Source organism: Natronoarchaeum philippinense (assembly GCF_900215575.1).
In the GTDB taxonomy this organism is placed as follows: Archaea; Halobacteriota; Halobacteria; order Halobacteriales; family Natronoarchaeaceae; genus Natronoarchaeum; species Natronoarchaeum philippinense.
Map to the genome: position 1 here is coordinate 1 of NZ_OBEJ01000007.1, position 56,070 is coordinate 56,070.

At 67.1% G+C, this 56,070-nt stretch carries 58 protein-coding genes and 1 tRNA gene (1 of these 59 only partly in view); 36 read left to right on the forward strand and 23 right to left on the reverse strand.

The genetic code is table 11. The features are described 5' to 3' along the window. Positions 1-821: glutamine synthetase family protein (locus CRO01_RS15130; RefSeq protein WP_143824971.1), on the reverse strand; the 821-nt coding region annotated here is incomplete at its 3' end. Positions 822-948: 127 nt separating this feature from the next. On the opposite strand from CRO01_RS15130, the gene lrp reads away from it, so the two are divergent. Further along, complete coding sequence (gene lrp, locus CRO01_RS15135; protein ID WP_097010011.1) at positions 949-1,407, forward strand: HTH-type transcriptional regulator Lrp; 459 nt, start codon at positions 949-951, stop codon at positions 1,405-1,407. Positions 1,408-1,469: 62 nt separating this feature from the next. Here the strand turns inward: lrp and CRO01_RS15140 are convergent, their stop codons facing one another. Both CRO01_RS15140 and thsB read right to left on the reverse strand, forming a co-directional pair. Beyond that, positions 1,470-2,456, reverse strand: coding sequence for a hypothetical protein (locus tag CRO01_RS15140; RefSeq protein WP_143824972.1), 987 nt, complete (start codon positions 2,454-2,456; stop codon positions 1,470-1,472). A 341-nt stretch (positions 2,457-2,797) separates the two neighbouring features. Next, positions 2,798-4,456, reverse strand: a complete 1,659-nt coding sequence (thsB, locus tag CRO01_RS15145; protein ID WP_097010076.1) for a thermosome subunit beta — start codon at positions 4,454-4,456, stop codon at positions 2,798-2,800. Between the two features lie 389 nt (positions 4,457-4,845). Here thsB and CRO01_RS15150 point away from each other — a divergent pair, with 389 nt between their 5' ends. Both CRO01_RS15150 and CRO01_RS15155 read left to right on the forward strand, forming a co-directional pair. After that, positions 4,846-6,654: a sensor histidine kinase gene (locus CRO01_RS15150; protein WP_097010013.1), complete on the forward strand. Its 1,809-nt coding sequence runs from the start codon at positions 4,846-4,848 to the stop codon at positions 6,652-6,654. Positions 6,655-6,919: 265 nt separating this feature from the next. Continuing rightward, on the forward strand, positions 6,920-8,224 hold the full coding sequence (locus CRO01_RS15155) for a dicarboxylate/amino acid:cation symporter (RefSeq protein ID WP_097010014.1): 1,305 nt from the start codon (positions 6,920-6,922) through the stop codon (positions 8,222-8,224). Between the two features lie 234 nt (positions 8,225-8,458). On the opposite strand, the gene CRO01_RS15160 is transcribed toward CRO01_RS15155, so the two are convergent. From CRO01_RS15160 to CRO01_RS15170, 3 genes are all read right to left on the reverse strand, one after another. Next, positions 8,459-8,540: transfer RNA gene (locus CRO01_RS15160), tRNA-Ser, on the reverse strand. A 27-nt stretch (positions 8,541-8,567) separates the two neighbouring features. Then, positions 8,568-8,771, reverse strand: coding sequence for a hypothetical protein (locus CRO01_RS15165; protein ID WP_097010015.1), 204 nt, complete (start codon positions 8,769-8,771; stop codon positions 8,568-8,570). Beyond that, entirely contained in the window at positions 8,768-9,148 is a 381-nt protein-coding gene (locus CRO01_RS15170) for a Rid family detoxifying hydrolase (protein ID WP_097010016.1), read from the reverse strand. The genes CRO01_RS15165 and CRO01_RS15170 overlap by 4 nt, the downstream gene beginning before the upstream one ends. Positions 9,149-9,255: 107 nt before the next feature. Here CRO01_RS15170 and CRO01_RS15175 point away from each other — a divergent pair, with 107 nt between their 5' ends. Continuing rightward, entirely contained in the window at positions 9,256-9,459 is a 204-nt protein-coding gene (locus CRO01_RS15175) for a hypothetical protein (RefSeq protein ID WP_097010017.1), read from the forward strand. 10 nt (positions 9,460-9,469) lie between these two features. On the opposite strand, the gene ilvA is transcribed toward CRO01_RS15175, so the two are convergent. Continuing rightward, positions 9,470-10,681, reverse strand: coding sequence for a threonine ammonia-lyase (gene ilvA / locus CRO01_RS15180; RefSeq protein WP_097010018.1), 1,212 nt, complete (start codon positions 10,679-10,681; stop codon positions 9,470-9,472). Positions 10,682-11,054: 373 nt separating this feature from the next. Here ilvA and CRO01_RS15185 point away from each other — a divergent pair, with 373 nt between their 5' ends. Further along, entirely contained in the window at positions 11,055-12,560 is a 1,506-nt protein-coding gene (locus tag CRO01_RS15185) for a stage II sporulation protein M (protein ID WP_097010019.1), read from the forward strand. Positions 12,561-12,566: 6 nt separating this feature from the next. On the opposite strand, the gene CRO01_RS15190 is transcribed toward CRO01_RS15185, so the two are convergent. The 4 genes from CRO01_RS15190 to CRO01_RS15205 form a co-directional block, all read right to left on the reverse strand. After that, positions 12,567-13,646: a hypothetical protein gene (locus tag CRO01_RS15190; RefSeq protein ID WP_097010020.1), complete on the reverse strand. Its 1,080-nt coding sequence runs from the start codon at positions 13,644-13,646 to the stop codon at positions 12,567-12,569. A gap of 164 nt (positions 13,647-13,810) precedes the next feature. Next, complete coding sequence (gene citZ, locus CRO01_RS15195; protein WP_097010021.1) at positions 13,811-14,950, reverse strand: citrate synthase; 1,140 nt, start codon at positions 14,948-14,950, stop codon at positions 13,811-13,813. A 201-nt stretch (positions 14,951-15,151) separates the two neighbouring features. Further along, a complete protein-coding gene (locus CRO01_RS15200) occupies positions 15,152-15,424 on the reverse strand; it encodes a DUF7536 family protein (protein ID WP_097010022.1) in 273 nt (90 codons plus the stop codon). Positions 15,425-15,498: 74 nt separating this feature from the next. After that, on the reverse strand, positions 15,499-16,887 hold the full coding sequence (locus CRO01_RS15205; RefSeq protein WP_097010023.1) for an MFS transporter: 1,389 nt from the start codon (positions 16,885-16,887) through the stop codon (positions 15,499-15,501). A gap of 127 nt (positions 16,888-17,014) precedes the next feature. Between CRO01_RS15205 and CRO01_RS15210 the strand changes: the two genes are divergently transcribed. From CRO01_RS15210 to CRO01_RS15220, 3 genes are all read left to right on the forward strand, one after another. Next, entirely contained in the window at positions 17,015-17,971 is a 957-nt protein-coding gene (locus CRO01_RS15210; RefSeq protein WP_097010024.1) for a succinylglutamate desuccinylase/aspartoacylase family protein, read from the forward strand. Continuing rightward, positions 17,971-19,119, forward strand: a complete 1,149-nt coding sequence (locus tag CRO01_RS15215; RefSeq protein WP_097010025.1) for a pyridoxal-phosphate dependent enzyme — start codon at positions 17,971-17,973, stop codon at positions 19,117-19,119. Before CRO01_RS15210 ends, CRO01_RS15215 begins: the two co-directional genes overlap by 1 nt. 73 nt (positions 19,120-19,192) lie before the next feature. Then, entirely contained in the window at positions 19,193-19,918 is a 726-nt protein-coding gene (locus CRO01_RS15220; protein ID WP_097010026.1) for a phosphatase PAP2 family protein, read from the forward strand. 198 nt (positions 19,919-20,116) lie between these two features. Here the strand turns inward: CRO01_RS15220 and CRO01_RS15225 are convergent, their stop codons facing one another. After that, positions 20,117-21,385, reverse strand: coding sequence for a tRNA(Ile)(2)-agmatinylcytidine synthase (locus CRO01_RS15225; RefSeq protein ID WP_097010027.1), 1,269 nt, complete (start codon positions 21,383-21,385; stop codon positions 20,117-20,119). Between the two features lie 168 nt (positions 21,386-21,553). On the opposite strand from CRO01_RS15225, the gene CRO01_RS16745 reads away from it, so the two are divergent. After that, complete coding sequence (locus CRO01_RS16745) at positions 21,554-21,715, forward strand: hypothetical protein (protein ID WP_179747508.1); 162 nt, start codon at positions 21,554-21,556, stop codon at positions 21,713-21,715. A gap of 18 nt (positions 21,716-21,733) precedes the next feature. Here the strand turns inward: CRO01_RS16745 and CRO01_RS15230 are convergent, their stop codons facing one another. Both CRO01_RS15230 and tmk read right to left on the reverse strand, forming a co-directional pair. Next, positions 21,734-23,047 (reverse strand): hypothetical protein, encoded by a 1,314-nt coding sequence (locus CRO01_RS15230; protein WP_097010028.1) that lies wholly within the window; start codon positions 23,045-23,047, stop codon positions 21,734-21,736. Between the two features lie 132 nt (positions 23,048-23,179). Further along, the gene (gene tmk / locus CRO01_RS15235) at positions 23,180-23,779 is read right to left on the reverse strand and encodes a dTMP kinase (RefSeq protein WP_097010029.1); all 600 of its coding nucleotides are present in this window, start codon (positions 23,777-23,779) and stop codon (positions 23,180-23,182) included. 185 nt (positions 23,780-23,964) lie between these two features. Here tmk and CRO01_RS15240 point away from each other — a divergent pair, with 185 nt between their 5' ends. The 5 genes from CRO01_RS15240 to cofG all read left to right on the forward strand — a co-directional run bounded on the left by CRO01_RS15240 (position 23,965) and on the right by cofG (position 29,027). Then, entirely contained in the window at positions 23,965-24,849 is an 885-nt protein-coding gene (locus CRO01_RS15240) for a complex I NDUFA9 subunit family protein (RefSeq protein ID WP_097010030.1), read from the forward strand. Positions 24,850-25,135: 286 nt separating this feature from the next. Further along, positions 25,136-26,314, forward strand: coding sequence for a tubulin/FtsZ family protein (locus CRO01_RS15245; RefSeq protein WP_097010031.1), 1,179 nt, complete (start codon positions 25,136-25,138; stop codon positions 26,312-26,314). Next, positions 26,292-27,095, forward strand: coding sequence for a hypothetical protein (locus CRO01_RS15250; protein ID WP_097010032.1), 804 nt, complete (start codon positions 26,292-26,294; stop codon positions 27,093-27,095). The genes CRO01_RS15245 and CRO01_RS15250 overlap by 23 nt, the downstream gene beginning before the upstream one ends. Before the next feature lie 40 nt (positions 27,096-27,135). Then, positions 27,136-27,756, forward strand: coding sequence for a 2-phospho-L-lactate guanylyltransferase (cofC, locus tag CRO01_RS15255; protein ID WP_097010033.1), 621 nt, complete (start codon positions 27,136-27,138; stop codon positions 27,754-27,756). Between the two features lie 119 nt (positions 27,757-27,875). After that, positions 27,876-29,027, forward strand: a complete 1,152-nt coding sequence (gene cofG / locus CRO01_RS15260; protein WP_097010034.1) for a 7,8-didemethyl-8-hydroxy-5-deazariboflavin synthase subunit CofG — start codon at positions 27,876-27,878, stop codon at positions 29,025-29,027. Positions 29,028-29,077: 50 nt separating this feature from the next. Here the strand turns inward: cofG and CRO01_RS15265 are convergent, their stop codons facing one another. Together CRO01_RS15265 and cofH are read right to left on the reverse strand one after the other, a co-directional pair. Continuing rightward, complete coding sequence (locus CRO01_RS15265; protein WP_097010035.1) at positions 29,078-29,671, reverse strand: DJ-1/PfpI family protein; 594 nt, start codon at positions 29,669-29,671, stop codon at positions 29,078-29,080. An 86-nt stretch (positions 29,672-29,757) separates the two neighbouring features. After that, complete coding sequence (gene cofH, locus CRO01_RS15270; RefSeq protein WP_097010036.1) at positions 29,758-31,152, reverse strand: 7,8-didemethyl-8-hydroxy-5-deazariboflavin synthase subunit CofH; 1,395 nt, start codon at positions 31,150-31,152, stop codon at positions 29,758-29,760. A 162-nt stretch (positions 31,153-31,314) separates the two neighbouring features. Between cofH and CRO01_RS15275 the strand changes: the two genes are divergently transcribed. Together CRO01_RS15275 and CRO01_RS15280 are read left to right on the forward strand one after the other, a co-directional pair. Beyond that, positions 31,315-32,340, forward strand: a complete 1,026-nt coding sequence (locus tag CRO01_RS15275) for a phosphoribosylaminoimidazolesuccinocarboxamide synthase (protein ID WP_097010037.1) — start codon at positions 31,315-31,317, stop codon at positions 32,338-32,340. A gap of 96 nt (positions 32,341-32,436) precedes the next feature. After that, a complete protein-coding gene (locus CRO01_RS15280; RefSeq protein WP_097010038.1) occupies positions 32,437-32,625 on the forward strand; it encodes a DUF7576 family protein in 189 nt (62 codons plus the stop codon). Between the two features lie 16 nt (positions 32,626-32,641). Here the strand turns inward: CRO01_RS15280 and CRO01_RS15285 are convergent, their stop codons facing one another. Then, on the reverse strand, positions 32,642-33,202 hold the full coding sequence (locus tag CRO01_RS15285; protein WP_097010039.1) for a class I SAM-dependent methyltransferase: 561 nt from the start codon (positions 33,200-33,202) through the stop codon (positions 32,642-32,644). 1 nt (position 33,203) lies between these two features. Beyond that, positions 33,204-33,644 (reverse strand): DUF302 domain-containing protein, encoded by a 441-nt coding sequence (locus tag CRO01_RS15290; protein ID WP_097010040.1) that lies wholly within the window; start codon positions 33,642-33,644, stop codon positions 33,204-33,206. 271 nt (positions 33,645-33,915) lie between these two features. Between CRO01_RS15290 and trxA the strand changes: the two genes are divergently transcribed. From trxA to CRO01_RS15365, 15 genes are all read left to right on the forward strand, one after another. Then, positions 33,916-34,326 (forward strand): thioredoxin, encoded by a 411-nt coding sequence (gene trxA, locus CRO01_RS15295; RefSeq protein ID WP_097010041.1) that lies wholly within the window; start codon positions 33,916-33,918, stop codon positions 34,324-34,326. A 59-nt stretch (positions 34,327-34,385) separates the two neighbouring features. Further along, on the forward strand, positions 34,386-35,123 hold the full coding sequence (locus CRO01_RS15300; RefSeq protein WP_097010042.1) for a DsbA family protein: 738 nt from the start codon (positions 34,386-34,388) through the stop codon (positions 35,121-35,123). Positions 35,124-35,143: 20 nt separating this feature from the next. Continuing rightward, on the forward strand, positions 35,144-35,671 hold the full coding sequence (locus CRO01_RS15305) for a hypothetical protein (protein ID WP_097010077.1): 528 nt from the start codon (positions 35,144-35,146) through the stop codon (positions 35,669-35,671). Beyond that, complete coding sequence (locus CRO01_RS15310) at positions 35,644-36,081, forward strand: hypothetical protein (protein WP_097010043.1); 438 nt, start codon at positions 35,644-35,646, stop codon at positions 36,079-36,081. Before CRO01_RS15305 ends, CRO01_RS15310 begins: the two co-directional genes overlap by 28 nt. 65 nt (positions 36,082-36,146) lie before the next feature. Beyond that, positions 36,147-36,446 (forward strand): hypothetical protein, encoded by a 300-nt coding sequence (locus tag CRO01_RS15315; RefSeq protein ID WP_218839218.1) that lies wholly within the window; start codon positions 36,147-36,149, stop codon positions 36,444-36,446. 120 nt (positions 36,447-36,566) lie between these two features. Beyond that, the gene (locus tag CRO01_RS15320; RefSeq protein WP_097010044.1) at positions 36,567-37,919 is read left to right on the forward strand and encodes an FAD-dependent oxidoreductase; all 1,353 of its coding nucleotides are present in this window, start codon (positions 36,567-36,569) and stop codon (positions 37,917-37,919) included. Continuing rightward, positions 37,916-39,163 (forward strand): M20 family metallopeptidase, encoded by a 1,248-nt coding sequence (locus tag CRO01_RS15325; RefSeq protein WP_097010045.1) that lies wholly within the window; start codon positions 37,916-37,918, stop codon positions 39,161-39,163. The genes CRO01_RS15320 and CRO01_RS15325 overlap by 4 nt, the downstream gene beginning before the upstream one ends. Positions 39,164-39,250: 87 nt before the next feature. Further along, on the forward strand, positions 39,251-39,469 hold the full coding sequence (locus CRO01_RS15330) for a YgaP family membrane protein (RefSeq protein ID WP_097010046.1): 219 nt from the start codon (positions 39,251-39,253) through the stop codon (positions 39,467-39,469). 2 nt (positions 39,470-39,471) lie between these two features. Further along, a complete protein-coding gene (locus CRO01_RS15335) occupies positions 39,472-40,065 on the forward strand; it encodes a class I SAM-dependent methyltransferase (protein ID WP_097010047.1) in 594 nt (197 codons plus the stop codon). 118 nt (positions 40,066-40,183) lie between these two features. Beyond that, positions 40,184-40,420, forward strand: a complete 237-nt coding sequence (locus tag CRO01_RS15340; RefSeq protein WP_097010048.1) for a sulfurtransferase TusA family protein — start codon at positions 40,184-40,186, stop codon at positions 40,418-40,420. Then, on the forward strand, positions 40,417-41,562 hold the full coding sequence (locus CRO01_RS15345) for an NAD(P)/FAD-dependent oxidoreductase (RefSeq protein WP_097010049.1): 1,146 nt from the start codon (positions 40,417-40,419) through the stop codon (positions 41,560-41,562). The genes CRO01_RS15340 and CRO01_RS15345 overlap by 4 nt, the downstream gene beginning before the upstream one ends. A 2-nt stretch (positions 41,563-41,564) precedes the next feature. Continuing rightward, positions 41,565-42,191, forward strand: a complete 627-nt coding sequence (locus tag CRO01_RS15350) for a DUF1641 domain-containing protein (RefSeq protein ID WP_097010050.1) — start codon at positions 41,565-41,567, stop codon at positions 42,189-42,191. A 181-nt stretch (positions 42,192-42,372) separates the two neighbouring features. Continuing rightward, a complete protein-coding gene (locus tag CRO01_RS15355) occupies positions 42,373-43,335 on the forward strand; it encodes a glycine betaine ABC transporter substrate-binding protein (RefSeq protein WP_179747509.1) in 963 nt (320 codons plus the stop codon). Positions 43,336-43,433: 98 nt separating this feature from the next. Further along, the gene (locus CRO01_RS15360; protein WP_097010052.1) at positions 43,434-45,290 is read left to right on the forward strand and encodes a HAMP domain-containing protein; all 1,857 of its coding nucleotides are present in this window, start codon (positions 43,434-43,436) and stop codon (positions 45,288-45,290) included. Between the two features lie 171 nt (positions 45,291-45,461). Continuing rightward, the gene (locus tag CRO01_RS15365) at positions 45,462-46,580 is read left to right on the forward strand and encodes an aminotransferase class V-fold PLP-dependent enzyme (RefSeq protein WP_097010053.1); all 1,119 of its coding nucleotides are present in this window, start codon (positions 45,462-45,464) and stop codon (positions 46,578-46,580) included. On the opposite strand, the gene gdhB is transcribed toward CRO01_RS15365, so the two are convergent. From gdhB to CRO01_RS15385, 5 genes are all read right to left on the reverse strand, one after another. Then, on the reverse strand, positions 46,581-47,879 hold the full coding sequence (gdhB, locus tag CRO01_RS15370) for a glutamate dehydrogenase GdhB (protein ID WP_097010054.1): 1,299 nt from the start codon (positions 47,877-47,879) through the stop codon (positions 46,581-46,583). A gap of 1 nt (position 47,880) precedes the next feature. Further along, entirely contained in the window at positions 47,881-48,024 is a 144-nt protein-coding gene (locus CRO01_RS16390) for a rubrerythrin-like domain-containing protein (protein ID WP_143824973.1), read from the reverse strand. Between the two features lie 109 nt (positions 48,025-48,133). Beyond that, positions 48,134-51,037: a bacterio-opsin activator domain-containing protein gene (locus CRO01_RS15375; protein ID WP_097010079.1), complete on the reverse strand. Its 2,904-nt coding sequence runs from the start codon at positions 51,035-51,037 to the stop codon at positions 48,134-48,136. A 204-nt stretch (positions 51,038-51,241) separates the two neighbouring features. Then, a complete protein-coding gene (locus CRO01_RS15380) occupies positions 51,242-51,820 on the reverse strand; it encodes a DsrE/DsrF/DrsH-like family protein (RefSeq protein ID WP_097010055.1) in 579 nt (192 codons plus the stop codon). 4 nt (positions 51,821-51,824) lie between these two features. Further along, positions 51,825-52,070: a sulfurtransferase TusA family protein gene (locus CRO01_RS15385; protein ID WP_097010056.1), complete on the reverse strand. Its 246-nt coding sequence runs from the start codon at positions 52,068-52,070 to the stop codon at positions 51,825-51,827. A 270-nt stretch (positions 52,071-52,340) separates the two neighbouring features. Here CRO01_RS15385 and CRO01_RS15390 point away from each other — a divergent pair, with 270 nt between their 5' ends. From CRO01_RS15390 to CRO01_RS15410, 5 genes are all read left to right on the forward strand, one after another. Then, on the forward strand, positions 52,341-53,588 hold the full coding sequence (locus CRO01_RS15390) for an MBL fold metallo-hydrolase (protein WP_097010057.1): 1,248 nt from the start codon (positions 52,341-52,343) through the stop codon (positions 53,586-53,588). A gap of 4 nt (positions 53,589-53,592) precedes the next feature. Further along, on the forward strand, positions 53,593-54,150 hold the full coding sequence (locus CRO01_RS15395) for a YeeE/YedE family protein (RefSeq protein WP_097010058.1): 558 nt from the start codon (positions 53,593-53,595) through the stop codon (positions 54,148-54,150). Beyond that, positions 54,151-54,612 (forward strand): DUF6691 family protein, encoded by a 462-nt coding sequence (locus tag CRO01_RS15400; protein ID WP_097010059.1) that lies wholly within the window; start codon positions 54,151-54,153, stop codon positions 54,610-54,612. 21 nt (positions 54,613-54,633) lie between these two features. Then, on the forward strand, positions 54,634-55,815 hold the full coding sequence (locus CRO01_RS15405) for an inorganic phosphate transporter (RefSeq protein WP_097010060.1): 1,182 nt from the start codon (positions 54,634-54,636) through the stop codon (positions 55,813-55,815). Positions 55,816-55,955: 140 nt separating this feature from the next. Beyond that, positions 55,956-56,070, forward strand: the 5' end (the start) of a protein-coding gene (locus CRO01_RS15410; protein ID WP_097010061.1) for a globin-coupled sensor protein. Its footprint extends 1,526 nt past the window's final position; 115 of the gene's 1,641 nt are visible here — the first part of the coding sequence; it begins with the start codon at positions 55,956-55,958; its stop codon lies beyond the right edge, outside the window.

Sequence of the window (56,070 nt, forward strand, 5' to 3'; positions counted from 1 at the left end):
GAGAGGTTGAATTCGTCGTCCTCGTCGTGGAAGGCGTTCTCGCCGTCGGTCGTGAACAGCGAGAGGTGGGTGTGCATCCCCGAGCCGTTGATGTGGGCGATCGGCTTGGGCATGAACGTCGCGTGCACGTCGTTGGCTTCGGCGGTCGCGCGGACGACCGAACGGAACGTAGCGATGTTGTCGGCCGTCGAGAGCCCGTCGTCGTACTTGAACGCGATCTCGTGTTGCCCCTCGGCGACCTCGTGGTGGGACGCTTCGACCTCGAAATCCATGGATTCGAGGTTGTAGATGATCTCGCGGCGCAGGTCGCTGGCGAGGTCCTTGGGCGCGAGGTCGAAGTAGCCGCCGGCGTCGTGGGTTTCGGTCGTCGCGCGGCCGTTCTCGTCCTTGTCGAAGACGAAGAACTCGGGCTCGGGGCCGGCGTTGACCGTATAGCCCATCTCCTTGGCCTCTTCGAGGACGCTCTGGAGCACCGAGCGCGGGTCGCCGCTAAAGGGCTCGCCCGTCTTGGTGTCGATCACGTCACAGATCAGGCGCGCCGCGCGGCCGTCGTCGGTGTCGCGCCACGGCAGGACGGCAAACGTCGAGGGGTCCGGAACCAGACGCATGTCGGATTCCTGGATGCGGACGAAGCCCTCGATCGAGGAGCCGTCGAAGTAGATCCCTTCGGTGAACGCCTTCTCGGCCTGTCGGGCCGGCACGGAGACGTTCTTGACCGTGCCGAGAATGTCGGTGAACTGCAGGCGAAGGAAGTCGATGTCTTTCTCGTCGATCTGGTCGAGTACCTCCTGCTCTGCGGAACTCAGGCTTCCACTTGTCATGGAGTGTTGTCAGTGTAGCCGTGGATGCCCGGTACTAAAGGGCTACTGTTCTGCGCAAATCTACCGGTCTCGCCACGAAATTGGATATTCGTTAAATTCTAATGGCTGGAGTGAGTGGGGTGGTATAATGACGTACGAAAATCTCGACGCAAAATTGGTGAATGCGCTGTTGGACGACGGTCGCGCGAGCCTGCGGAGCCTCGCCGAGGAACTCGACGTGTCGGTGACGACGGTGTCGAATCACCTCAGCGATCTCGAAGACGACGGCGTCATCGAGGGCTACACCCCCAAGATCAACTACAACGAACTGGACTTCGACGTGACCGCGGTGATCCAGCTCAAGGTCGAGGGCAACGCCCTGCCCGACATCACGGACCGACTCGACCAGCAAAAGCAGATGACCAGCGTCTACGAGGTCACCGGCGGCTACGACATCATTGCCATCGGCAAGTTCGAGGACACAGACGGGATGAACGCTCAGATCAAGACGCTGCTGACCGACCCCGATATCAAGGAGTCTAACACCAGCGTCGTGCTCAACGCGACCAGCGAGAACGAGCAGTTCGAACTCGATCTCGAGGAGTAAGAGAACTGCTTGCGGATCGACAGTCCTCGAAGCAGCTGTCAGTCAATTCTTTTACCCGAAGCTCACGCGTCGTCGCTGTTTCCTCGGAGTCGATCGACGCGGTGCTCGATCGACGGGAGAAGCAGCAGATACCGGAGCGGCGTGAACTCCGTCCCGGCTACGAAGTGAATCTCCGGCTGTCGGTCGTACGTGTCGGCCACGTCCTCGTCGGGGAACTGGTCGCAGACTCGGTCGTCGATCTCGAACATCCGCTTTCGGACTGACCACATCAGCCCGAAGATGGCCGTGAAGACGACTACGCCAAAATAAACCAGCTCGGTTTGAGTCGCCCCCCACGGTTCCAGTACGCCGATAGTAACGTACCAGATGGCGAGGCTAACCACTGCCCACATTCGACCGAAAATCCGGTGACGATATCGGCCATCGGCTTCCGCGATTGCCACGGCCAGATCCTCGCGCGTCGCACCTTCGAGGAACGACTCTTCGACGATCAGCCGCGATCGTCCGACGACGCCGAGTATCCAGACGGCTCCGCGGTGTTGGTCGGCCCCCGCGATCGCTATCTCGTCGACCGCAACGCCGGCTCGTTCGCGGGCCGCTTCGACGACATCGCGTTCCGCGTCGGTCGGCGAACGCAGTTCCCACCCCCGCGTCCGGAGTCGAGGGATCAGTGGGTAGCCCACTACCAATAGCACGGGGACGCCGAGTACGGCAGCAGTCGTCGTCGAGATCGCATCACTCGCAGTGACGACGCTGTATGTGGCAGCAACGAGTACCAAAACGACGACTCCCACGATCATCAGCCCCACTACGACGGGCCGTGCGGACGCTTCGTACCCGTGAATATCTCTGACCGCCGGCCACGCTCCGGTGGACAGTGCGATTCCCGTTACGAGGAGTCCGAGAGCCAACGGCGCGTTGCTGAACAGTACGAGTAACGGGTCAGTGAGACCGTAGTTGGCGCCGATTTCGGCCATTGACTGGTCGACATCGGTCGCGTAGTACGTGTACGTTATCGCCCCCGCGACGAACGCCTCGATAATCAGCAACGCTGCGTTGAGTATCAGGTCGTCGGAGCGATTCGTCCTGCTATTCGACGGAAGTCGCCGACTCAGTAATCGACCGGCTGCAAACGCGGCGCACCCCACGAAAGTAGCACAGACAAGATATATCTCTGCGACCATTGTTCCGGATTGTCTCTTCCGAACTTAATTTTGTTTCTATATTGATGTATATGGGGGAGTCGACTCTACCGATTCTCGACTCACTTGCCGTGATGTTGGCAACCGAACTAAACAGGAGCGTCAATAAAAAGGGACGACAGTTCTAGAGGATCGTCCGATTCCAGCTAGCTGCTCTGTGGGCTGCAGCGAGACGCTATTCGCCGATCTTACATCATGCCGCCCATGCCGCCGCCCATACCGCCCATGCCGCCGGGCGCGCCGCCGGGGCCGCCGGCCTCGTCGTCGCCCTTGTCGGTCGACAGTTCGCCGGCGGAGATGATGTCGTCGATCTTGAGCACGAGGTTCGCGGCCTCGGTAGCAGACGACAGCGCCTGCTCCTTGGCGTGGGCCGGTTCGACGACGCCAGCGTCGAGCGTGTCCTCGACCTCGCTGGAGAACACGTTCAGGCCGGCGCGCTGCTCGCCGTCCTCGTGGGCAGCGCGCAGGTCGACCAGCGTGTCGATCGAGTCCAGCCCGGCGTTGCCGGCCAGCACGCGGGGGACGAGCTCCAGCGAGTCGGCGTAGGCCTCGACGGCCAGCTGCTCGCGGCCGGAGACGCCGTCGGCGAAGTCGCGCAGGCGTCGTGCGACCTCGACCTCGATGGCGCCGCCGCCGGCGACCACGCGGCCGTCCGAGACGGTCTGTGCGACGACGTCGAGCGCGTCGTTGACGCCGCGTTCGAGCTCGTCGACGACGTGGTCGGTCGAGCCGCGCAGCAGCAGCGTCGCGCCGTGGCTGTCGTCGCCGGTGACGTAGAACAGGTCGTCGGCGTCGTCACGCGTCACGTCGCCGTGGCCGAGGTCGTCGGCACTGGCGCTCGAAAGGTCCGAAACGACGTTGGCGCCGACGACTTCCTTGAGGAACTCGATGTCGGACTTCTTCGCGCGACGGACCGCGAGGATGCCTTCCTTTGCGAGATAGTGCTGGGCGAGGTCGTCGATGCCCTTCTGGCAGAACACGACGTCTGCGCCCGTGTCGACGATCTGCTGGACCTTCTCCTTGAGCTGGTCTTCCTCGCGGTCGAGGAACTGCTGGAGCTGGCTCGGGTCGGTGACGTTGACCTCGGTGTCCACGTCGGTCTCCTCGACCTCGACGGCCGAGTCCAGCAGGAGCACGTCGGCGTCCTCGGCGTCGCTGGGCATGTTGTCGTGGACGGGGTCCTTGTCGATGACGGCGCCTTCGAGCAGTTCGGACTCGCCGGCCGAGCGGCCCGTCTGGGTCTCGATGTTGAGGAACTCCAGATCGACGACGCTCTCGTCGACCTCGTTCTCGACGGTGACCTGCCGGACGGCGTCCACGATGAGCTGGCTGAGGTGCTCTTTGTTGAGCTCGGCGCCCTTGCCGGTCATCGACGTTTCGGCGACCGAGCGCAGCAGTTCCTCGTCGGAGGCGTCGACATCCTCGGCGATGTCGTCGACTTCCTTGCGGGCCTGCTCGCTGGCGAGGTGGAAGCCTTTGATGATCGCCGTCGGGTGGATGTCCTGTTCGAGGAGGTCCTCGGCGTTCTTGAGGAGTTCGCCGGCGGTGGCGACCGCCGTCGTTGTCCCGTCGCCAGCCTCGTCTTCCTGCGTTTCGGCGACCTCGATGATCATCTCGGCCGTCGGGTTGTCGATGTCCATCTCCTGGAGGATGGTGACGCCGTCGTTGGTGATGGTCACGTCGCCCATCGAGTCGACGAGCATCTTGTCCATCCCCTTGGGGCCGAGCGTCGAGCGGACGGACTCGGCGACCGCGCGAGCGGCGTCGATGTTGTAATCCTGCGCGTCGCGGTCCTTGACGCGCTGGGAGTCCTCGCTCATTACGATCATCGGCTGTCCCTGCTGCATTCGCTGGCTCATAGTCGGTCGACTGATTGATTGCGATTCTATATAAATATGTCGAATAAGCTCCGGTCGGTCGGTCAGTCACTAATTGCACTCAATCGCCATCGCACGGCCTCTTTCGGGTGGTTCGACGCACTTAGGCCCACTCGACGCTGTCGTTCGGCGTCTCGACGCCACCGCACTAGTGCCAACGTTTATGTAGCTCCTGTCGCAGCAGTCGTCCTCGTCTTGGTCGCGGGATCACTACGGCGTCTCGACGCCGCGACGAAATCGGCTGGACCGCACGTCTTCGGCGTTGTTTCTCCAGCACTGCGCCGGAGTTCATACTCCACGAACGGAACAGATCCGCCCAAAGACTGATACGAACCGCCGGAAAATGTACTGCAGACTCGATGGCATCCTCCGAACTCGCCGCCGCCCTCTACGCGCTCTCCGGGGTCGTCTCGCTCGGCGTGGCGTCGTGGATCTGGCGCCGGCGCGACCACCGCGGGGCGCGAACGTTCATCGGCCTGCTGTTCGTCGTCGCCATCTGGACGTTCGTCGACACGGCAGCAGCCCTCTCGGGCGACGCCGCCTCGCAGTGGCTGCTCTGGCAGACTGTCCGCTGGTCGGTGATCGCGTTCGTCCCCGCGCTCTGGTTTCTGTTCACGCTTCGGTACACGAACCTCTATGCAGACTACTTCCGGCCGATCGCGGCGCTCCTGTTCGCCGAGGCGACGGCCGTCGCTGTACTGACGCTGACCAACGGGAGCCACCAGCTCGTCTGGGATCTCGATGCCGCGTCTCAGACGGGGCCAGCAGTAGCGACGGTCGGCCCGGTGTACGTCGCTCACATGTTCGTCACGACGTGGCTGGTGCTGGGCGGCATCGTCTTGCTGTTACAGGTCATCGTCGACGCCCGGGACGCCCACCGGACCCAGCCGGCGGTGCTGATCGCCGCGGGTTCGATCGTGCTCGCGTCGAGCGTCGGCTCCGCCGTCGGATCGATCCCGATCGACGACGTGAATCTCACGCCGCTGGGGCTGGGACTCGGCAGCGTCGTCACCGCGTGGGCGCTGTACCGACATCGCCTGTTCGACATCTACCCCGTCGAGAGCGAGACGGTCATGACCGCGATCCGCGACGCCGTCGTGGTCGTGAACGAGGATGGCTTCGTCACCGACTACAACCCCGCCGGAGCCGACCTGCTCGTCGTTGACGATCCGGTTGGCACTGCCGCCAGCGAAGCCCTGCCCTTCGACGACTCGGCGCTCGACGTTGTTCCCTCGACGGCCGCCGACGGCGGGGCTGCAACATCTTCGGCTTCGCTCCCTCCGACTGACGCTCTCGACGGCGACGCCGAGAGCGCGTTCGGTGCTGGTGGCGGCCGGGATGGCACGGACGGCCGTACGACGACGGAACTCACCGCGACGGTCGACGGCGAGCGCCGTCACTTCCTACTCGACGTTTCACGGCTGTCCCAGCACGGCGACCGGACAGGATCGCTGCTGGTCTTCCGCGACGAGACGACCCGCCGCGAGCAGCGACGCGAACTCGAGCGCCAGAGCGAGCACATGGAGCAGTTCGCCAGCACGGTTTCTCACGACCTCCGGAATCCCCTGACCGTCGCCGAGAGTTCGCTCGAACTGCTCTCGCGCAAGTCCGACCACCGCGAGGCAGAGATGGTCGAAGATAGTTTAGAGCGTATGCGAACGATCATTGATGAATCGCTCTCCTTTGCCCGGTCGGGCCAGCGCCTCGACGACGCCGATCTCGCGGCGGTCGACCTCGACGCCGCCGCACAGGCGGGCTGGGACTACGTCGACGCTGCCGACGCGACGCTGACCGTCGACGACGACATCGCCGTCGTCGCCAACGAAGAACGGCTCCAACGCATGCTCGAGAACCTGTTCCGTAACGCCGTGGACCACGGCGGCGCCGACGTGACGGTTCGCGTCGGCCGAATCGGGGACAAGTCTGGCTTTTACGTTGCAGACGACGGTCCCGGAATCCCCGACGACCACCGCGCGGACGTGTTCGAGCGCGGCTTCACCACCGACGACGACGGCACCGGCTTCGGGCTGGCGATCGTCGACGCCATCGCCGGCGCGCACGGCTGGGAGATCTCGGCGTCCGAGAGCGAGTCCGGCGGCGCCCGGTTCGACGTGACTGGCTGTACTGTCGATCCGCGCTCCGCCGCCGACCAACCCGGCCCCGCTTGACCTGACCGCTTTGACGTGTCGATCGACAGCATCCCGCCGTCTTGGGGCTCTCCGGCGTATGAACCGGCAGCATCGGCCGATAGCTGTGTCTTCACCTTTCGGCCTGCTCAGACTATCGTCGTACAAGACTCGGCCGCTGCTGGCGCCACTGTCCGCTCCTTCGGCGCCGCGTCGTTTTTGATCCCGTTGCAGATCGGCGTCACAGCCCACTACAAATATGGACGGGAGGGGTGATAGTTTGAGTATCCAAAAACAGCGTGTGCGTATGCGCCAACTGTTTCGCTCCCTCTGGGGACGGTATCGATCCGTACCGCTGATCTATCGCATCGCGCTCGCGTTCGTTCTCGGCTCGGTTGCCGGGGTCGCGTTCGGCGAGCGCATGACTGTCGTCCGCCCATTCGGCGACCTGTTCTTACGGCTTCTCAACATGCTGATCGTCCCGATCATCGTGTTCACGCTACTGACCGGGATTCGCCAGCTCTCCCCGGCGCGACTCGGTCGGATCGGCGGCGCGACGGTCGGGCTGTACGCCGTCACGACGACCGTCGCGGGGCTGATCGGACTGGCCGTCGCAAACATTCTCCAACCCGGCCGCGGCGTCGAGTTCACCGGCGGCGAGGCGCAGTCCCAAGCGCCGCCCTCGCTCACCGAGGTCGTGCTCGGTATCGTCCCGAGCAACCCGGCGGCGGCGATGGCGGAGGGCAACCTGCTTGCGACGGTCTTTTTCGTGATCGTCTTCGGCATCGCGCTGACCTACGTCCGGGCCCAGAAAGAGGAGTACGCCGACAGCGTCGACTCGGTGTTCGAGGCGTTCGAGGTCGGCGCCGAGGCGATGTTCGTCGTCGTCCGCGGCGTCCTCGAGTACGGCGTGGTCGGCGTCTTCGCGCTGATGGCCGTCGGGATCGGAACCGAGGGCGTCGGCGTCTTCTCCTCGCTGGGCGCGCTCGTGCTCGCAATCGGCATCGCCGTCGTCGTTCACATCGCGTTCACGTACCTGTTCGTCCTCATGAGCGTGGTCGCCGACGTGTCGCCGGTCGCGTTTCTGGCGGGCGCGAAAGACGCCATGGTGACGGCGTTTGCCACGCGCTCGTCGACCGGGACGCTCCCGGTGACGATGACCAACGCCGAGGACGACCTCCGCATCAAAGAGCGGGTCTACTCCTTTGCGCTGCCCGTCGGCGCCACCGCGAACATGGACGGCGCCGCCATTCGGCAGGCGATCACCGTCGTGTTCGCCGCCAACGTCGTCGGCCAGCCGCTGGCGCTCGCCGAGCAGGTGCTCGTGCTGGTCGTCGCTGTCCTCATCAGCATCGGAACCGCGGGCGTCCCCGGTGCCGGCCTCGTCATGCTCACCGTCATCCTCAATCAGGTCGGACTCCCGCTGGCTCTGGTCGGCTTCGTCGCCGGCGTCGACCCGATCCTCGGCCGCATCGCCACGATGAACAACGTTACCGGCGATCTGGCTGTCGCCACGGTCGTCGGCAAGTGGAACGACGCGGTCGACCTCGACGGCGGCGTCTGGTCGCGTGACTCAGCGGGCGTTGCCGAAGTCGCGCCCGGCGACGACTGAGAGCGTTCCGGAGCGACCGTTTCACGCTCGACTTACGAGTGGCGAGCACACGGGGTGCTCGCCGATTAGTTCGCGGAAGAAACGCCAGGACAGGGATTTGAACCCGATGCCAGACGGTCGCCTCGCGGTGCTCGGCGCTGCGTCTGCCGTGATTCAAATCCCTTCATTAGTCGTTCCTCGACGACGTGCGTCGCTCGGCGATGGAACGCCTCGCGGGAATGTCGTCGAGAGAAACGCCAGGACAGGGATTTGAACCCTGAATCCCGAAAGGGAACACGCTTTCCAGGCGTGCGCCTTGCCGTTCGGCCATCCTGGCTCGTACGGCAGTAGACGGGTCTGTAGTTTAAACCCTTTCTTTCCGATCCAGCCAGCCCTCGGCCAGATACGACGTGCCCGCGGCGGCGACGCCGACCAGCAGCGTCACGCCGGCGACGGCGCCAACGGACGTGAACTCGCCGTCGAGGAGCAGATACGCCTGATGGAGCACGAGAAAGGAGAGCGCGCCGATCACGCCCCACAGCAGGCTGGCTTTGACCCTCGGTCTCACGGCTGGGCGGCGACGGCTTCGATCTCGACGCCGACGCCTTTGGGGAGCGCGCCGACCTCGACGGCGCTGCGGGCCGGCGGATCGGTCTCGAAGTAGTTGCTGTAGGTCTCGTTCATCTCCTCGAACTCCTCGATGTCGTCGAGATACACCGTCACCTTCAGCACGTCGTCGGGGCTCAGCCCCTCCTCGTCGAGAATGGCGACGATGTTATCGAGCGACTGCCGGGTCTGGACAGCGATCGGCTCGTCGTCGAGGAGTTCGCCTTCCGGAGTCAGGGGAATCTGGCCCGCGGTGAAGACCAGATCGCCGTTCGTCGTCGCTTGGCTGTAGGCGCCGACGGCCCGCGGTGCGTCGGTCGTGTTGATGACGCGTTTCATGCTCGGGAGGTAATCGCGGCGCGGCTTAAAACTTCGACGTGGAAGCGTGGCGTCCGCCACAGATGTCGTCCCAAAAACACTTGTCACCGCCCGCTGTCGGGGGTGATATGAGCGACGCCGACGTGCCGTCGACCCGTGCCGACCCCCGAGTCATCAGGCGACTCAACGTCATCATCGTGTTGTTGGTGCTTCCCTACGTGCTGTTCGCCCTCGGCTTGTCCCGCGGCGTGCTGGTCCAACTGGTGGGCGCCGGCGTCCTCGTCTTGGCGGCGGTTTCGGTGTGGTACGCGATCGTGCCCTCGCGGTCGTAGCGTCGCCGCCTCAGGCCAGAAGCTCTACTTCGTATCCGCGATCGCGCATCCCCGCGACGAGTTCCGCGACGTGCTCGTGGCTCCGCGTCTCCAGATCGAGTTCGACCTCGGCGGCGTTCATGCCGATGTCGCGCGAGGTCCGATCGTGCTGGATGGCGTAGATGTTCACCTTGTGTTCGGCGATCACGTCGATCAGGTCCTCCAACGCGCCCGGGCGGTCCTTCAGCACGGTCCGGAGCTTGACGTACCGGCCCGTCTCGACCAGCCCGCGCATGATCACCGTGGTCAGCGTGTTCAGGTCGATGTTGCCGCCCGAGAGCACCGGAACGATCACTTCGTCGTCCTCGTAGTCGAACTGCTCGGCGAGCATGGCCGCCAGCGGGACGGCGCCGGCGCCCTCGACGAGCGTCTTCGAGCGCTCTAACAGGTAGATCACGGCGACGGCGATATCCGAATCCGAAACAGTGACGATCTCGTCGACGCGCTCTTCGATCACGTCGAAGGTGTGGTCGCCGACCCGGCGCGTGGCGATGCCGTCGGCGATCGTGTCGACCGACTCCCGCTCGTAGATCTCGCCTTTCGCCAGCGACTGGGCGGCGCTGGCGGCACCCTCGGCTTGGACGCCGATCACGCGCACGCCGGGATCGAAGCCCTTGATCGCGGTGGCGATGCCGGAGATGAGACCGCCCCCGCCGATCGGGACGACCACGGTGTCGACCTCGGGGAGGTCGTCGACGATCTCGGATCCGATCGTCCCCTGCCCGGCCATCACCGCCTCGTCGTCGAACGCGTGGAGGTAGGTGCGGCCCTCCTCGCGCTCGATCTCGTGGGCTCGCTCGGCGGCTTCGCTGTAGTCGACGCCGTGTAACTCCACCTCGGCGCCGTAGTTCCGGGTCGCTTTCACTTTCGAGATCGGCGCGTCCTCGGGCATCACGACGACGCTGTCGACGCCCGCGCGGGACGCCGCCAGCGCGACGCCTTGGGCGTGGTTGCCGGCGCTTGCGGTCACGACGCCGGCCGCACGATCTTCGGGCGAGAGCGTTGCGATGCGGTTGGTCGCGCCACGGATCTTGAACGCGCCGGTGCGCTGGAACGTCTCTAATTTCAGGTGGACCTCCGCCCCGGTCATATCCGAGAACGTGTGGGAGTACTCCAGCGGCGTCCATCGCGAGGTTTCGCGGACTCGTTCGCGAGCCTCGGCGATGTCGTCGGCCTCGAGCATGCCACCGCGTAGGGCCGGCCGGGTTAACTATCCTGCCCTCGCCTGCCGGCTACCAACGGGTCGGAGTGGGAGATACCTAGAAATGCGACGGCGCTGTCGCTGGAGCACTGAAAGGGGATGGAGGATGGGGATGCACGGTGCGTGTGACGTGCAACTGAATCAGTCGGCTGCAGAGTAATAAACCCCCGCCACGCGGAGTGAAAGTATAATCGCAGTACGGGAGCTGGGTGAAACTGGCGTCAGACGTGCGTCAGCCGAGCGTAGTTCGCTGCGTGATATCGAACCACAAATCCGGCGACTCGACGCCACCCAGCCCACCGTTTCGGACTCGATTCGTATCAACGCTGAAGTGTCGGCAGGGAGAGGTACAACCATGCGCATCGACGACGCTGTCGGCATCGCCGTTCGTGGCTATCGGTCACGTCCGTCCGGCGTGCTTCCATACTACCTGCTCGGCACGTCGACAGCCGCCGTCACCCAGACGATCTGGCTGATCGGCGTCACAGCGACGTATTTCACGCTCTCGGCCCAAGGGACGCTCGCCCCAATTCTGACCGAACTACGAGCGCTCGGCCCGCTCCAGATCGACGACCCGACGACGTTTCCTGATTCGACCGACGCGCTCGTCACGGCGTTTGAAGCCGCCGTGACGCCGACGCTGATTGCCGTCGTCGGAGCGACGGTGGTGCTGTCGGTCGTCGTCACGCTGGCCGTCACCGCGACGGCCGCTGCGGGACAGGTCCACGCCGTCCACGCGGTGCTCGACGGACGCGAGCCGATCCGGGCGGGCGTCGACGGCATCCTCCGCGACGCCGTCTCGTTCGTGGCGCTGTTGGTGCTGCAAGCGATCGCCATGCTCGCCGTCGTCGGACTGTTGCTGGCTGGCATCGTCGCGGCCGCCGCCACCGGGCCCGCCGGAACGCTGCTTGCGATCGTGCTCGTGCCAGCGGTCCCCCTCGCCGTCCTCACAGTCAGGCTCGCCTTTCTGTTCGCTCGCCAGGCGGTCGTCGTCGACGGCGTCGGCGCTCTCGCCGGCGTCCGTCACAGCCTCGGATACCTCCGAACGAATCCGGTCGACGCGATCATCTTTCTGATCCTGTCGGTCGTCACGCTGATCGCACTGGGCGTGGTGACGACGATGCTGTCGGCGGTCGGCATGTCCGCGGTCGGCTCACTGGTCGGGCTCGCCGTCGCCTTCCCGCTGCTCACCTTCGTCAAGACGGCGCTGTACGTCGGCCACGCCGACGGCGAGCTTCCGGCCCCGCCGGCAGCCGCCGGCACCGCGGCGTCGCGGCTGGACGCCGAACTGCGGGCCGGCGCCGCTGCACTCGGCCGTTTTGTCTCGTCCCGGCCGCTGTTGCAGGCCGCCAGCGGCGCCGTCTTCGCGCTCGGCGGGGCGCTCGGCTGGCGCGCCGCCGCCGGCGTCGACGGCGTGCTCGAAGCGTCGATCGCAGCGCGGTTGGCCGGTTGGTTTCCGCCGACCGCGATGGCGAATCTCGCGGCCAACAACTGGCAGGTCGGCGTCGCGCAGGCCTACGGCGGCTTTCTGGGCGGCATCCCGACGCTCGCCTCGCTGCTGTTCAACGGCATCTCGCTGGGTGCGATCGCCCGGATCGAAGTCGACCCGATCGCGCTCCTGACGTTCGTCGCGCCCCACGGCGTCGTCGAGATTCCCGGCCTGATCGTCGCCGGCGCGCTCGGGTTGCACCTCGGCGGCGTCGGCGTCCGCGCGGCGACTGGTGGTGCTGATCGAGCCGACCTCGCGGCGGCCGTCGGCCGCGCCTACCGCATCCTGATCGGCCTCGCGCTGGTCTTTCTGGTTGCCGCCGCCATCGAGGCGTTCGTCAGCCCCTACTACGCTGACCTGCTGGGACTCTGACCGTTCTCACACCGGGACGGCAAGCAGGCCGATCGGGACGACGACGATGAGCACGAGAAACGCGACGAACGTGCGCTCGCTCGTCAGCAGGCGCAGCTGAATCTCCTCGACGAACGCGTAGTAGGTCTCGTACACCAGCGAGAACGCAAGCGCCGTGACGAGCGCGCTGCCGGTCAGCAACAGGACGATCAGCGTCCCGACGGGGGCGTCGAGTACGAGCGCGACCAGCAGCGTGTCGGTCAGCGTCCCGACGCTCGCGCCCATCACGAACGGGAGCATCTCCTTGCGCTTGATGTAGCCGCGGTTGTACAGCGGGACGAGCACGCCGAGCGAGAAGGCGACGCTGGTGGTCACGGCGGTGATGACGACCCCGAGCACGAACGATAGCCAGCGGTACTGCAGCGTCGTCGAGAGGCCGTCACGGAGCTGGTCGGTGCTGATCGCTGTGAACACCTGATCGAGCAGTCGAAGGCTCTCGATGAATAGCACGAGCGCGACGACCACTGCGATGGCTGCACCAAGCTCGTCGACAATGGCCGTCGTCACGGCGTCGAACGGTGCGGCGGCGCCCGGATGCGTGTCGGGAATCGCCTCGGCGTCGAGCACGTCGAGCTGGAAGCGCGCCAGCACGACGAAGCCAAGCACCGTCGCGGGGACGTAGATCGTGTGCGTGACGACGAAGGTCAGTAGACCCAGCCGGATCGAATCTTGGAGCGTCCCCTCCCGCTCGTTGAGGAAATCGGCCGCCCCGATCAGCATGACGATTCCGGCCGCCCCGAGCCGCGAGCCCGCGATGAGTACGAACAGCTGGCCGCTCTGGATCAGCTCGGCCTCGAACAGCGACAGCGCGATGGCCGCGACGACCGAGCCGTTCAACAGCACGTACGCCAGCAGCCAACTCGCCCCGAGTGCCGGCGCGATGCCGATCACCAGATCGTTCAGTAGCGGCCGGATCGTCGGTACGAGCGACCTGACGCTGGCGCTCAACAACTGGACTGCAAACAGGAAGCTCCCGACGGCCAACGCCAGCAGTAGCAGTGTCGCCAATCGCCTACCGCGATAGCCCGCCACTCGTTCGTCGGTCATCGATCCGTAGTCGAACGCACCACAGATGCGACAATAAGAACCGGGTGGCGCCAACCCGGACGCCGCAAGTTGCAGCGGTACGCGGTCTGCGCGTCAGCGATGCCGCTCGCCGGCTTCTGGCTGCAAAAGAACGGTCAAAAACCCCCTCCAGTTGGTCGCGGCGTCTATCGTTCGTCGACCGGGACGAACTCTTGGTCCTCGTCGCCGACGTAGCGCGCACGCGGTCGGATCAGGCGATTGTCCTCGAGGTACTCGCTGACGTGGCCGACCCAGCCGCCGACGCGGCTCATGGCGAAGATGGGCGTATAGAGGTCGATCGGGATGCCGAGCTGGTAGTACGTCGAGGCCGAGTAGAAGTCGACGTTCGGAGCGATCCCCTTGTTCTCGTCCATGTACTCCTCGATCTGGACGCTCATCTCGTACCACTTGATGTCGCCGGCGGCTTCGCCGAGCGCTTCCGACTTCTCGCCGAGGATCACGGCGCGCGGGTCTTTGACGTTGTAGACGCGGTGGCCGAACCCGGGGACGCGACGACCCTCGTCGAGCGCGTGGTCGACCCAGTCGACGGGGTCGCGCTCGGCGTCGTCGACCTCCTCGAGCATCCGCATGACGTTCTGGTTGGCGCCGCCGTGGAGGCCGCCGCTGAGCGTACCGATCGCGCTCGTCACCGCGCTGTGGACATCAGCGAGCGTGCTCGCGGTGACCATCGCCGAGAACGTCGAGGCGTTGAGACCGTGGTCGGCGTGGAGCACGAGCGCCATGTCGAACGTCTCGGCGAGCACGTCGTCGGGCTCCTCGCCGTTGAGCATGTAGAGGAAGTTCTCGGCGTGGGTCAGATCCTCGCGCGGCTCGATCGGCTCGTCGCCGTCGCGGATGCGCGAGAACGCCGCGAGAATCGTCGGGATCTTGGCGGTGATCCGGCGGCCCTTCCGGAGGATTGCCTCGTGGTCGCCGTCGTCGTGGCCGCTCCCCTCGGGATCGTACGCCGAGAGCTGGGAGACGGTCGTTCGGAGCGCCGCCATCGGGTCCTCGTCGGCGGCGGCGAGGTCGCGGACGGTGTCGAGTACGGCGTCGTCGACGGAGCGTTCGCTCACCATCGCCGCCCGGAACTCGTCGAGTTCGTCGGCGGTGGGAAGCTCCCCGTGCCAGAGCAGATACAGCACTTCCTCGTAGCTCGCGTCGCGTGCCAGATCGTCGATGGCGTAGCCGCGGTAGATCAGCCGCCCGACGTCGCCGTCGATGTGGCTGAGTCCAGATTCCGCGACGAGGACGCCTTCGAGCCCTTTCTTGACCTCGTCGGACATACGCTTACGCTTTCATACCGTAAGGGAAAAACATTGCCGTTCGGCCCGCCGCTTTCCGGTGAACTCCCGAACAAGCGTCCAGATTATCCGGCCGGGGGTTTCGATTTCTGTCGACATGTCGAGGGAGAGCTGTCGGGTTGCCGGGCCGGCGCGGGGTGGCAAACCGGATCGCCGTCACCGGCCTCCCAAGACTGCCGACCGTCACAGCTCCCGGGCGCGTCGCCACGCCGTGACGCCGGTAAACGCGATCGTCAGCGACAGCGACGTGGCGAAAAACACGACGAACGCCAGCCCGAGATACAGCACCGGTGACTGGGTCGTCTCGGCGGGTATCACGACGAACACGACGTACAGCAGCGTAGCGAAGGCAAAGCCGAGCACCATCGACCACTTGGCGTTTCGGCCGACTTCGAGTTCGCGGGCGAACGCGACGAGCTGGTCGCGGTCGTCCTCGCCCTGACGGTCCTGTGACACGCTCGGCGATACGGAGCGACGTTACAAAGCGGCGTCGAAACCGGCCGTCCGAAGGCGCGGCGTGACGCCGCGGCTCAGGCGTCGTTGCCGTGGGCGTAGGGGCCGAACTCCTCGCCGAACAGCACGAAGTAGGCGGTGCCGACCAGTCCCACGACCGTTGCGACGCCGAAGGCGACGGTCGGGCTGCCCTCGAACAGCGTCGCGCCGGTCAGCGGGTTCGCCAGCCCCTCCCAGAGGATGCCGCCGAGCAGCCCGCTGGGGATGACGACGACGTTCCGGACCAGATAGTACGAGCCGGTGACGCGGCCGCCGGTGCCCTGCTCGGCCGGGCCGACGATCAGCGCCTTGTGCGAGGGGAGGCCGGCAAAGCGCAGGCCCGAGAACGCAAACAGCGCGATCAGCGCCGCGGGGCTGGCGGGCGCGACGATCAGCAGCACGGGGAAGACGGCGTAGACCAGAAACCCGGTGGCGACGACGGGCTTGAGGCCGACGCGCTCTGCGAGCTTGGCGGCGGGAAGCATCACCAGCAGCGCGACGGCCATCTCGACGCCCAGCAGGTAGCCAAAGAAGGACGCCGGCGAGAGGTCGATCGCCCACGACCCGAACGGCGTGGCGAGCGTCGTCGAGACGCCGACGGCCAGAAACTGCGTCACCACGAGAATGAAGAAGGCGTAGACCATCCCGTTGGCAAAGCGGACGAGCGTGTCGGCGATCAGCAGGGGCCGAAGTTGGGACGGCATCGCTCGGAGATCCTCGCGGATCTGATCGACGCCCTCGAACGTGTCGCCGATCGAGTCTTCCTCGGCTTCGTAGAGGAAATGCTGGGCCAGCGTGCCGAGGATGCCGAAGGCGACGCCGACGGCGAGCACGTACTGGAAGCTCACGGTGAAGTCGGGATGGAGTCCGATCAGCGCTGCCGCGAGCACCGGTCCGACCAGAAACGCCGTCCGGCGGAACGTCTCGGTGCTGGCAAAGCCCGCCGCGAGCTTCGAGGGCGCGGTCGCCTGCTTGACGACGGCGAAGGTCGCGCCCAGCCCGAACGACTTCCACGCCTGCGCGAGAAAGAGTCCGACGAAGATCCACACCCACGCCGGGATCGTCGCGCCGAACAGCGAAATCGCGCCGAGTTGGGGTGCGACGAGCCACAGCGCGAAGCCGACGGTCGAGAGCAGGCCGAACAGCGTCAGCGCGTACCGCGAGCCGATCCGGTCCGAGACCGCCCCGCCGGGGTAGGGGTAGGCCGCCGAGATGACGTTGCCGACCGTGCTGTAGGCGCCGACGACGACGCCGCTCCCGCCCAGCGCGACGAGGTACTCCGGGAGAAATCGGCTGGTCATCTGGAAGCCGAGCGAGAACGCGAACATCGCCAGCGAGAGCACGAGAACGTCGCGTTCGAGCGCGAAGAACTGCCGAAACGGGTCGAACGCGTCCGGCTCGTTGCCGTCTGCCGGTTCGGTCGCCATGTGCCCGGACGTGCGAACGGAACCACGAAATAGGTTCGGCTCCCAGCGAGGCCGCCGTGACGCCGAGCCATCGCGGTCCGCCCCGGAGACCGAACCGCTAAAGAGCGTGGGCCCGTCCTGTTGGGGTATGACAACGCTGGGAACGGCCAGTGCGGCCCCCGGTGAGATGGACACCGGGCGGCTGCAGGTCGGCGAGAGCCGGGACGGCAGCCCGGTCGGGTTGCCGGTCGCCGTGATCAACGGCGCCGACGAGGGCAAGCGCCTCTACATGCAGGCGGCCAGCGACGGCGACGAACTCAACGGCGTCGGCGTCGTTCGGCAGGTGGTGCCACAGATCGACCCCTCGGAGCTGGCCGGCGAAATTCTGATCGTCGGGATCGTCAACTACCACGCCTTCCAGGTCGCAGAGCACCGCAACCCGATCGACGACACGAAGATGAACCGGGCGTACCCGGGCGACGAGAACGGCACGTCGAGCGAGCGCATCGCCAAGGCGACGTTCGACGCCGCGATCTCCGCCGATCTGGTGATCGACCTCCATCAGGGGTCGACCAGCCGGATGATCGACGAGACGCGGGTCCGCTGTGGCTCGCGCCATCGGCGTCACCGCGAGTGTCTCGAACTCGCCAAGACGTTCGGCTGCGGGTACATCCTCGACCAGAAAGGTCCCGACGGACAACTGGCTCGCGCCGCGCCCGACGAGGGCGTTCCGACGATCGACCCCGAACTCGGCGGCGCCGTCGGCTGGGACCACGAGAGCATCCGGAAAGGCGTCGAAGGCGTCTTCAACGTCCTGCGCGAGTACGGCTTCCTCGACGGGAGCGCCGAGATCGAGCCACAGACCCGGGCCGCCGGCTTCGAGCAGTACGGCTCGCCCGCTGGCGGCCTCGTCGACTTTCAGGTCGAGTTGGGCGAGCGCGTCTCGCCGGGTGACACGCTCTTTGTCGTCACGGACGCCTTCGGCACCGAGAAAGCCGACGTGACCGCCGATAGCAACGGCGTGTTCTGGCGCACGCGCCGGCTTCCGCAGGTCGCAACTGGGGAGTACGTCTGCTCTGTCGGCACTAACGTCGACAGTTACTGATGGTCGCGGATCTGCGCTGTCGCGAATGCGGACGCACGTACGCGGCCGCCGCTGGCGAACCGTGGCGCTGTGAGTGTGGCCACCCACTCGACTACGTCGAGCGTTCGCTTCCGGATCGGGAATCACCGCCGGCGCCGAGCGCGCTGGAACGGGGCTCCGGGCTGTGGTCGTTTCAGGAGTTCATTCCCGAGTCCCCGCTGGTGACGCTCGGGGAGGGTCGCACGCCGCTGGTCGACGCCGACGACTGGGACGCCCAGTTCAAACTGGAGTATCTCTTTCCCACGGGTAGTTTCAAGGATCGCGGCGCGACGACGACGCTCTCGCGGGCCGCCGCGCTGGGCGTCGAGAAGGTCGTCGAAGACTCCTCGGGCAACGCCGGCGCCGCCATCGCAACCTACGCCGCCCGCGCCGGTATCGAGGCCGACGTGTACGTTCCCGACGACGTCAAACAGTCCAAACTGGTTGCGATTCAGCGCGCTGGTGCCCGTCCCGTTCGCATCGAGGGCGACCGCGAAGCCGTCGCCGCGGCCTGCCGCGAGGCGGCCGACGACGAGGGGGTGTGGTACGCCAGCCACGCGTGGAACCCGGCGTTCTACGCCGGGACGGCGACGTTCGCCTACGAGGTCGCGGCCCAGCGCGACTGGACGGCCCCTGACGCCGTTGTGCTTCCACTCGGTCACGGAACGCTGTTTTTGGGCGCGTATCGGGGCTTCCGGGCGCTTCGTGAGGCCGGCTACGTCGATCGGATTCCCAGACTGCTCGCCGGGCAGGCCGCGGGGTACGCTCCGATCGCGGCCGAACTCCACGCCGACGACGCCGACGACGAGCCGGGCAACCGGCTGACGACGGCGCTCGACTCGGCCGAGGATGCGCCGACCAACGAGATCGCCGACGGGATTCAGATCGCCGAACCCGTCCGCGAGGCCCAGCTGTTCGACGCCATCGCGGACGCCGGCGGCGACGCCATCGCCATCTCGGGCGACGCCGTCGAGGGCGAACTCGATCGACTCCACCGCGCGGGCTTTTACGTCGAGCCGACCAGCGCGGTCGCTACCGCGGCGCTGCGCGAGTATCGGCGCCGCGACGTGCTCGCGCCCGGCGACGACGTTGTCGTGCCGCTGACCGGCAGCGGGATGAAGACGCTGTGACGCTCGAACAGGCCGCCGCACATCCCGGCGGCAGCCACGACGCCTTTGTATCCCCATCTCAAACGGTCGACCAATGAGTCGAGGCATCGGCGCGTTCGAGGCTGTCCAGTCTACCGTCCCGGACCAGCTAGCGATTTTCGTCGCGCTGGCGACGCAGCTTGCCGACGTGTGGTTCGTCAGCGTCGTGCTCGCGGTTCTGTACTGGTACGCTGACGACGATATCATCGACCGCGAGTCGGTCGCCGTCGTCGCCGGCCTAGCCCTCGGCGCGTTGGCGCTGGTCTACGCGCTCAAGTACACGTTTGCGCTTCCGCGACCGCCGACCCGGCTAGCCCAGCCCGAGCAGTATCCCGGTGCTCTCGAAGCGTTGTACGCCGCCACCGGCACCGCGAGCGGCTACGGCTTCCCCAGCGGTCACGCCGTCCTCTCGACGACGTTCTACGGGCTGCTCGCCCAGCGACTCTCGATTTTGTCGCGACGCCGACGCTACGGCGTCGCCGCGACGCTCGTGACGATCGTCTGCCTCTCTCGGGTCGTCCTCGGCGTCCACTTCCTCGTCGATGTCGTCGCGGGGGCCGCCCTCGGTATCGTCTACGTCAGCTCGACGTGGGAGCTTCTCGACCGAGTCGAACACCCAGCGACAGCAGCCTTCGGCATCGCCGCCGGCCTCGGGGCGCTCGCGGTCGTCGCCAGCGGCGTCGGCTTCGAGACCGTCGCGCTGCTCGGCGTCGGCCTCGCCGGCCTCGGCTGGCGGCTCGGACTGCGGCGGCGCGACGCCGCGGCGTCGCTGGCGTCGTAACTCACCGCGAAGAACGCTTCAGCGCTCGGGATGGATCGGCGCGTCGAAGCCGCCCCGAACGAGCGGCTTTGCCACCATCTTTTCCTTCGTCGGGTTGCCTCTCGTGGCTCGGCAACCGCTCCTCGCAAAAGCTGGGACAAAACGGCCGCGAGCGCAGAGCGCTCGCGGCGAACCGCGCCGCGGTGCGGCGCGGATGCCTCACCACTCGGGATGCGTCGGCGCGTCGAATCCGCCCCGAACGAGCGGTTTGGCCACGTGACGCCGCGCACAGGGCGGCACTTCGTACCAGCCAACTTCGAGGTCGCGCTCGATCGTCTGCTCGATCTTACTCGGTTTGCTCGTCTTGCAGTCTCGACACCGATACCCCTGATCGGCGCCGGCGCTTTTCATCGACCGGCTACACTCGGGGCAGTTCGGCGTCACGAGTTCGGTGTCGTCCAGTTCTCTGACGGCGAACTTCTCTAGCTTGAGCGTCTCGTCGCCGATCTCGCCACAGGCGGTGATCCGGTCGCCGACTCGGAGCGCACGCACCCGGTCGCGGAAGCGCTTGGTCGGTTCGAAGGCCGCACACTGGCGACGGGCGTCGCCCTCGGCAATCGTGAGAAAGACGTGGCCCCCCTCGCGCGTCTCGGGCGTATCGACGACCGTGCCATCGACCCGGTAGGATCGGCCCTCACGAACCGCTCCGAGATCAGCGTCGCGCAGGTGGGCGTCGGTACCCTGATTGGTGACGAACAGCTGTGTGGACTCGATCGGCTCGCTCTCGATGTCCTCAGCGACTGCGCGCACCGCGTCGGCGTCGTCGCCCCGGATGCCGTGGAGGATCGGCCCCGGCGCGCTGGGGACACAGACCGCTTGTCCCTCGACGCGGTCGACGGTGTCCCACGCCGCGGGGTACTGCTCGTCGGCCGCGTCGAACACCGAGTCGAAGTCGATCTCGCGGGGCGTCCCGCGGCGGTCGGCCTCGCGGTAGCTGACGTGCTCGTAGGTCCACTCCTCGAAGGCCGCCCACGCGCCGACGGCCGCCAGCGCGCCGATCTTTCCGCGGGCGTTCTTCCAGCCCGCGCTCTCGTAGCCCTCTCGGTCGATCAGCGCTTCGGCGTCGTCGATCTCGTGGTGATCTCGGACCGCTTCGCGGGCGAACCGAGCGACGGCGTCGGGTGCGCTCTCGGGGTCGTGATCGGCGACGACCAGCCCGGGGTTCGTCCGGGGGTCGTCGACTTCGGCGCTGTCGGCGATCAGTTCGCGGGCGATCTCGAAGCCGCGATCGGGCTCGATGTCCGTATGGACCGCCAGCGCGGCGTTGCCTCTGGTCTTGTGCTCGACGGCGGGGTTCAGACGCACGAGCAGAACGCGCTCGACAGTGCCGCCGGCGGCCTCGACCCGTCGGGCGACGCGACTGGCGGCGTAGGTGGTACACATCCCGCGTTCACGGGAGTCGGTGTCGTCGAGCCCGATGACCGTCATCGGCGTCCCGTAGGCGGGTCGGACTAACCAGTGTTGCGCCTTCGGCGCGGCACGGGCTGGCGGTCGGCGTCGCGGCTCTGGCCACCGCAACTTCGGCGCCGCCCCTCCGCCTGCCGCAACTTCGGCGTCGGGACGCCGTTTTTGCCGCTGCGACGCCACACTTCGGGTATGGCGACGACGTACCGCTGCCCCTGCGGCGCGACGCTGCGCTATCGGCAGGACCTCCACAAGGAACCAGGCACCGTGACCTCGACGTGGAAGTGCAAGGACTGCGGGACGCCGGTGCCCGGGCAGATCGCCCAGCGGCTTCGACACCAGCACCCCTCCTGAGCGTCGCTCGGGTCCGGTCTATTCGTCCGAGAGCGATGCCGTCGCCGCGACTTTGACGCTACCGACGGTCGCCTCCGAGACGGCGTCGCCGGCCTCGTAGAACTGGCTCCCGTCTTCCTCTGCGATGATGTAGGCGGTGTGCAGCCCCGAGACGCCGCGAGCGTCACCCAACTCGACAGTGAGTTGTTCGCCGTCGAACCCGCTCACGTCGCCGGCGCCGGCGACGATCCGGTCGTCGCCGCTCCGGTAGGTCACGAGCACGAAGTGTGCGTCGGGTGCAGTCGCCGTCAGCGTCACCGATCCGTTGCCGGCCGACTGGTCCGCGAAGGTAACGTCGACCGACCGCTCGGCGTCGGGCTCGGAGACGGTCGCCGTCTCCGAGGCCGTCACCACGTCAGCCGTCTGCTCTGAGAGCCGATCGCCCGGGACGTAGAACTGGCTGCCGTCGTCGTTGGCCAGCACGTGGGCCGTGTGCTCGCCGGGGACGCCGCTCTGGTCGACCACGTCGACGGTCCGCGTCGAGCCGTCGAGGTTGCTGGTGTCGTCGGCGCCGGCGACGATCTGTTCGTCCCCGCGCGGGTAGGTCACGAGCACGAAGTGGTCGTCCGGCGTCGTAAGTTCGAGACTCACCGCCCCGCGGTAGAGTGCTTGGTCCTCGAAGGTCACGCCGGTCTCGGCCTCGTCGCCCTGTCCGGACACGAAGGCGGTGTCGGCGTCGACGACGCCGTCGATCGCAACCGGCGAGAGCGTCTCGCCGGCCTCGTAGTCTCCGCTGTCGGCGTCGACGAGGTGGGCGGTGTGGGCGCCGGGAACGGCGCCGGCGTCTGCAATCTCGACCGTGACTGGCTCGGCGTCGAGGTCGTTCGCATCGGCGGTGCCCGCGACGACCCGGTCGCCGTCGTCACCGTAGGTCACCAGCAGCGTGTACTCGCCGGGCGTCGTGACCGTTGCCTCCACCGTATCGTTCTCGACGGGCTGGTTGTCGAAGCTCACGGACGGCTCTGTCTCGTCGGCTGTCTCGTCGGTGGGGCCGGACGACGGCGCCGTCGTCTCCGGGCCGTCTGTGTCGTCCGAATCGTCGCCCGACGACAGGACACCGCTGCCCACCGCAATCCCCGCCACTCCGACCCCGGCGACGCCGAGACCGCCCAGCACGGTTCGGCGGCCGATCGACCGCCCGCTGTCGGCGTCCGCATCAGTGGTGGTCTGCTCGTCGTCCTCGTCGCCGTCGAACAGCACTGAGTCGGACGGCACCTCGCTCGGTAGTTCCTCGTCGTTGCTCGCGTGTCCGTTCGATCCGCCCTCCGGGGTGTCGCCGTCGGTCGAGTCCATTCTATTGGCGATATATTCAACTCAAACAAAAAGTAAAACTTTCGTATATATTGTTTATCGAAGATTCTGGGCGTATCAATGTACGTCGTGATAGTTCGGGAATTATCTCCGCTCGTGGATCGAGTCGCGCCGCTACGGCTCGACGCCCTCGTCGGACAGAATCTCGGCGACGATGTCCTCGACCCGTTCGAGAACGACCTCCGGCGATCGGGTGGCGTCGACCCGGACGAACCGACCGGGATCGGACTCGATCAGGTGTTCGTAGTTCTGGCGCACGCGAGCGAGATACGAGTCCCGTTCGAACTTGTTGGTCTTCCCGCTTCGGCGGGCGGCCGTCTCGGCGTCGATGTCGAGATAGATCGTGTAGTCCGGCGGCCGCGTGAAGGGCTCGTGGATTCCCCGCACGTACTCCATCGGACTCGGGACCGTTCCCTCCAGCGTGGCGCCCTGATAGGCGTACCGGGAGTCGGAGTAGCGATCCGAGATCACCAACTCGCCCCGGTCGAGTGCCGGTCGAATCGTCTCGGCGAGATGGGCGGCGTGGTCGGCCGTATACAAGAAGAGCTCGGCCAGCGAGTCGGCGTCGTCGTCGTCGATCGAGCGTTGGACCGCCTCGCCGTACCACGTGTTCGTCGGCTCGCGGGTGAAGACGGCGTCGGGGTACACGTCCTGTAGCGCCTCCCAGACGGTCGTCTTTCCACTGCCGTCGATCCCTTCGAGCGTGAGCAGCATGCCTCCCGATTTTGCCCCCCGGATCAACTGTCTGTCGGAGAGCGGTCGGCACGAGGAGTTCAGAACTCTCTGGCCGACTGCCGGTCTGGGCCGGCAGACGGGGCGCTCGCCGCCTGCCTGTGACGACACTCTACGATACGTCCGCCTCGCTCACCTTTATGCTCGTGCGAACATACCTCTGAACTATGAACGTTCTCGTCGTCGGTGGAACGGGCTTTATCGGTCAGAACCTCTGTGTCGAACTACACGACCGCGGCCACGACGTGACGGCGCTCGCACGCAATCCCGGCGACGCCGAGTTTCCCGACGGCGTCGAGACGGTCTCGGGCGACGTGACCGCCTACGACTCCATCGAGGGCGCTTTCGAGGGACAAGATGTCGCCGTCAACCTCGTCGCGCTGTCGCCGCTGTTCCAGCCGTCCGGCGGCGCAAGCCACGAGAAAATCCACCTCGGCGGCACCGAGAACGTCGTCGACGCCGCCGAAGAGCACGGTGTCGATCGCTTGGTCCAGATGAGCGCGCTCGACGCCGATGCCGAGGGTGCCACCGCGTACCTACGCGCGAAGGGACAGGCCGAGCAGGTCGTCCGCGACGCAGCGCTGGACTGGGTGATCGTCCGCCCGTCGGTCGTCTTCGGCGACGGCGGCGAGTTCGTCCCCTTCACCAAGCAGTTGACGACGCCCTACGTCACCGGTCTCCCCGGCGGCGGCAAGACGCGGTTCCAGCCGATCTGGGTCGGCGACCTCGTGCCGATGCTCGCCGACTGCGTGGGCGACGACGACCGCGCCGGCGAGACCTACGAGATCGGCGGGCCCGACGTGCTGACGCTCGCGGACGTGGCGAAACTCGCCTACGAGGCTGAGGGAAAGTCTCTACGCATCCTCCCGATTCCGATGGCGCTGGCTTCGGTGGGCCTGACGGCCGCCGGACCGCTACCGTTCATTCCGATGGGGCCCGATCAGGCGCGCTCGCTCCGGATGGACAACACGGTCGTCGAGAACGACGCGACGGCCTTCGGCGTCGATCCGTCGGACCTCACCACTCTCAGCGAGTACCTCGGATTGGCGTGAGCCGCGACTGACTTCGAGCAGCGCATTGGCGGGCGCGTGCGAGCGTCGACGGTCGGGGCGCCCCGGCGAAGGCGGCCGCCGTATTTAAAACCGGAGCGGCGTCTTGTTTTATATGGCACACCTACCGGTACTAAAGCAACCCCTTCTAGTACCCGGCGGCACTCCAGTAACTCGACGTAGTCTTGCGATTCGTAGTTTCCAGTAACGTGCGCTTTACCACCCCCATCACAAGGCTTATATTCTTAATGACTCTGTTCTCATGCCAACGGAGACCCGGATACTAACTATGAAACTGGCGATGATCGGCTTCGGACAGGCGGGTGGGAAAATCGTCGACAAGTTCCTCGAGTACGACGAACGCACCCACAGCGGGATCGTCCGGTCTGCAGTGGCGGTCAACACCGCCAAGGCGGACCTGATGGGGTTAGAGAAGATCCCCGAGGAGAATCGCGTACTGATCGGACAGTCCCGCGTGAAGGGACACGGCGTCGGCGCGGACAACGAACTCGGCGCCGAGATCGCCGAGGAGGACATCGACGAGGTTCAGGGTGCGATCGACAGCATCCCCGTCCACGAAGTCGACGCCTTCCTGATCGTCGCCGGGATGGGCGGCGGCACCGGCAGCGGCGGCGCGCCGGTCATCGCCAAGCATCTCAAGCGGATCTACACCGAGCCCGTCTACGGGCTGGGCGTCCTGCCCGGCAGCGACGAAGGTGGCATCTACACGCTCAACGCCGCCCGCTCGTTCCAGACGTTCGTCCGCGAGGTCGACAACCTGCTCGTGTTCGACAACGACTCGTGGCGCCAGTCCGGCGAGTCCGTCGAGAGCGGCTACGAGGAGATCAACGACGAGATCGTCAAGCGCTTCGGTATCCTCTTTGGCGCCGGCGAGGTCGGACAAGGCGACGAGGTCGCAGAAAGCGTCGTCGACTCCTCGGAGATCATCAACACGCTCTCTGGCGGCGGCGTCTCGACGGTCGGCTACGCCCGCGAGGAAGTCGAAAACAGCGGCGGCGACGGCGGCCTGCTCTCCCGGTTCACCGGCGGTGAGGACGATCAGGTCGACACCGCCCACACGACAAACCGGATCACCAGTCTCGTGCGTAAGGCCGCTCTCGGCCGACTGACGCTGCCCTGCGAGATCGACGGCGCCGAACGCGCGCTGTTGGTTCTCAGCGGCCCGCCCCAGCACCTCAACCGGAAGGGAATAGAGCGCGGCCGGAAGTGGCTCGAGGAGCAGACCGGCAGCATGGAGGTCCGCGGCGGCGACTACCCGGTTCCGGACTCGAACTACGTCGCCAGCGTCATCCTGCTGTCCGGCGTCACCAACGTCCCCCGCATCAAGGAGCTCCAGCAGGTCGCCATCGAGGCACAGGACAACATCGAAGAGATTCGCCAGGAAAGCGACGATAATTTAGAGACGTTAGTCGAAGATGACGACGATGAACTCGAACCACTATTCTAAGCTCGGAACGCTCCTCCTCGTTCTGGCGGTCGCGTTCGCCGCGGTCTCGCCAGCCGCGGCGGCGGCGTCCGTCGAGGCCGATGGGGTCCCCGAAGAGGCACAGGTCGGTGAAGAAGTAACTGTCACGTACACGCTATCGGATCTCTACGCCGGCCAGACGCCGTCCGAGTGGACGCTGCAGGGCGAGACGAACCTGACGAACGCCAGCTGGACGGTCACGGCCTACGGCGTCGACGGCGATCAGGTCGCCGATTCGGAGAACTACGGCGGTAGCTCCTTCGAGTACGCCGTCAGCTCCAATCAGGACATGGACGAACTCGAAGTGGTCGTCACCGGCACCGTCCCCGAGGTCTCCGAGTGGAGCTACGAGCCCGAGGAGCAGTTCCTCGTGACCGGCTTCACCGAACTCCGCGACGGCGGCGGCCAGACCGAGATCGACAGCTATCAGGCTCACCACTACACGGCTGACAGCCAAGAGGCTCGGCAGGCCATCGAGGACGCCGAGGCGGCTATCGAGGACGCAGAGAGCAACGGCGCCGACGTCTCCGACGCGCAGGGATCGCTCGACAACGCGATCGGCTTCTACGAGAACGGCGACTTCGACCGGGCCGTCCAGAACGCCAACGACGCGGCCGATCAGGCCCAAAGCTCCCAGTCCAGCGCCCAGACCCAGAGCATGCTGCTGTACGGCGCGGCCGGACTGGTCGGACTGCTCGTGCTGGGCGGCGGCGGCTACCTGCTCTACCAGCGCCAGCAGGACGACTACGACAAACTCGGCTAACTCCGGAACGCCCTTTTTCCCGCCTCTCGAACCGACGGCCATGCGCGCCGTCGTGCCGTTCGATGCCGACCGTCCGAAGACTCGCCTCGCCGACGTGCTCGACGAGCGCGAGCGCTCGACACTCGCTCGCGCGATGCTCGCGGACGTGCTGGCGGCGGTCCGTGCGGCCGGCGGCGAGCCGACGGTGCTCTCGACGGCGCCAGTCGATGTCGACGCGCCCGTCCGGGTCGACGATCGGGCGCTGACGCCGGCGGTCAACGACGCGCTCGCCGACGCCGGCCCCGACCGTCCTGTCGCCGTCGTGATGGCCGATCTCGGGCTTGCGACCGGCGACGCGTTGGCCGATCTGTTCGACGCCGACGGCGAGGTCGTGATCGCCCCCGGGCGCGGCGGCGGGACGAACGCGCTCGCCGTCGGCCACCCCGAGTTTCGCGTCGACTACCACGGGCTGTCCTATCGGGATCACCGCCGGATCGCCGAGGCGGCCGGCGCCAGCGTCTCGGTCGTCGACTCCCAGCGGCTCTCGACGGACATCGACGAGCCCGCCGATCTCGTCGAGTTGCTGTTGCACGCCGACGGCCGGGCGACCGCGTGGCTACGGGACGCCGGCTTCGAACTCGCCGTCGAGGACGGCCGGGCCGACGTAGTGCGTTCGCGCTGATCGACCGGTTGGCGGCGCCGCGGCGGTGTTGTGAGATGCCGATGGTGCCACGGCGTCACGACGCCGCTGCCCGTGCCGGAGGTCGAACCCTTATCAGGGAGCGCGTACTGGTTCCGATGATGATTCCAGGGGCCGACGAGTACGACATCGACGTGCAGATCGCGGATGCCGACGTGGCGTCACTGCTCGACGTTGGCCCCGATGACGTTGATCCGGCCGGCGAACTCTCCTTCGCTCGGAACGTGTTCGTCCCGCTGACGACCGCGTGCCGGTACACCTGCACCTACTGCACCTACTTCGATCCGCCGGGCGAGGCGACGCTGATGAGCACCGATGAAGTCCGTGAAACCCTCCGGATGGGCGCCGATGCGGGCTGTACGGAGGCGCTGTTTACCTTCGGCGACGACCCCGACGACCGCTACGAACGCATCCACGCTCAGTTGGACGAGTGGGGCCACGACTCGATCCACGAGCATCTCCGGGCGGTCTGCGAGATCGCGCTGGAGGAGGGCCTGCTTCCCCACAGCAACCCCGGCGACCAGACCCGCGAGCAGATGGCGACGGTCGCCGATGTCAACGCCAGCATGGGCGTGATGCTGGAGACGACCGCCGATGTCGACGCCCACGCCGGCCCACGTCGCAAGAATCCCGGCCAGCGGCTCAACACGATCAAAAACGCCGGCGAGCTGTCGGTGCCCTTTACGACCGGGATCCTCGTCGGTCTCGGCGAGGACTGGCGGGATCGCGCTGAGAGCCTGCTTGCGATCCAGCACATGCACGAGCGCTACGGTCACGTGCAGGAGGTAATCGTCCAGCCCGTCGTCGAGAACGAGCGCTGGAGCGGCGGGACGCCGGACCGCGACACGATGCGTCGGGTCGTCGCCATGGCGCGGGCGGCCCTGTCCGAGGAAATCTCCGTGCAGGTACCGCCGAACCTCGCGCCGGCCCGCGAACTGGTCGACTGCGGCATCGACGATCTCGGCGGCGTCTCGCCGATCACGGACGATTACATCAACCCCGACTACGAGTGGCCGGCGCTCCGCGAGTTAGAGGCCGTCGCCGACCACGGCGACGTGCCACTGCGCGAGCGCCTGCCGGTCTACGAGCGATTTCTCCCCGAAGAGCTACGAACCGACGATTTCACGGGCGAACCGGCGCCCGGCGACGACTGGCTCTCGCCGACGATCCGGGACGCCATCGCGGCGCAAAACGACGCCGGACGCCGGTATCGCGGCGTGCTCGACGGCGCGCCGGTGCCCGCGGACGACTGAGGATCGCGGGAGCGCCATTTTCGGCGTCCGGACGCCGATGCTGCGACGCCTCAATCGTCGCTCGCCGGCATCGGTTCGCCGTGCTGGATGTCGGTGCCGAGCACGTCGAGGAACTCGGAGATCCACTCGACGTGATCGGTGAACACCCGACCGGTCACCAAGTTACCGTCGACCGTGACGCCGTCGTGCCACTCGCCGCCGCCGGACTCGACCTCGGCTCTGACCGCCGGGTAGGAGGTCAGCGCTCGCCCTTCGATCACGCCCGCTGCGTTGAGTAGCTGGGGCGCGTGACAAAGCGCCGCGACCGGTTTGTCTTCCTCGAAGAAATGCTGCACGCAGTCGATCACGCCGTCGTAGGTCCGGAGATACTCCGGCGCCCGTCCGCCGGGGATGACGAGGCCGTCGTACGACTCGGCGTCGATGTCGTCGAACGTCGCCGACAGCTCGAACGTGTGGCCCGGCTTCTCGCTGTAGGTCTGTTCGCCTGTGAAGTCGTGGACCGCGGTGACGACGGTGTCGCCTGCGTCCTTGTCCGGGCAGACGGCATCGACATCGTGCCCGACCGTCTGTAGCGCCTGATACGGAACGATTACTTCCCAGTCCTCCACGTAGTCGCCGACGAGCATGAGCAGGTCGTGTGCCATGGGTGCGCTCAGGCTAGTCGTCCACGACCGCGACAAAATGCGTTCGCCCCTGCGGCGTCGCCTCCTCGTCGGCCGTGACGACGCCGCTAGTCGTCGGCCGCCGCGGAGCCGTCGGCGTCCTGCGACGTACGCTCGAACAGCGGCGTCCCGTCGGCACGCGGGCCGAGCGTCGGTCCGAACGGCGCGTCCTCGGGGTCGATCCGGCGGCGCTGTCGGTAGTCAGTCGATCGCTCGACCGGCACCCGCCCGATCGACTCGATCATCTCGACGTACTGGGCGAACGTCCGTACCTCGCCGTAGTCGCCGCCGGCGCGCTTGGTGATCTCCTCGGAGAGGATCGTCCCCATGAAGTCGTCGGCGCCGCAGTTGAGCAGCTTCAGCCCGTGTTCGTCGCCGTATTTCACCCACGAGGACTGGATATGCTCGATGTTGTCGAGGAACAGCCGGCCGACGGCGACCATCAGTTCGTCCTCGTCGCGCGACGCGCCGCCCTCGACGAGTCCCTGCTCGTACAGCGGCGTGTTCTGGTGGATAAACGATAGCGGAACGAACTCCGTGATCGCGCCCGTCCGGTCCTGTAGTTCGCGGATCCGCTGCAGGTGGAGCGCCCGGTGGGCCTCGTTCTCGACGTGGCCGTACATGATCGTCGCGGTCAGGTCCAGCCCGGCCGCCGCGGCGCCTTCCATCGCCGCCATCCACTCGTCGGTGTCGATCTTGCCCGGGCAGATCACGTCGCGGACCTCCTCGACGAGGATCTCGGCGGCCGTCCCCGGCGCGCTGTCGAGGCCGGCCTCGCGCAGGCGCCGGTACACCTCCTCGTAGCTCCAGTCGGTCCCGCGCTTCGCGTGGTCGGCCTCCTCCGGCGTCATCGAGTGGACGTGGACGCCGCCGACGCTCATCGCCTCGATCTGGTCGACGTACGTTCCCGGACTGGTTTCGTAGTCTTCGGGCGGCCGGTAGTTGATCTCGTTGGGGTTCTCGGCGGCGTCTAGAATCCCGCGGTGCTCGTCGTCGAGCGCGAACGCCGGGTGGAGGCCCGAGACCGAACAGACCTCGTAGATGCCCATGTCGAGGGCCTCCTCGACGATCTGCCGGGACTCGTCGGGCGTCTTCGTAAAGCCCGGATTCTCGCCGTCGTACTCGGTCTCGAAGCGCTGGGCGGCGTCCTTGAAGTTACAGAACTTGCAGCCGACGTTACACGCCGTCGTGACGTTGTTGTTGAGGTTGGCGACGAACGTCACCTCCTCGCCGACCACCTCGGCGCGGCGTCGATCCGCGGCCTCTAACACCCGCTCTTTGCGTCGTCGGTCGATCCCCTCCGCGTCCGTGCCGGTCGTCAGCAGCTCGATCGCGTCGTCGACCGTCAGGCGCTCGCCGTCGCGGGCCTTCGCCAGCGCGTTCTCGAACGACTGGTCGGTCTCGGGGACGTGTTCGAACTCGATCTCCCCGGCATCCGGTACCGATCCCTGCCCCTCGTCCATCACGTCACCACCCACGCGCCGCCCGTAAAAGTCTCCGGGGATACCGGCTAGGATCGGTTCTTTTTCGATTCGGCGTCGGCGCCGTGTGGGGTCCCTGCCACCTCCGACCGCCTCGCTCGAAACTTCGGCAGGTACATAGGCCGTCGATTCGGCAGTCCAACCATGACGAGCGTCAAGGAGTTCCGCGTCGAGGACGCCCCCTCGGCCGAGGAGCTCGGCCGCGGCGCGTTCCGCTTTACCGACGACTACTCTGTGTTCGACTGGGGGAAGATGCCCGACGAGATCCCCGAGAAGGGCCAGAGCCTCTGTGCGATGGGCGCGTTCAACTTCGAGCTACTGGAGGCAGACGGCGTCCCGACCCACTACCGCGGCGTGGTCCCGGAGGGCGAGGACGAACCGATCCCGCTCGACGAGGCCGACGACGCACCGCGCGAGATGGCCATCGACCTGACGCAGGTGCCCGACCTGCCCCACGACGGTCGAGACTACGACTACGACGCCTACCACGCCGAGGCGGGCGAGAACTACCTCGTCCCCCTCGAAATCGTGTTCCGGAATCGAGTGCCGGTGGGGTCGAGTCTGCGCAGCCGAACCGACCCCGCCGACCACGGCCTCGATCTCGATTCGTGGCCCGACGAACCGGTCGATCTGGACGAGCCGGTCGTCGAGTTCTCCACGAAGTACGAGGAGTCCGACCGCTATCTCACTCGGGAGGAAGCCGACCGTATCGCCGGCGTGGCGTCGATCGAGGACCTCGACGCCACGGCCCGCGAGGTGAACCGGATCGTCACCGAGCGCGCCGCCGAGGCCGATCTGACCCACGAGGACGGCAAGATCGAGTGTCTCTACTATCAGGGCGAGATCCGCGTCGCCGACGTGGTCGGGACGTTCGACGAGAACCGCTTTTCGTACGAGGGCCAGCAGCTCTCGAAGGAGGTCATCCGCCAGTACCACAAGCGCACCCAGCCCGACTGGGTCGACGCGGTCGGCGCCGCCAAAGAGCGCGCCAAAGACGAGAACGTCGCCGACTGGCGCCCGCTCTGTGAAGTCAAGCCCGAATCGCTCGACGACGACGTGATCGGGGTCGCTCGCGACATCTACGCCGCAGGGACGAACGCCTACACCGGCCGGGACTTTTTCGACGCGCCGGATCTCGACGCCGCCGTCGCCGCGGCGCGGGACCTCTGATCGGCCGCGCTGGGACCTCTCCGCTCGCGTGGCGAATTTTGCGCCGCCGGCCGAAATGCAATCCTTATAGTGTGCCAGCCCCCTCCGTGGGAACAAATGGTAGACCCGACTTCGGATCTCGGAGAGGACGTGGACGAAGACGACGCGCCCGAGTGTGCCGTCTGTGGCGACCCGATCGTCGAGAACCGGGACCACGTCGTCCGGTCGTGGATCGAGGACGACGAAGTCCAGCATCGACACTTCTGTAGCGACGAGTGCGAAGCCGAGTTCGACGCCGAACACTGACCGCCTGTTCTCTGCGCTACTCGGCCGTAGCGATCAGCAGGAACGTCTCCGGCCGGACCGCTTCGTGGTCGATCTCGAAGCCGGCTTCGCCGAGCGCTTCCGACGCCTCGCGCGCGCTGAAGCGCTCGTCAACCGGCGGGCCGTGCTCACCTGACCCGGTCGCCGCCCAGTCGACGATCACGAGGCGGCCGCCCCGGCCGAGCACCCGGTGGAGTTCCTCCAGCGCCGCCGGCGTTGCGAACTCGTGGTAGGTCATCGTCGAGAACGCGGCGTCGAGCGCGTCGTCCTCAAGCGGGAGGTCGCCCACGTCCGAAGTCACGAGATCGACGTTCTCGGGGACGCCTTTCTCACGGTAGTGGTCGTGCATCGCCTCTTGCACGTCGACGGCGTAGACCTGCCCCACTCGCGGGGCGACCTCGTCGGTGTAGAAGCCGGTGCCGCTGCCCAGATCCGCGACGGCGCCGTCGGCGTCGGGGGCGAGCGCCCAGACCAGTTCCTCGGCAGAGAGGAACTGGTATCGACTCGCCGCGTCTTCGAGTTTCTCGGCTCTGGACGCGTCGAACGTGTGATGTCCCATGTTAGAGGTTCCCGAATGCTTCGTCGACCAGTTCGCCCGTTTCGGCGATGATGTCTGCCATCTCGTCGTCGTCGGGCGCCATGCCGACGAGTCGCGCGATGCGCATGATCGAGACGTGATAGACGCGCTGCTGGCCGGGTTCTTCCTCCCAGATGACGACGTTACAGGGGAACAGACCGCCCATCTTCTTGTCGGTCGCGTCGAGCGCGCGGTCGGCAACGGCGGGGTTGCACGCGCCCAGCACGTAGTAGGGATCCCGGCCGGCGTCGACTTTCTCGTTGAGCATCTCCGAGGGCGAGAACTCCGTGGCGACGCCGAAACCGGCGTCGGTGAAGGCCTCGCGGACGTGTTCGATGGCTTCCTCGTGGTCCATCTCCAGCGTCGTCTGTTCGGCGCCGATGTCGTCGGGGTCGATCTGCGCAGGGTCGATAGGGAGCGTCATTCGTGCGGAATATTGTGCTCATTAAGAAAAACTCTTTCGACGCATCGCGTTCCTGCCGGCTGTGGGGCGTGCCAGCCCACTCCGCCTGCGGTGCTCGGTCACGTCGTCCAACTCCGGGCGCGATACCCGCCACGTCGTCCGGCCGGCTGTCGATGGTGACGCCGCGGCACGACAGGCGCATTGGGGGCGGTTCGGTCCGTTCGGCTTCGGTCGACGGTATTGTGTGGTGTATGAACAACAACTAAGTTCGAGCGTCACTAACGTCGGGACGATGGCCGAAGACATCGAGGAGATCCGGAAACGGAAGATGGAGGAACTCCGCAACCGAACCGAGGGCGGCGACGCCGAAGCAGCCCAACGGCAACTGACAGAGCCGATGTCGGTCGACGGGAAGGCCGAACTCAACGAGACCGTTACCAAACACGATGTCGTGCTGGCCGACTTCTACGCCGACTGGTGTGGCCCCTGCAAGATGATCGAACCGGTCGTGAAGGGCATCGCACGGGACACCGACGCCGTCGTGGCGAAGGTCGATGTCGACGCCAACCAGCAACTCGCCGGCGAGTACGGCGTCCGCGGCGTCCCGACGCTCGTGCTGTTTGCCGACGGCGAGCCGGTCGAACGCCTCTCGGGGATGCAAGACGACGCCCAACTCCGGAATCTGGTCCAGAGTTACACGTAGCGCGGCCGTCCCCGAGTCACCACAACACCCATCAGACGAGAGAGTAATCGTGTACGTAGATGGACGGCAAGAGCAATATTACTCGTCGTCGCGCCCTCCTCGCCGGCGGCGGCACGGTGGCGTTTGGCGGCGGCGTCGCGTATCTCGCGTCGCGCTCGGGATCGAGCGATTCGGAGTACGTCCCCGCCACGTTTCACGAGAGCGACGGGACCAGCGGCTTCGGCGTCGAACTCGCCGGACGACCGATCGCCGGCGAGCGCGACGCCACAGTTGATCTCTACTACTGGACGGACTACCTGTGTCCTTTCTGCAAGAAGTTCGAGACCGAGACGCTCCCGCAGATCGGTCGGAACTATCTCGACACCGGCGACGTGCGGCTGGTGATGCTGTCGTATCCGAACATCGGGCGGTACTCGATGCCGGCGTCGGTGTGGGGGCGGTGCGTCTGGGCGCAGGCAGCCGACACCGAGCCCGAGGCGTTCTGGCGCTGGCACGGCGCGGCCTTCGACGAACAGGCCGAATCCGGAACGGGCTGGGCCGACGAGGTGACGTTCGCCGGCGTCACCGAGCAGACCGACGGCGTCGATCTCGCCGCCGTCGAGGACTGTCGCGCGAACCGTGGCGAGTCGATCCGCGAGAGCATCTCCGTCGATCTCGAAACCGGCCGCTCCGCCGGGCTCCGCGGGACGCCGGGGTTCGTGATCTACAACCGGCAGTCCGACGCGGCCGGCAAGCTGGTCGGCGCACACCCCTACGAGAACTTCGCAGATGCCATCGATCAGGTGCTACAGTCGTGATCGGTGACCGGGCTGGGACCGTGCGCGACTGGGCCGGCGATCTGCGCGCCGCGCTCGCGTACCCGCTCACGTCGGACGGCCGATTGCTGCTGGCCGGCGTCGCCACGGCCGCGACGTACGCCGTGCTCGTGTTGAGCACGTTCCCGCAGTTCACCCTCCAGCTACTCGCGCGTGACCTGACCGACCTCGGCTACGCCGTCGCGGAACTCACCCGCGAACTGTACCTGAGCACCGGCTGGATCGGACTGGTGCTCGTCGCCGCCTACGCGGTGCTGACCGGCGTCGCGGCGACAAACGCGCTCGCGCTGGTTCGCCGCACCCGCCGACGCGGGGCGTCGACGCTCGTCGGCGTCCTGCCGGGCCTGCTGGCGGCCGGCTGTGCGAGCTGTGGCGCCGGCGTGCTCGGCGCGCTCGGCTTCGTCGGCGCGATGGCGGCGCTCCCGTTCGACGGGAACTTGCTCCGCGTCGGCGGCATCGCTCTGCTGCTCTTTTTCCTCGGGCGGGCGGGCGATCCGCGAACGTGCTCGATCGGGGAGGTGGCGACGTGACGGCGCCGCGGCGCGCCCGGCTGCTCCGAAGCGTCGGCGTGAGCGTCGGCGTCTTCGTGCTGTTCGGGACGGTGACCGGGCTCCTGCCGAACCCGATCTACGTTCGGATGGTCGACCGGACGCCGGCGGACTACCTGTTTCTCGTCGCCACGGCCGCGTTCGCCGGGGCGTTCGTCTACCAGCGCTCGCTGGCCGACGAGCCGTTCGGGGACCGACTCGCCGCGGGCGGCGTGGTCGGCGGCTTTCTCGCTTTCGGCTGTCCGATCTGTAACGCGGTGTTGCTCGCGCTGTTTAGCTCGTCGGCGCTCATGACGCACTTCGATCCGCTTCGACCGGCGCTGGGCGCGGTCAGCGTCGCGGTGTTTGCGGCGCTCCTGTACTACCAGCGGCGCCGCTGCGAGGCCTGCTGAGACTGGGGCCGCACCGTCGACGACCCAAAAACACATCAGGGATTCGTCCGAACTGACGGACGACGATGACTGGTTCCGACGTGGCTGCCGATGGCGGCGTGGACGCCGATACGGACGCCGACGCGAGTTCCGACTCCGAATCGGCGCCGCCGTGGGGTTTGCTCGGCGCCGGGGGTGCGCTAAGCCTCTGTTGTCTCTTCGCGGCGCCATCGGCCAGCGGGGTTGCCGGCGGCGCGGCGGCTGCCGGCGGCGCGGCGGCTGCTGCCGGTAGCAGCCTCACCCAGATTCTGGTGACGGTGCTGACCGTCGCCGCCATCGGCGCCGTCGTTCGCTTCCGGCTCTCCGCAGGCTCCGCCGAAGCCTGAGCCGGCCGCGGCCGTCGCCGTGGACCGCCCGCCGACTTTTCCGCCCGAGAGCCCACGGCCCCGTAGCAGTATTGTGCGGTCCGGGAAATACTTTTGGCGCTACCCGTCCAACGATAGCGTATGAGCGACACCTTCGTCGTCGTCGGCGGGGACGCCGCGGGGATGAGCGCCGCGAGCAAGGCTAAGCGCGAGGACCCGGACCGCGAGGTGATCGTCTTCGAGAAGGGCGAGTGGGTGTCCTACGCGGCCTGTGGCATGCCCTACTACGTCAAGGGGGATGTCGAGGAACTGGACGACTTGGTCGCCGTGACGCCCGAGGAGTTCCGCGAGGAGCGCGATGTCGGCCTGCGGACGGGCCACGAAGTCGTCGAAATCGACCCCGAGGCCGAACGCGTCACCGTCGAGGACGGGGACGAGACGTTCGAGCAGTCCTACGACGACCTCCTCGTGGGAACGGGCGCGAGCGCGATCGAACCGCCCTTCGACGGGTTGGACCTCGACGGCGTGTTCACCATCCACGACATGGACGAGGCCGACGCCATCGAGGACTACGTCACCGAACGCTCGCCAGACACCGCGGCGATCGTCGGCGGCGGTTACGTCGGCGTCGAGATGGCCGAGGCGCTATCGGCCCGTGGGGTCGACGTGAGCCTCTACGAGATGTTACCCCACGTCCTCCAGCCGTTCGGCGACGCCGTCGCCGAGGCTGTCGAAGACCACCTGCGCGGACAGGGTGTCGATCTGCATCTTAACACGGCCGTCTCCGGCTTCGACGGCGAGGGCGCGGTCGAACAGGTCGTCCTCGACGACGACACGCACGCTGCCGAGATTGCGGTGGTCGGCGTCGGAGTCGCCCCGAACACTGACCTTGCCGCCGACGCCGGCCTCGAACTGGGCGAGACCGGCGCCGTCGCAACCGACGATTACGGTCGCACCAACTACGAGAACGTCTACGCCGCCGGCGACTGCGCCGAGGCGCGCCACGTCGTGACCGGCGACCCCGACCACGTCCCGCTGGCGCTGACGGCCAACCGCGCCGGACGCGCGATCGGCCAGACCGTCACCGGCGATCCGACGCCGGTCGGCGACATCGCTGGCACCGCAATCGTCAAAGCGTTCGAGTTGGGCGCCGCCAGAACCGGAGTCGTCGACGAGGAGCGCGCCCGAGACGCCGGGTTCGATCCCGTCTCGGTCACCGTCTCGGCGCCGACGCGGGCCCACTACTACCCCGGCGGCGACGACCTCACCGTCACGCTACTGGCCGATCGGGCGTCGGGCGAGCTGCTGGGCGGTAGCGTCGTCGGCCGCGAAGGGGCAAAGCGGATCGACACGGTCGCCACGGCGCTCACCTCGGGGATGACGGTGAGCGAGCTTCGGGACGCCGACCTCGCGTACGCGCCGCCGTTCAGCCCCGTCTGGGATCCCGTGCTCACGGCGGCGAAAGTGCTCGGCGGGAAACTCGACCGGGAATGAGCGACGCCCCCGTCGCGTACGTCCGCGAGCGCCGCGAGGAACTGGTCGACCTCGCGCTCGACTTGCTGGCGATCGACACGACGAACCCCCCCGGAGAGACGCGCGAGGCCGTCGCCGCGATCGAGCGGTTTCTCGATCCCCTCGGCGTCGATGTCGAGCGGTTCGCGGTCGATCCGGCCAAGCCCAACCTCCTCGTGCGGGTCCCCGGCGCCGCCGACCGGACGCTGCTGTACGAGGGACATCTCGACACGGTCCCGTTCGACGCCGACGCGTGGGCCCGCGACCCGCTCGGCGAGCGCGCCGACGGCCGCGTCTACGGCCGCGGCGCGACCGACATGAAAGGCGCCGTGGCGTCGCTGCTGTTCGCGCTCCGGGCGTTCGCCGACGCGGACGCCGAGCCGCCGGTCGACCTGCTGTTCGCGCTGGTCAGCGACGAGGAGGTCGGCGGCGACGCCGGACTCCCCGCGCTGCTGGAGGCGGACCGCCTCGACGCCGACGCCTGCGTCATCGGCGAGCCGACCTCCCAGACCGGTCGCCACTCAGTGACGGTCGCCGACCGGGGGAGCATCTGGTTGACGCTCGAGGCCAGCGGCGACGCCGCCCACGGCTCTCGGCCGACGCTCGGCGTCAACGCGGTCGACCGACTGTACGATGCTGTCGAGACGATCCGCGAGCGCTTCGGCGCGCGAGCGCTCGATCTCGACCGCGCCGTCGAGCCGATCGTCGAGGAGTCGGTCGAGTACTACGCTCCTTCTATGGGTGCCGAGCGGGCCCGCGAACTCTTCGAGTACCCCTCGATCAACCTCGGCGTCTTCGAGGGCGGCGAGGCGATCAACAGCGTCCCCCAGTCCGCCCGCGCGAAGGTCGACGTTCGGCTGACCGCGGGCGTCAGTACGCCGGACGTGCTTTCGGACCTGCGGGCCTGCGCTGACGACTGCGAGGGCGTCACGATCGCCGACGTTTCGTGGAGCGTCGGCACCGCAGAATCGCCCGACAGCCCGCTCGTCGACGCCGTCGCGTCGACGGCCGAATCCGTCACCGGCGAGCGCGTCTACCGCCGCAGCGCGACGGGCGGCGGCGATGCCAAGAAACTCCGGAACGAGGGGATTCCGACCGTCGAGTTCGCCTTCGGCACCGACACGGTGCACGCGGTCGACGAGTACGTACCGGTCGACACGCTGGTCGACAACGCGGTCGTCTACGCGCAACTCCCTACTGCGTGGGCGTCCTCGATCGATCGGTAGCCATCAACGGAAGGGCGTCTGGACGCCGACTGGTGTCTCCTCTCTGTCCGGGCAAGATTTAGGTTGTTGTATTGCTTACTTGTGGCCATGGAGAACAATATTGGTGCGACGGATCGGCTCGCCCGGATCGCCGTCGGCGCAGTGCTTTCGGCCGTCGGACTGGCATCGCTGGGTAACGTGATCGGCTTTGGCACGACGATCGGCGCCGTGGCGACGCTTCTGGGCGTCGTTCTCGTGGCGACCGGGTTCGTTCGAATCTGCCTGCTGTACCGGCTGTTGGGCGTCGACACGTCCGACTCGCGGTAGCGATGGAGCGCTTTCAAAACACCGGCCAGCCCGACTGGGACTGGTGGGGAAAGCTCTGGCCGACGCCCGGCGCGACGCTTCGACGCCTCGGCGTCGAACCCGATCGATCGGTCGCAGAAGTCGGCTGTGGCAGCGGCTACTTCGCCCTGCCGGCCGCACGGATCGTCGACCCCGAACCGGTGTACGCGATCGACCTCGACGAGCACCTTCTCGACGACCTCGACCACGTCGCCGAGCAGCAACGCATCGACAACGTCGTTCCGATCCACGGCGACGCCCGCGAACTGACGGCCGTTCTCCCCGAGCGCGTCGACACCCTCGTGATTGCGAACACGTTCCACGGCGTCGACGATGAGGCGAGAATCGTCGAACAGGCGTTCGACGCGCTCGCGCCCGGGGGGCGCCTCGCGGTCGTCAACTGGCACGACCGCCCCCGAGAGAACACGACCGTTGCAGGCGAGCCTCGCGGCCCGCCGACCGACCTCCGGATGACGCCCGTGGAGACCGAAGACGCCGTGTGTTCGGCCGCCGCGTTCGAACTCGATCGGCGGGTCGATCTGCCGCCGTACCATTACGCGCTCCTGTTCGATCGTTAGCAGGACGGTACGCCCGCGTTCGCGGCCGTCGCCCGCCGCTCTACTGCATTTTCACAATCTTGGAACAAGGGTACAATACTAATAGGCTGTGGCCCCAACTCTCTCGTGTGAGCTACCCGTGACTGATATCGAACCCGACGACACCGTCGACGCCAGAGGCGCAGCCTGCCCGGGTCCGCTGATGGACCTTATCGGAAAGATGCGAAGCGCCGACTCCGGCGCCGTGATCCGGCTGCTCAGCGACGCCGAGCAGTCGCACACCGACGTGCCCGAGTGGGCCGACGAGGCCGGAAACGAGGTGCTCGCCGTCGAAGAGCTCGACGACCACACCGCGTTCTACGTGGAGAAAGCATGACGGAACACATCGTCATCGTCGGCGGCGGGACCGGCGGGAGCGTGCTCGCCAACGACCTCGCAGACCGGCTCGACGCCGAAATCGAAGCCGGCGACGTTCGCGTCACGCTGGTCAACGACGGTCCCGAGCAGGTCTACAAGCCCGTCTGGCTGTACGTCCCCTTCGGCCAGCGCGAGCCCGAGGACGGGCGGCGTCGCCTCGACGAACTCGTCGACGACGCCGTCGACCTTCGGATCGACCGCGTGACCGACATCGACACCGAAAACAAGCGGCTCCGGTTCCGCGGCGGGTCGCCCTCCGTCAGCTACGACTACCTCGTGCTCGCCACCGGATCGACGCTCGAACCCGATCAGATCCCCGGCCTCGCGGAGGGCGGGCACGACTACTACAGTGAGTCCGGTGCGGAAGATCTCCGCGAGGAGCTGCTGGAATTCACCGAGGGAGAACTCGTGTTGAGCGTCATCGGAACGCCCCACATGTGCCCGGCGGCTCCCTTGGAGTTCGTGTTCATGGCCGACGACTGGTTCCGCGAGCGCGGGCTCCGCGAGGACGTCGAGATCACCTACACCTACCCGATCCAGCGCGTCCACGGTAACCCCCACATCGCCGAGTGGGCGAAGCCGATCATGGACGAGCGCGACATCAACGTCGAGACGTTCTTCAACGCCGAGGAGATCGACCCGGACGCGAAGACGATCACCTCGATGGAGGGAACCGACCTCGACTACGACCTGCTCGTGACGATCCCGCCCCACGCCGGTATCGACCTGATCGAGGAGGCCGGACTCGGCGACGACGGCTGGGCCGACGTCGACAAGCACACGCTCGAAGCCGAGGCCGCCGAGGACGTGTACGCGCTCGGCGACACCGCCGATACGGGCGTCCCCAACGCCGGCAGCGTCGCCCACTATCAGGCCGGCGTCGTCGGCCAGCGCCTCGCCAGCGAGATCCGCGGCCGTCCCGCGACGGCGACCTACGACGGCAAGACGCTGTGCTTCATCGAGACGGGGATGGACGCGGCATCCTTCGTCGAGTTCGACTACGAGAACCCGCCGTCGCCCGCGCCGCCGTCCCAGAAGCTCCACTGGTCGAAGCTGGCGTACAACGAGTCCTACTGGCTCACCGCGCGAGGGCTGCTCTGACCATGTCGGAAGAACAGCTGTCCGACCGATCCGACCTCGAAGCGGCGATCGAGCAAAACCCCGAGGCGGTCGCCGAGTTCGTCGAGCGCCTCGACGCCGTCAACGAGCTGCTCGACGTGCTCTCGCTGGGCGAGAGCGCCCTCGACGACGAGATGGTCCGCGAACTCGCGTCTACGGGCTCGACGCTCGCGGAATCGGCCGATGGGATCGCCACTGACGAGACGGTCGCGCTGGCCGAAACGGTCGGCCAAAACGGCGACGAACTGCGCGAGGCGCTCGACACGCTGGTTACGCTCCAGCGCAGCGGGACGCTGGACGAACTGGCCGAGATCGCGGAGGTCGGCTCGCTTGCGACCGCGGCGCTCGACGACGAGATGGTTCGGTCGCTGGCCGGCACCGGCGCCGCCGTCGGCGAGGTCGCCCAGACGGCCGCCGAGGACGACACCCGCGACGGCATCGAGACGCTGCTCGACGGCGTCGGCGAGGCCGAACGCGGCGAGCCAGAGCGGGTCGGACCCGTCGGCCTGCTCCGAGGGATCCGTGACCCGGACGTGCAGTACGGGCTCGGCTATCTGCTGGCGCTCGCGGGTGCGATCGGCCGGCAGCGCTCCGAGGCTGATTCGGCCTGATCGGCCCGCCGGCAGTTCGGTAGCGGTCACCTCACTCAGCCGCCACACAGTGGTTGCCGTTCTGTGTCACAGCTTCGCCGCTCGATATTTGCTGCCGCAGTGATTTTCGGCGTCGACCGGCGTAACAGCAGTCTCGACGGCGTCGATGGTTATATGTCTAAAGAGAACCATCTGTAATAATATGGCACGCACGCGCCGCGGCGTCCTCGGCCGTCTCGGCGCGGCGGCCGGCACCACGCTTCTCTCGTCGCTGGCCGGCTGCAGTGGCTCCCGTCCGCGAGACAGTTCTCGGACGACCGTCCGCGTCGGGTCGAAGCCGTTCCCCGAGCAGGAGATTTTGGGGACCCTCGCCTACGAGCGCCTGCAGGGACTCGACGACGTACAGGTCGTCAACGAGATCGGTTACGGCGACTCGCTGGCGAACTGGCGAGCGACGACCGAGGGGGTCAAACATCTCTACTGGGAGTACACGGGGACCGCGTGGGTCGAACTCCCGCCGCGGCACGACGAACGGATCACCGATCCCCAGCGTCTCTACGAGCGCGCCGCCGAGGACGCCAGCGCGAGCGGTCTCGACATGGCCTCCCCGGCGTCGTTTTCCAACGAGTACGTGCTCGTCGCTGACCGAGAGTGGAGCGAGCGCACCGGCGTCGCGACGATCAGCGACCTCATCGCCCACGCCGAGGCAGGCAACACCGACTTCGGCGTCGCCGTCAATCAGGCGTTTTTCCACCGACAGGACGGCTGGCGAGGCGTCACGGCGTACTACGGACTCGACGCCGACGTGCGGACGGCGATCGAAGCGGGGCCGTTCGTCGTCACGTCGGTGGCGCTGCCCTACGTGTTGCTGTCCGAGGGACAGATGCAAGTGGCGAGCGGGTTCGCCACCGATCCCCAACTCGACCGGCTCGATGCCGTCGTACTCGACGACGACCGGGAGTATTTCCTTCCCTACCAGCCCGTCCCGACCGCCCACGCGCCGACGGTCGAGGCCCAGCCGCGCATTCTCGGCGCGCTCGAACCGATCGTCGCGTCGCTGGACGAGGCAACGATCCGCCGGCTCACCGGGCGCGTCCTGTTCGAGGGCGCATCGCCGACGGAAGTCGCACGATCGCATCTCGACGCCGTGGGGGAGTTGCCGTGACGCGGCGTTTTGATGTCGTGAGGGGGTTGCCGTGACGCGGCGTCTCGGCGCCGCGACGCACGCCGGTTGTCCCTCCGTCTCCGGGGGTGCGTTCGACCGTGCGTGAGCGACTGCTCGCGCTGCCGGGCGTCGGGCGAATCGCTGCGGCGATCCGGGCATCCTACCGCCGGAAGCTGGCGGTCGCACTGTTCGTCGTCTTGCTGATCTGTGGCGTCGCCGTCGCGGGACTGTACGTCCAAGTCGGTGGGCTGCTCGACGAGAACGTCGAACAGTCGATGACGGCCAGCGCGAGCGCGGAGGCCGGCGAGCTGACCGAGTGGAGCAATCAGCACCGGCTGGTCGCCCGGGCGCTGTCCGAACACCCGGTCTACGAAGGCGGCAACGACACGGCGATCCGAGCGCACCTGCGGTCCAAGCGGGCCGACTGGACCGACGCCGCGATCACCGACGCGTACCTGATCGACCGGCGGAACCGGTCGGTCGGCCCGAGCACTGCCCGTTCCCTCGACGGGACGCCGGTCTCCGAGCTGCCGTGGGAACAGACGTTCGCGTTCCAGCGATTCGACGACGTGCGGACGACCCAGCCCTATCGGACCGCCGACGGCGAGACGGTCGTCGGCTTCGTCACGCCGATCCGACTGCTGCCAGAGCACCTGCTGGTCGTCGCCGTCGACACGACGAGCGTGTTCGGCCGGTTCGAACACCCCGTCGACGGCGGGTTCACGCGCGTCGTCAACTCCAACGGGACGGTCGTGTTCGCCGACGACCGATCGGCAACGCTCGAACAGTACCTGCCGGGAATGCTCCGAGCGCAGGCCGTCAGCAGTGGCTTGCACGGCGAGTCCGGCTTCGTCGAGCGCCCGCGATACGGCCAGTCGTCGGGCGAGGGCGAGTACGTCGCCGCCTACGCCCCCGTCGCGGGCACCGACTGGGTCGTCGTCGAACACGCCCCGCGCAGCGAGGCCTACGCGATCAACAGGCAGGCCCGTGCGTGGATCGGCGCGCTCGGCTTTCTCGCGCTTCTCGGGTGTGGCGGCGTCGTGCTCGTGCTCGGCGCCGACGTGACTCGCGCGCTGTCGCGGCTCTCCCGGCGTGCCGATCGTATCCAGAACGGCGAGTACGACGTGGAGTTCGACACCGACCGCCCCGACGAGTTCGGCGATCTCAACCGAACGCTGGCGACGACGCGAGACACGCTCCGCCAGCGCATCGACGAGGTCCGCGAGACCAGAGACGCGCTCGAAGCCTCGAACGCCGCCCTGGAAAAACGCTCGGCGATGGTGAGCGTGCTCAACCGAATCCTCCGGCACAACGTCCGCAACGACGTCAACGTCATCGCCGGTCGGGCCGAACTGGCCGCCAAGCACGCCGACGACGATGACAGCCGTCGGGAGTTCGAGATCATCCGACAGACGGCGCGAGATCTGGGTGCAGTTTCCGATCGCACCCAGCGCATCAAGCAACTGCTCTCGGCCGAGGCGACCGATAGCGTTCCCATCGAACTTCCCGACCGCCTCGACGGGCCGCTCCGCGAGGTACAGGAGACCTACCCCGAGTCGACGGTCTCCATCGAGAGCGCCGACGGCGTCACGCCCATCGTCGACGCGGTCGAACCGCTTCCCCTCGCTATCGCCGACGTGATCGAGCAGATCATCTCCCACAACGACGGGGGCGTAGATATTGCTATATCTGTCCAATCCTGCACGGACAACGCGGACGCCGGCTTTGTCGTGGTGTCCATCGACGACGATGGCAATGGCCTCCCCGAAGTGGACGTTCAGGCCGTTAGCACCGGCACGGAGACACCACTCGACCACGCCGAGGGGCTGGCACTGTGGTGTCTCGAATGGACTGTCAACGAGTCCGGCGGCGACCTCTGTGTCGACGCCGCGGACGCGACCGTCGAGATACGGCTGCCGGCGTACGACGCCGAACCGGCGGCGGCGGAGGACTGAAATGCTCGTTTCACACGCTTTCTGGGGCTCACTGCCGTGGATGAATATTGTACAGTAATCCCAAGATTATTAGCTAACCGGAGCGTATTCGCCGATAATGACACCGAGACTCCGCGACGCACGGGACGTGCGAACGCTTCGGGATCTGGCCGCCTGCTCTGGGGACTGACCATGAACCCGACCGAACTTCGCGCCGACACGCCGGCGCTCCGCGACGGCGTCTATCTGAACTTCGGCGCACACGGACCCAGCCCGCGGTACGTCGTCGACGCCGCCGACGAGTTCGTCCGCTCGCACGAGTTCGATGCGCCGGTCCGAGACGACCCCTACGACGCCGCCTTCGACGCGTTCGACCGAACCCGCGAGCGCGTCGCCGACTTCGTCGGCGCCGAGGCCGACGAGATCGCCCTGACCGAGAGCACAACCGCGGGCATCAACGCCGTCGCCAACGCGATCGACTGGGCGTCCGGCGACGCGGTCGTCCGAACCGACCTCGAACATCCCGCCGGAACGCTCCCGTGGCAACGGCTCGAACGGGAGGGCGTCGAGGTTCGCGTCGTCGAGACCGAGGACGGACGCGTCGATCCCGACGACTTCGCCGAGGCGGTCGAGGGCGCGACGCTTGCGTGTTTCAGCGCTGTGACGTGGACCCACGGCACGCAGCTCCCGGTCTCCGAACTCGTCGACATCGCCCACGACGCCGGCGCGCTCGCGCTGGTCGACGCCGTGCAGGTGCCCGGCCAGATGCCGATGGACGTCGGCGCGTGGGGCGCCGACGCGGTCGCGGCGGCGGGCCACAAGTGGCTGCTCGGACTCTGGGGCGGCGGCTTCCTCTACGTCGACCGCGACGTGGCTGAGACGCTTGCCCCGCGAACGGTCGGCTACCGGAGCGTCGAGACGCCGACGGCCGACCCCTACGAGTTCGCGCCGGGCGCTCGCCGGTTCGAGGTCGGGTCGGCCAACCCCGCCCCCCACGTCGCGCTCGGCGAGGCGATCGACGCGATCGACGAGGTCGGCGTCGACCGGATCACAGAGCGCATTCAGGAGTTGGCCGGCCGGCTCGCCGACGGCGTCCCCGAGGAGCGCCTGCGAAGCCCGGCGACGCCGGAGTCGGGACTCGTGACGATCGACGTCGACGATCCGGGCGCGACCGTCGATCGACTCGCAAAAGAGGGCATCGTCGTTCGGGCGCTGCCCCATCCGAACGCGATCCGCGCGTCGGTTCACGCGGTCAACACCGCCGACGACGTCGATCGGCTGCTCGACGCGCTGGCCCCCGAGTGGGACTGATCAGGGCCAGAGCCCGCGGATCTCGTGGGCCTCCGCGATCCGCGAGAGCGCGACCACGTACGCCGCCTCGCGCCAGGTAACGTCCCGAGCTTCGTACTCGTCTCGGACCGCGCGCCACGCCGCGCGCATCTCCGTCTCCAGTTCGTCGTTGACCCGTTCGAGCGACCACGAGCGCCGGTTGATATCCTGTAGCCACTCGAAGTAGCTCACGGTGACGCCGCCGGCGTTGGCGAGAATGTCGGGAACGACGTGGACGCCTCGGTCGGCCAGAATCGCGTCGGCGGCCGAGGTCGTCGGACCGTTCGCCCCCTCGACGACGATGTCCGCCGCGACGGCGTCGGCGTTCGCCTCGGTGATGACGTTGCCAAGTGCCGCAGGGATCAGTACGTCCACGTCGAGCGTGAGCAGTTCCTCGTTGTCGATCACCGTCTCGGCGTACTCGGTGACGGCTTCGGGCTCCTCGTCGTGGGACGGCACCGCCGCGGTGTCGATGCCGCGCGGGTCGTACATCGCGCCGTTCACGTCGCTCACCGCGACGACGGTGGCGCCCCACTCGTCGAGCAGGCGGGCGGCGTTCGCGCCGACGCTGCCGTACCCCTGTACCGCGACCGTCGTGTCGTCGAGCGGGCGGTCGTAGTGCTCACAGACCAGTTCGGTGACGATCGCCACGCTCCGGCCCGGCGCTTCCTGTCGTCCCTCGCTCCCGCCGACGACCGGTGGCTTCCCCGTCACGACGCCGGGGACCGTCTCGCCCTGTTGCATCGAGTAGGCGTCCATCAGCCACGCCATCGTCTGGGGATCGGTCCCCATGTCGGGCGCCGGGATGTCGACGGTCGGGCCGATGGCGTCGCGGATCTCCTCTGCGAACCGGCGGGTGAGTCGCTCTTTCTCGTCGTCGCTGAGCGACTTCGGATCGACGGCGACGCCGCCTTTCGCGCCGCCGAAGGGCAGGTCCATCACCGCGCACTTCCACGTCATCCACATCCCGAGGCCGACGCACTCGTCGCGGGTCACCTCGGGATGGTATCGCAGGCCGCCTTTGAACGGCCCGCGGACGCTGTCGTGTTGGGCGCGGTAGCCGGTAAAGACCTCGACCGAGCCGTCGTCGCGCTCGATCGGCACCGTGACCTCGTAGACTGTCGCCGGATGTTCGAGCCGCTCGACGACGTTCGGGTCGACATCGAGATGAGTGGCCGCGCGTTCGAGTTGCTTCCGTGCCGTCTCGACCGCAGACTCCGGCTCGGACGACGCCGACGATGCCGCCGGCTCCTCGTGGGCGGCGCCAACGTTGGGAGTCACGCTACTCCAGTGGCACCTGTCGATTGCGCATCTCGCCGCCACATTCCGGACACTGGTCCGGGTTGGCCGCCGAGTGAACGATCGTGCCGCACTGGAAGCATTCGTACGGGCTCTCCTCGTTAGGGTCGACTTTGACGTCTTTCATGGGTAGTCACGAGCGCCGACCTCGCCGTGGCGCTCTGCAAGGGAATACTAATTGTATAAGGGAATAATCAGTGGTTGGCCATCAAACCCTCTTGGTTCTTCATGGTTCGTTATTGAACCTCCGCACCGGCGGCCATCGAGAGGTGTCCCTCCGCGAACAGCGTGGCAAAGAGCTTGCGCTGGGCGGTTCGAACGTGCTGATAGAACGCGGGCGGCGAGATGTCGAGCGCCGCCGCCACGTCCTCGCCGGTGCTGTCTCGCGGGGACTCGAAGTAGCCGCTGTAGTAGGCCGTCTGGACGACCTCCAGCTGTCGGTCGGTCAGCTCGTCGAGGAATCGCGCCGACAGCGTTCCTTCCGACGACCGGTCGATCGACTGCTTGGCGCGCAGTTCGACATCGGCGAACGAGCCCTCGACGATCCCTGTGACCGTCCGAACGTCGATGCTTTCCGGCACGTCGACGATCAGCGTCGTCCCGTCGGGCTCGGCCGTCACCTCCCGGACGACCGCGCCGTGGTCGGCCAGTTCCAGCGCGAGAAACGGCTCCGCGAGCCCCAGCCGGAGGACGCCGCTCTCGCCGTCGGCGCCCAGCGACCGCACGTCTTCGACTGCGAGCAGGTCGGCGGCGGCCCGCTCGACAGCCTCGACAGCGGCGTCGTCGACGGTGACGAACACGTGGCTTCCCTCCGCAGTCTGGCGGACGCCGCCGTGATAGGATAGCGTGCACTCGGCGTCGCGCGCGAGTCGTGAGAGAACGAAAGCGTCGTCGTCGACTTCGAACTCGACGCGGGTCATCGCGGTCGTCAGCAGGGCGTTTTTGCGCTCGATGGCGCTGAGCGCCGAGGCGATCGTCTCGCCGAGTTCGACCAGCACGGCGCGGGCGGTCTCGTCGAAGGCGTCGCGGCTCTCGGCGTACACCGTCAGGACGCCGTGGGTGATCTCGTTGTACCGCAGCGGGATGCTCAGCGCAGAGAGGTAGTCCCGGACGAGCGCGTCCTTACGCCACGGCTCTTCGCGGAGGCCGTCGGCGACGTTCGAGATCAGCGTCGCCTCGCCGGTCGCCGCGGTGCGGACCGCCGGCTCGGCGCCGCCGTCGGTCAGTTCGAATGACTGGCTGTCGAGATACCCCTGCCCGTCGCCCGCCCACGCCCGTGGCTCGATCGTCCCGGTCGATCGGTCGACCGCGCCGATCCACGCGAACGCAAAGCGGTCGTCGCCGGTGAGCAACTCGCAGACGGTGTGGTCGATCTCCTCGCGCGTCTCCGCTTGCACGAGCGCGTGATCGATCTCGCGGATCGTCTCGTTGACCCGGTTGAGTTCCGATAAGCGCTCGTTCTGTTGTTGAAGTCGTCGGTCCTGTTCGCGGAGCCGCGACTCCCGGTCGACCCGGTCGAGTGCGGCCTCCGCCGTCGCGGCGAGCAGGTCCGCGAGCTCCCGGTCCACCTGTCCGAACGCGCCGACGGCGCTCGATCCGGCGACGAATACGCCGTGATCCCCAAGCGGGATGTACGCCGTGCTTCGGAGCTCCGTCGCCCGATTTTCGAGCCGGTCGTCCCCGTGGACGTTGTCGAAGAACAGCGGTTCGTCCTCGACGAAGCTGTAGCTCGGCAGCGCGGCGCCGTCAGCGTGGACCGTCGGGAGCGGGCCGTTCAGCTCTGCCATCGCCGGCGAGTGCGCCGCCGGCTGGAGGTCGTTGGCGTCGGCGTCGAACAGGTAGACCGCGCTCGCGTCGACGCCGAGCACGCCCGGCGTGCTGTCGACGACGTGCTCGGCGATCTCTTGGTGGGTGCCGGCGTAGAGAAACTCGCGGGCGGTCTCTTGGAGCGTCGCCAGCGCGTCCTCGCGGCGCTTGCGCTTTGTCACGTCCCGACAGCTATAGAGGAGTCGCCCGCCCTGTATCGAGACCTCCCGGACGTTGACCAGTAGGGTGTGCTCGCGCCCGGCCTTGTCGGTCGCGGTGCACTCGATGTTCTTGAGCACGCCCTCGGCGGCGAGTTCCTCGCGGTCGAATAAGTCCTCGCCGAGCAGGTCGTCGATCGTCCCACGCTCGCGGATCTCCTCGGCGGTGTAGCCGAAGATGAAGTGCACGTTCGGACAGACGTACGTGTACTCGCCGTCCTCGTCGGTGATGAGGACGGTGTCGGTCATGTTGTTGAGCGTGACGCGGTGGAGCTCTTCGGAGCGACGCAGTTCCCGTTCCAGCCCGACGCGCTCGCTGATGTCGACGCCCTCGACGACGATCGAGGCGAGGTCGCCGCGCTCGTCCTCGACGGGGCGGACAGACAGGTCGATCACCCGCGGATTGGCGCCATCGGTCGGCTGAGAGACGACCGCGTTCCCGAACGACCCCGCCAGCGCCGTCTCGACGATTCGCCGGATGTCCGTTCTGAGGGCCGCCGATTCGGACCACCACGGCAGCGTCCAGAACGGCTCGCCAGCGGCGGCGTCAACGCCGTCGTCGAGCAACTCGTGAGCGCGCCGGTTCGCACGGACGAGCGCGCCCGTCTCGTCGAGCACCCACGTCGCGGTCCGCTCGTCGTCGAACACGGCGTCGAACTGCCGGGCCCGCTCGCGGCGCGTCGCAGTCTTCCGGGCCGAGCGAACGGCGCGTTCGGTCCGCGCCGCGAGATCGTCGATGGCCGTCTCGCCAGCGCCGTCGGCCGCCGCTTCGTCCGGGGCGTCGAGCGGCACATAGTCCGCAGCGCCGGCTGCGACGGCGTCGCTGGCGATAGCTTCGCTCCCCGACGCCGTTGCGATCACGACGGGGAGCGTCTCGGTCTCGGCACGGACCGTTTCGAGCAGTTCGATCCCGGTCGTCCCGTCGAGCGCGTGCTCGGCGAGCAGGCAGTCGACCGTCCCGCCGCGGACGGCATCGAGCGCCGCGGCGGCCGTCTCGACGCGCTCGACGGTCGTCGACTCGCGTGCTGAGAGCGCAGCAGCCGCCGGTTCGACCCACGCGGTCGTCCCGACGACCACGAGCCGCATCGGTTCGTCCGTCGGCGTCGCGGCGGTCATCGTCGCCTCGCCGCCGGTCGACGCCGCTCCTCGGTCCGGCCGCTGCACCGTCCCCGGCGGTGCTGGCGCTGCGTGCGTCTCGATCGCATAGATGGTTCACTATCAAACCCCTCGGTGGTAAATGCTGGTGTCGGACGAGCGAACGAACACGCGCTCGTCGGGGTCGATGGCGTCGCGGGTGTTACGAAGAAGTGTCTCGGGCGCTCACACGAGGAGCTGGATGTCGGCTTCGGCCATGTCCTGAATGGCCGTCGCGGCGCCGACGCCGGTGGTGACGCCGTCGTAGAAGTTATCCTCGTCGTAGTCCATCAGCTCGATGGTCATCTGGCAAGCTTGGAACTCCACGCCCATGTCGAGCGAGGTCTCGATGAGTTCCTCGATCGTCGCGGTCTCGTTGTCCTCGATCTTCTTTTCCATCATCGAGGTCGTCACTCGGTCCATGCCGGGGAGCGCGCCGACGACGTTCGGCACCGGCATGTTCGGGTTGCCGACCGAACTCAGCTTGAGGTTCTTCGAGTTCTCCTCGTGAAGGATGTCCAGTCCCCAGAACGTGTGGAACACCGTCACCTCGTAGCCGAAGGCGGCGGCGGTGCTGGCGAGGATCAGCGGCGGGTACGCCATGTCGAGCGTCCCTTTCGTGGCGATGATCGACATCTTCTTGCTGTCGTCGCCGCTGTCGCTCGTGGCTTCCGAGAGCTGTTCTTCGAGCTCGTCGACGCGGGCGGCGAGCTCGGCGCGTGAGGGGGCGTCGTCGACCGACCCACTGGATGTGTCCGTGCTCATCGGTTCACTCCGTCTTGCGCACGTAGTGCTTGTACACGCCGTCGCCCTCCTCCTGATCGAGCAGTTCGACGCCGTCGGTTCCGTCGGCCCAGCCCTCGATGTCGCTCATGCTGCCGGAGTCGGTCGCGACCACTTCGAGGACCTCATCGGCCGCGAGGTCGTCGATGGCGCCTTTCGTCTTGACGACCGGCATCGGGCAGCTCTGTCCTTTCACGTCGAGCGTCTCCGTGATGTCGAATGTTTCACTCATGGGTAGTTCGCTCCGTTGGTCTGTATTGGAGCTAACGCACAATATAGGATCCGTGGTTAAAAGAATGTTGGTTCTTGTAGAGTCTCTGCACATTCGACCCCTCGATTCCATCGCCCAAAAGAGTCTATTTGCACGCGAAGCACGCGTATAATGATCTAAGCCGGATCTTGACATCGTTGCCCGCTATCTCTCGGCCTGCTATATTGTGCAGTAAGTGAATTTCTATGAAAACTCTTTTGTGTATCTACCCTGTAGGTGGGGGTGTACGATATGAACGCTGACGACTTCCCCACCCCGGATGTCGAGGTCGAAACGATCGCTCCGGACACGCTGAAAGACCGCATCGATTCCGGCGAGGAGATCACGCTGTTGGACGCTCGCATGGCGTCTGACTACGACGAGTGGCACATCGACGGCGACAACGTCGAGTCGATCAACGTGCCGTACTTCCACTTCCTCGAGGACGACGTCGACGAGGACGTTCTCGAACAGGTTCCCGAGGACCGCGAAGTCACCGTCCTGTGTGCAAAGGGCGGCGCCAGCGAGTACGTCGCGGGCACGCTCGCCGAGCGCGGCTACGAGGTCAACCACCTCGAAGACGGGATGAACGGTTGGGCCAGCATCTACGAGGCCGTCGAAGTCGAGCGCTACGACGGTCCCGGGACGCTCCTGCAGTACCAGCGTCCCTCCTCGGGCTGTCTGGGCTACCTGCTGTACGACGACGGCGAGGCCGCCATCGTCGATCCCCTGCGCGCGTTCACCGACCGCTACCTCGACGACGCCGACGAACTGGGCGTCGACCTGCAGTACGCCATCGACACGCACGTCCACGCGGACCACATCTCGGGGGTCCGAGAACTCGCAGAGTTCTCGGGCTCGTCACGAGCGGAGCGAAGTGACGGTGTGCGCGATCTCGACGACGAGGGCGTCGAAGGCGTCATCCCCGAGGCCGCGGTCGACCGCGGCATCACCTACGCCGACGAGCTGACCACTGCAGCCGACGGCGACACCTTCGCGGTCGGCGACGCCGAAATCGAGGCCGTCTACACGCCCGGCCACACGACGGGCATGACCTCCTACCTGCTCGGCGACAGCCTGCTGGCCACTGGCGACGGGCTGTTCATCGAATCGGTCGCCCGACCCGACCTCGAAGAGGGCGACGACGGCGCGCCCGACGCCGCGCGCATGCTGTACGAATCCCTGCAGGAGCGGATCCTGACGCTCGACGACGACGTGCTGATCGGCGGCGCGCACTTCAGCGACGCCGCAGAGCCCGCCGAAGACGGCACCTACACCGCCCCGATCGGCCAACTCGTCGAGGAGATGGACGCCCTGACGATGGACGAAGACGAGTTCGTCGAGCTGATCCTCTCGGACATGCCGCCCCGGCCGGCCAACTACGAGGAGATCATCGCCACGAATCTGGGACAGGAATCGGTCGACGACGAGGAGGCGTTCAGCCTCGAACTCGGCCCGAACAACTGCGCTGCCAGCCAAGACTCGCTGGCCGGTGACTGAATAGATGGTCGTTGATCCGGTACCGCTCCAGCTGGCCGCCGAGCTGTTCCCCAACGGGATCAGCCGCTACGCCGTCGGCGGGCTGCTCGTCGGGCTCGGCGCGGTCGTGATCTACGTCGGGACCGGCATCCCCGCGGGAGCGAGCACGTTCTTAGAGTCGACGCTGTCGTACGTCTCGGACCAGTCGCGGTTCCAGCAGTACGTCGGCTCGCGCGACTGGCGGATCGTGTTCACCCTCGGGATCATCCTCGGCGCGCTGGCGTTCGCGGCGACGGTCCAGTCCGGCGTGATCTCGACCTCGCTGTACGAGCCCGGCTCGACCGGCGAGCTCTACGAGTTCGCGGGCATGACCTTCTGGTCGACCTCGGTCCAGCCGTGGCGGCTGTTCCTCGGCGGCATCCTCGTCGGGATCGGCACCCGGATCGGCAAGGGCTGTACGTCCGGCCACGGGGTCTGTGGCGTCGGTTCAGCGTCGAAGACCTCGCTCGTCGGCGTGGCGACGTTCCTGACCGTCGCCATCGTGACCGGTCAGATCGTCGCAGCCTTGGGGGTGAGCCCGTAGATGAGTAAGAATCGCCATCCCCTGTTCATGCCGCTGATCCTCGTCGGCGGCCTGATCTTCGGGTTCGGACTCGGCTTCAGCCACATGGCGCGGCCGGAGGTCGTGTTGAACTTCCTGCAGTTCGACGACCTCGGGCTGCCCTTCGTCATGTTCGGCGCGGCGATCGTCACCGGGATCGCCTTCGTGGTGATGCCCCGGCTCCGCGACACCGCGCCGCTGACGGGCGACATCTACGAGCGCCGACTCAAGTCGTTCGACAAGAACGTCCTGATCGGCGGCGGGATCTTCGGCGTCGGCTGGGGTCTCTCGGGCATCTGTCCCGGTGCGGCCTACGCCAGCCTCGGCGTCGGCAACATCACGATCCTCTGGGCGCTTGCCGGGATGTTCCTCGGCGCGTACATCCAGGGATACTGGCGCAGCCACGACGCCGACGCGGGCGCCGCGGCGGCGCGCGCCGACTGACCGCTTTTCGCTTTCGTACCGATGGATCTAGCTACTGCTGCTCTCTTCGTCGTCGCAGCGCTCGCCAGCCTGTTTATGGCGTGGGTGATCGGCGCGGGCTCCAGTGGCGCGACGCCGTTCGCTCCGGCGGTCGGCGCCAACGCCATCCCGACGATGCGTGCGGCGTTTATCGTCGGCATCTTCGGGCTCGCCGGCGCGATCACGCAGGGTGCGAACGTCTCCGAAGCAGTCGGGCGCGGCCTCGTCGGCGGCATCAGTCTCCCGGCGACGGGCGTCATCGTCGTCTTGCTGATCGGCGCCGGCCTCATGGCGATCGGCATCGCAACGGGCTACCCGATCGCCACGGCCTTTACCGTGACCGGCTCGGTCGTCGGCGTCGGTCTCGCGCTCGGGGGGACGCCGGTCTGGCCGAAGTACCTGCAAGTCGGTGCGGTCTGGGTGCTGACGCCGTTTGTCGGCGGTGGAATCGCCTACGGCATCGCAAGCGTGCTCCCACGCGAGGACGTTCCAGAACGGTACAGCATCCCGCTGTTGGCTGGGATCGTCGGCGCCGTTCTGGTGAACGTCGAGTTCGCGCTTTTGGGCCCGAACGGGACGGCCGGGTCGGTTGCTGGCCTCGTCCAGCGGAGCCTCGGCGTCGGCGGCTGGCCGGTGCTTGCCGTCGTCTCGCTGGTCGCGGCGGCCGCGATCGGCGGCGCCGTCGCGTGGGACGTTCGCCGCGACGAGGCGGCCGGGCTCAGACATGTTCTGCTGGCGCTCGGGTCGCTCGTCGCCTTTTCGGCTGGCGGGAGTCAGGTCGGGCTCGCCGTCGGTCCCCTGCTCCCGCTGCTCGATGAGGTCAGCGCCGTTCCGGCGATCGCCGTGCTCACCGGTGGTGGTCTCGGCATCCTCGTCGGCTCGTGGACCGGCGCGCCGCGGATGATCAAGTCGCTCGCACAGGACTACTCGTCGCTCGGCCCCCGACGCTCGATCTCCGCGCTCGTCCCGTCGTTTCTCATCGCTCAGACCGCGGTCCTGCTGGGCGTTCCCGTCTCGTTCAACGAGATCGTCGTCAGCGCGATCATCGGCAGCGGCGCCGCCGTCGGCGGCGGTAGCTCAGTGGGCTCGCGCAAAATTCTCGTGACGGTCGGCGCGTGGGCGGGCTCGCTCGTCCTCGCGCTGGTCGTCGGCTACGGGTCGGTTCTGTTGTTGCCGATCGGCTGACCGGAACAGCCATCGCTGGCCCGGTCGATCGTTGGCGATCGAGCCGAACATCTTCGTCGTTTCATTTAAATTGACTGCCCGTTCCCGCTCGGATAGAATGCCCTCAGAGATTTTGAAGCGGTGCAGTCCATCTGGAGGATATGAATCCCAAGCAGGTGTTCGGTCGTGGCGAACTGAACGCGAACCTCGACGCCGAGCAGTTGACCGCCGATATCGGCCTCGACGAGAACGAGATCGAGTGGCGAAAGGAGTTCA

Coding starts and splice junctions, on each gene's coding strand:
- lrp (WP_097010011.1), top strand. CDS start 949: ATGACGTACGAAAATCTCGACGCAAAATTGGTGAATGCGCTGTTGGAC.
- thsB (WP_097010076.1), bottom strand. CDS start 4,456: ATGCAGCAGGGACAGCCGATGATCGTAATGAGCGAGGACTCCCAGCGC.
- CRO01_RS15150 (WP_097010013.1), top strand. CDS start 4,846: ATGGCATCCTCCGAACTCGCCGCCGCCCTCTACGCGCTCTCCGGGGTC.
- CRO01_RS15155 (WP_097010014.1), top strand. CDS start 6,920: ATGCGCCAACTGTTTCGCTCCCTCTGGGGACGGTATCGATCCGTACCG.
- CRO01_RS15170 (WP_097010016.1), bottom strand. CDS start 9,148: ATGAAACGCGTCATCAACACGACCGACGCACCGCGGGCCGTCGGCGCC.
- CRO01_RS15175 (WP_097010017.1), top strand. CDS start 9,256: ATGAGCGACGCCGACGTGCCGTCGACCCGTGCCGACCCCCGAGTCATC.
- ilvA (WP_097010018.1), bottom strand. CDS start 10,681: ATGCTCGAGGCCGACGACATCGCCGAGGCTCGCGAACGAGTCCGCGAA.
- CRO01_RS15185 (WP_097010019.1), top strand. CDS start 11,055: ATGCGCATCGACGACGCTGTCGGCATCGCCGTTCGTGGCTATCGGTCA.
- CRO01_RS15190 (WP_097010020.1), bottom strand. CDS start 13,646: ATGACCGACGAACGAGTGGCGGGCTATCGCGGTAGGCGATTGGCGACA.
- citZ (WP_097010021.1), bottom strand. CDS start 14,950: ATGTCCGACGAGGTCAAGAAAGGGCTCGAAGGCGTCCTCGTCGCGGAA.
- CRO01_RS15205 (WP_097010023.1), bottom strand. CDS start 16,887: ATGGCGACCGAACCGGCAGACGGCAACGAGCCGGACGCGTTCGACCCG.
- CRO01_RS15210 (WP_097010024.1), top strand. CDS start 17,015: ATGACAACGCTGGGAACGGCCAGTGCGGCCCCCGGTGAGATGGACACC.
- CRO01_RS15215 (WP_097010025.1), top strand. CDS start 17,971: ATGGTCGCGGATCTGCGCTGTCGCGAATGCGGACGCACGTACGCGGCC.
- CRO01_RS15220 (WP_097010026.1), top strand. CDS start 19,193: ATGAGTCGAGGCATCGGCGCGTTCGAGGCTGTCCAGTCTACCGTCCCG.
- CRO01_RS15225 (WP_097010027.1), bottom strand. CDS start 21,385: ATGACGGTCATCGGGCTCGACGACACCGACTCCCGTGAACGCGGGATG.
- CRO01_RS16745 (WP_179747508.1), top strand. CDS start 21,554: ATGGCGACGACGTACCGCTGCCCCTGCGGCGCGACGCTGCGCTATCGG.
- CRO01_RS15230 (WP_097010028.1), bottom strand. CDS start 23,047: ATGGACTCGACCGACGGCGACACCCCGGAGGGCGGATCGAACGGACAC.
- tmk (WP_097010029.1), bottom strand. CDS start 23,779: ATGCTGCTCACGCTCGAAGGGATCGACGGCAGTGGAAAGACGACCGTC.
- CRO01_RS15240 (WP_097010030.1), top strand. CDS start 23,965: ATGAACGTTCTCGTCGTCGGTGGAACGGGCTTTATCGGTCAGAACCTC.
- CRO01_RS15245 (WP_097010031.1), top strand. CDS start 25,136: ATGAAACTGGCGATGATCGGCTTCGGACAGGCGGGTGGGAAAATCGTC.
- CRO01_RS15250 (WP_097010032.1), top strand. CDS start 26,292: ATGAACTCGAACCACTATTCTAAGCTCGGAACGCTCCTCCTCGTTCTG.
- cofC (WP_097010033.1), top strand. CDS start 27,136: ATGCGCGCCGTCGTGCCGTTCGATGCCGACCGTCCGAAGACTCGCCTC.
- cofG (WP_097010034.1), top strand. CDS start 27,876: ATGATTCCAGGGGCCGACGAGTACGACATCGACGTGCAGATCGCGGAT.
- CRO01_RS15265 (WP_097010035.1), bottom strand. CDS start 29,671: ATGGCACACGACCTGCTCATGCTCGTCGGCGACTACGTGGAGGACTGG.
- cofH (WP_097010036.1), bottom strand. CDS start 31,152: ATGGACGAGGGGCAGGGATCGGTACCGGATGCCGGGGAGATCGAGTTC.
- CRO01_RS15275 (WP_097010037.1), top strand. CDS start 31,315: ATGACGAGCGTCAAGGAGTTCCGCGTCGAGGACGCCCCCTCGGCCGAG.
- CRO01_RS15280 (WP_097010038.1), top strand. CDS start 32,437: ATGGTAGACCCGACTTCGGATCTCGGAGAGGACGTGGACGAAGACGAC.
- CRO01_RS15285 (WP_097010039.1), bottom strand. CDS start 33,202: ATGGGACATCACACGTTCGACGCGTCCAGAGCCGAGAAACTCGAAGAC.
- CRO01_RS15290 (WP_097010040.1), bottom strand. CDS start 33,644: ATGACGCTCCCTATCGACCCTGCGCAGATCGACCCCGACGACATCGGC.
- trxA (WP_097010041.1), top strand. CDS start 33,916: ATGGCCGAAGACATCGAGGAGATCCGGAAACGGAAGATGGAGGAACTC.
- CRO01_RS15300 (WP_097010042.1), top strand. CDS start 34,386: ATGGACGGCAAGAGCAATATTACTCGTCGTCGCGCCCTCCTCGCCGGC.
- CRO01_RS15315 (WP_218839218.1), top strand. CDS start 36,147: ATGACTGGTTCCGACGTGGCTGCCGATGGCGGCGTGGACGCCGATACG.
- CRO01_RS15320 (WP_097010044.1), top strand. CDS start 36,567: ATGAGCGACACCTTCGTCGTCGTCGGCGGGGACGCCGCGGGGATGAGC.
- CRO01_RS15325 (WP_097010045.1), top strand. CDS start 37,916: ATGAGCGACGCCCCCGTCGCGTACGTCCGCGAGCGCCGCGAGGAACTG.
- CRO01_RS15330 (WP_097010046.1), top strand. CDS start 39,251: ATGGAGAACAATATTGGTGCGACGGATCGGCTCGCCCGGATCGCCGTC.
- CRO01_RS15335 (WP_097010047.1), top strand. CDS start 39,472: ATGGAGCGCTTTCAAAACACCGGCCAGCCCGACTGGGACTGGTGGGGA.
- CRO01_RS15345 (WP_097010049.1), top strand. CDS start 40,417: ATGACGGAACACATCGTCATCGTCGGCGGCGGGACCGGCGGGAGCGTG.
- CRO01_RS15350 (WP_097010050.1), top strand. CDS start 41,565: ATGTCGGAAGAACAGCTGTCCGACCGATCCGACCTCGAAGCGGCGATC.
- CRO01_RS15355 (WP_179747509.1), top strand. CDS start 42,373: ATGGCACGCACGCGCCGCGGCGTCCTCGGCCGTCTCGGCGCGGCGGCC.
- CRO01_RS15365 (WP_097010053.1), top strand. CDS start 45,462: ATGAACCCGACCGAACTTCGCGCCGACACGCCGGCGCTCCGCGACGGC.
- CRO01_RS16390 (WP_143824973.1), bottom strand. CDS start 48,024: ATGAAAGACGTCAAAGTCGACCCTAACGAGGAGAGCCCGTACGAATGC.
- CRO01_RS15375 (WP_097010079.1), bottom strand. CDS start 51,037: ATGACCGCCGCGACGCCGACGGACGAACCGATGCGGCTCGTGGTCGTC.
- CRO01_RS15380 (WP_097010055.1), bottom strand. CDS start 51,820: ATGAGCACGGACACATCCAGTGGGTCGGTCGACGACGCCCCCTCACGC.
- CRO01_RS15385 (WP_097010056.1), bottom strand. CDS start 52,070: ATGAGTGAAACATTCGACATCACGGAGACGCTCGACGTGAAAGGACAG.
- CRO01_RS15390 (WP_097010057.1), top strand. CDS start 52,341: ATGAACGCTGACGACTTCCCCACCCCGGATGTCGAGGTCGAAACGATC.
- CRO01_RS15395 (WP_097010058.1), top strand. CDS start 53,593: ATGGTCGTTGATCCGGTACCGCTCCAGCTGGCCGCCGAGCTGTTCCCC.
- CRO01_RS15400 (WP_097010059.1), top strand. CDS start 54,151: ATGAGTAAGAATCGCCATCCCCTGTTCATGCCGCTGATCCTCGTCGGC.
- CRO01_RS15405 (WP_097010060.1), top strand. CDS start 54,634: ATGGATCTAGCTACTGCTGCTCTCTTCGTCGTCGCAGCGCTCGCCAGC.